Origin of the sequence: Nocardia sienata NBRC 100364, assembly GCF_001613205.1 — a bacterium.
In the GTDB taxonomy this organism is placed as follows: domain Bacteria; phylum Actinomycetota; class Actinomycetes; order Mycobacteriales; family Mycobacteriaceae; genus Nocardia; species Nocardia sienata.
On record NZ_BDBX01000033.1, the window covers coordinates 57,672 to 115,342 of the forward strand.

Below are 57,671 nucleotides of genomic sequence, written 5' to 3' on the forward strand. Positions count from 1 at the left end.
GATCGGCACGGCAGGCCCCGGTCGCCCTCGGTCGGAGCGGGGCTTGCCCTGCGGCCCCGGGTACACGATATCTGCGGTGCCCTCTGCCGCACTTCGTAGCAGCTTTGCCATCCAGCCGGTGAACGCGGAGACCGGCCCCGCGGCCGCGCGCAGCCTGCGCTGGGCTGCCTCTGGAAGAAACCCGATTCCACCCTCGACGATGTCCTTCCCGATGCCCAGCACCAGATCCGGGGACTCCCGTAGAACCGTACTGGCCAGGTAACGGTCGACGACCTTCATCATGTATTCCTCGGCCGCTCGACTACCCATCCGCGACCAGATGAAGGCAGCCAGATACCTTGCCCGCAGATACTCCGGGCTCTGGGCCGCGAGCCCCCGGCAACCCGGGAAGTGCAGCGCCGACCACAGGTCGTCCTTCAGGTATCGGTTCCAGAATTCGTACTCCTCGGGTGTGAGGACCTCGCGCATCAGGTCGTGATCGTGGCCCAGCAGGGGCCTTCCCGAGAAGTACTGCATCTTGCCGAACAGAATCGACACCAGCTGCGGCCACTCGTCCAGCGATGTCGCCCGCAGGAATCTCGCCCACCTGGAGATCCGGTCGTTGACATCCCGGGTGCTGGCACGCTGCGGCTCATTCACCGGCAGCGTCCGCAGCTTCCAGACGGTGATGATCCTCCCGTCGCTCGTGGTCTTCTGCTGTTTGATGAACAGTGACTGCCAGTTGATCGCTTCGCCCAGTAGCGCCGCCGTAACCGCCGACTGTGTATCCGGCACCCCCAGTTCCTCGGCCCGCCGGTCCGCCATGGACAACAACTGCCGGATATGCTCCGCCGCCTCGTCCTCGCTCATCGGTGGGTCGGCGAGCTGCGCCAACTCCTCGAGCGACGCGTGACGGTGTTCGACGCGAAGCTTCCCCGCCGCCGCCAGATGTTCCGGCACATCATCGCCGAGCAGTTCCAATGCCCGTTCCACCCGGGCCGCCTCCGCTACAGCTTCGCGGTTGCGCATCAAATTATCGATCGACAAGCCGGTTACGGACAGCAAGGCCAGTGCCGAGTAGACGGGGGCACGTTTCACGATCCGGTTAAGCTCGAGAAAGTCCTTGTCGGTGAACTCTTCCTCGAGATTCGTCTCGCGCACCTTGTCGGCACCCCAGGAGACCAGGGTGGAGATGATCGAACCCAGCTCGCGTGGGCCCATCTTGCCGAATTCCTTGTCGGGTATCTCCAGTTCCTTCAGCTTCTCGACCACCTCCGCGTGCATGGCATCGAACCATTTCCCCCGTTTGCTGACCCAGTCGGCGCCGAACGGCTCTCCTGGCTCGGGCCTCGGCAGGTATTTCAGGTACCAGTACGCCGCAGGGTCGATCGCGATCAGCTCGTCGATGGCGGCGTCTGTCTCCGCCCAGTATCGAGTCCAGTATTCGGACTCGTTCTCCGCTGAGTCGCCGGCCCGTGCGTCGGTGTCGGCGCCGGGTACTGGCGGGGCCGGGGGTTCGGCGTCGGGGTCGAGGTCGATGGCGACGGTATCGGGGCCGCGCGGCGTGGGATCGGGTTCGGGCTCCTGTGCGGCCAGGATTCGACGGTAAGCGGCGGGGCCGGCCGCCGATGCGGTGCGATCGGCCTCGGGGTCGACGAGGCGGGAGCCGATCGTCCGGTGCAGCCAGCTCGGCTTCTCCGGTCCCGGCCGGTGCGGGGCGCGTAGTACCTCATCGCCACGGCCTACTGCGATCAGAGCGGAGCCGCCCAGCGGCTCGGTGGGAATGCCGGCGATGGAGTCGATGTACTGGAAGTACTGGCGATGACTTCGTAACGCAGTCGCGAACCGCGGCGTGTCCGGATACTGGGACCGGGCCCGTACCCCGCCGAACACCTCCGCCGCCGGATCCATCCCCTGCCCGCGACCGGCGATCCTTCCGGCCATCCCCGGTATGTTCGACCCGAGCGAGGTCACCGGGTCCTCACTGTTCGAGAAGACATACACCTCTTCGACACGGAACTCGTCCGCGTGCTGCAGCGGTCCCATGCCGGGAGAACCCAACACAGCGACCGATTCGACCACGGATGTCGACTCGGTGGCATCGAGGAATCGATCACCATATGCGGCCCAGGCCGCCGTGGTGGAGCCGTAACTGTGGGCAAAAAGCCGGTTCAGCGATATCGGAGAACCGCCGGGAAGTCCGCTCTGCAGCCGGCGAGTCGTATCGAACCCCCAGAGGTCTCGTACCATCAGGCGCCCACCCTCGATGGCCGATTGAGGCGAAACGGTCTCGGTCATCATCGTTCCGCCACTGGGCGCGTCGTAGCCGAGCCACGCCATCGAAAAGATTCCGAGATCAGGATTCAATCTCGCCGACGCACTGTAGAGATTCCACGAATTGGTCAACCTGTCGTTCAGACGTTGCAGCGTGGTGGTGATTCCGGGAATCTGCCACAGTATGACTTCGGCGCTGTCGGCCCTACCGAAACCGACCAGCGCCCGCCCGGCTCCGCCGAACTCCTGAGCTTCATAGCCGATCACCTGCACAGGGGGCGCGGGCACGATGGGTTCCATGGACCGTGTCTCGAGCTCCGCTTTACCCAAGGCGTGGTGGCTGTAGACCAGGTTGCGCAGATGCCGGCGCTCCGCGGCGTCGAGCTGTGTCGCCATCCATTGCTCGATATCGGCGCCTTCGGGACACCTGGCCCGATAGGCCGCCAGTTCGCGGGCGATCGACAACCGATTGACCTGATCTCGTATCTCGAAGGGAATACCGTCGGCGTTGCCGAGCTCGGGAACCGCCCGCCGCACGGCTTCCCTCTGCTCCGAAGTCAGCTGATGCCACCATCGGAAGTTCGCTTCGGCCCGCTGCACCGACCGTTCTCTCACGTCGTCATCGCCGTACTCGGCGTGCACCAGATCGGCCGGAGAACGAACCAAACCCCCCACATCGAATGCACTCCGTACCAACTCTTCCTCAGCGGACGTGGGCTTGGACGCCTCGGGCAGCAGCTCTGCGTACAGATGTGAACGATTGCGGATCGATCCGGTATCAGAGCTGAGGTCCCGCTTGCCGGTGCCATCGTCGACGATTGCGAAGCTGGCGGCGACATCCCGCGGTGTCACCACCTGCGTTGCCAGGAATGGCTGTCTGTTCGGGTTCTTCCGGCGATTCCACGGGTTGGCAGACGACGGAAGAATTCCCGGCCGACGCGTACGCGCGGTGTCGGTGAGCTGGGGATTCTCCAGCAGAGACGGTCCTCGTTCGTCCGAGCGACCGGGGTCGTCCGATGCGTGTCGCCCGAGTGTGGGATCGACCGGATCGGTAGCCAGAGCAGTACCGTTCGCTGCGATATCGGCGAATATCGTCAGTGACGATGAGGGAACCCCGGTGGCCGGGTCGGCAGAAAGATAACGTCCGAGCACCGACGTCCCGGGATCGGCAGCGGGGACCACGATGATCCGCTGTCCCCCGAACTCCATGCCCACACCGCGGCGGCGAACTCGCCTGACGCCTGCGCCCAGCACGGGAGATCGCCGCGATACCGTTTCCACGATATTGACCTCATCGACACCGAATTCCGCGGCATTCGCGACCGGCAGAGCGCCGCGGGGATCCGACAGCGTCACTGTGGTGACCTCGCCACTCAACCGGGCGTGTGCGCCGGCGGCGCCGACCATGGCTGCGGCGGCGCCGTAGGCGAATATGTGATTCACCGGCGTCGGAGAGCCATCGGGCAGCTGGGCGGCGTACTCGCGGCCCGCGTTGAAACCTGCGATACCTGCGCTGAACTGTCGTCCATGCTGCACCCCGATCTTCGCTCGTCTGGGCGCAGTGTGCCGGTGGGAAATCTTGGAGGCTGTCCGAGCGTCCGCGGTCCGTCCGGTAGTCGCCTCGTAATGGTTGCCCACGTAGACGACGTCGTCGGCAATGGACGAGAGGTCGCTGCTGTACACGACGTGCTCGGCGATCGAGAGCGCGGAGTCCAAGTCGCCGAACCCGATCTCGAGCCCGTCGTCGTGGTAGGCCAGCAGCTGCACCGGCGGCGGAACCTCTGAATGCATCGCCTTCGCCCGCAGTTCGGCCTGTGCCAGCGCTCTACGTGCGTGGAGGATACGGCGCAGCTTCCGGGGCTCACCGGGCCCGAACTCCGAGTTGACCGTCTGGCTGATCCCGAGATTCTCGGGGGTGCGGGCGAGGAAGCTCGCGAGGTCACGATCGAGTTTCCGCCGGTTCGCAGTGTTCCTGTCCGCTGCCGGGATACCACCGACATTGCCGACCTCGGTGTGTACGAACAACACTGCTTCCCGCCGGGCTTCGTCCAGCGAGTGCCACCACCGGGCCACGGCCGTCGCTCGGTCACGTGCCGTCGCCACGACATCCCCGTCGGGCCGGTCCTCGGGAAACAGATCCGCCACGGTCGCACCCGGCACGAATCTCCGCAGCGCGTCCTCGGCGTATGCGAGATCGATATCGGTGATGGGCCCGCCGGCGAGCGCGGCCTTCACCGACTGCGGTAGGTCCTGCCGGTCCGCCGTGTCCGGGGCGGCGGCCCGGCTCGGCCGCGCGGAGTCTCCGGTGCCGAAGCGATCGACCACCCAGGGGCCCGATCGGCCGTACTGCGCCACCGCCGGGTCCACCGCCCCCTCTACCTGCCGCTCGCTGACCCCCAAGGCATCGGCTATCTCGTTCCGACTCGGAGTCATCGCTGCACGTCCTGGGCCGGTCGCCGCTGTTTCGGGTACCGGCGCGGAGGACGTAGCTCGTAGAGCTGTTTCGATTATCTCCGCATACGACAGAACGGTGAAGCCGAGGCTGTTCAACCCGGCGAAAAGGGCATTGCCGAGATATCTGGCGAGCTGGAACATTCGAATCCCGTCCGGGTTCGGCTTGGCCGCCTCTTTCATCAGCCCGACCGTATCGATGAAGGCCCGGATCACGTCGAGCAGGAAAACCCAGGGCACTATGTCGTTCGGGTAGTATCCGAACTCCGGCACCCTACCGGGGTTCCTATGCATGATTATCGCCTGCTCGAGGTCCTCCGGACCGTATAGAGCAAGGCCGTAATCGATGAGCACGTACTCTTTTCCTTGCGACCGATCCGAGCTCTCGAGATTTCGGGATTCGTACCGCTCCAATACGTTATCTTTGTGTATGTCTCCGTGGAGAAAACGAAACCGCTGCGAGCGAACATGGGGAATTTGCGATTCGAGTCGATCGAACAACGACTCACCGAACCCCAGCGCGGCGAACATGGTTCGATACGGCTCGATCCGGTTGAATACTCGAAACTTCTGCTCGAAGTGATCCATGAGCATTCGGTAGATACCGACCGAGTCGCCGTCTCCGGGGTACCCCTCAGGAAGCGGCAACAGCTCTTGCGGAACGGCAACCTCGGAGAACTGTTGCATGATTTCCCGGAGCTGACGCATCATCTCCATTCCGGAAATTTCCGACACAGGCCTGCCGTATATCCGCCGCTGAATCTCGAATTCGAGCTCTCCATGGTCGTCCAGTGCCAGATACAGCGGGGAATCCACACCCCGCACACCGGCCTGCGCCAATGCCTGCCGTGTCTGGTATTCCTTAGGCCAGAGCACGAAATCCAGCGTTTCCGCTTCTTCTTTCGGGATGCGGACAACGAAATCGGACAAGGGATGGTCATCGAAGTCGAACATATAAACATCGTTGTAGCTGCCCGAGATCGGTGTACCGTACTCCAATGCGGCATCCCGCAACGCCGCGGCTATCGATCGCGGCATCGCGGAATTCCTGTACGCGGTGGCCGGAAGCAGATCCCGGAGCGCGGGATGGCTGAGCAGTACGGCCGCCGGCGGGGCGACAGCGAATGACTGGTGGGGTCCGGCGACTTCGGTCTCATCGGCTTCGCCCAGATCGGGTCCGGGGGTATCACGCGTCTGTGGGCTACCTGCGGTGGCATCCGACTGGGCCGCCGATCCGGTTGTACCGCTCTCTGTGGCCCTGTCCGAGGGCGATACATACTGGCCGGGAGTTGATCCCTCGATGCCGGCCCCCGTGGACCCGCGATGTTCGTCCGGCAGATCCGCGAGCACCACTGCCGAGGCCGGGGGCGCGGACTCGTCCAGTTCGAACCAGACCACCTCCGATGCGCCCAAAGCGTGCGTGGCCGTCCGCTGCGACAAGGCGGTCAGCAGATCGAGCGGCCACCCGGACCTCACCGTCATGCCGGCGCGTTCCACCGATTCGGACGCCGCCCGGCGGCCAACTGTCTCGACATGCAATACCCGAGCGCCCCGCGGTCCGGTCACCTCGGCGACCAAAATGCCCGGAACTCCGCCATCAACTATGCGGGAGCCCTGCTCCGACACCAGCACGTCAGCGTTTTCCACCTGCGCGGACGGCCAGTCGCGCAGCAGCTCTCGCAGGTCTCGACGCGCCTGCGCCACCTCTTCCGGGCCGGTCACAAGCAGTTGCACGATCCGAGCCGAAGGCTCGGGTGTCTCGGGCCCGGCGTCCGAGACGGAGGGATCCGGGCCGCCGTCGGGCGGCCGGTGCGCTGGATCGGTCACCAGGTCTTGAACGCTGGGTAGGGCTTCTGCGTCACCGTCGTCGACGGAAGCTCCTTCTTCGGTCCCGGGAGTGACGGCATCGCCGAGATCGGCGGGGACCGGAACGAGCTCCCGGGTGCGGGACCCGTCGCGCTGCCGACCGAACACCGGCCGGTCGCCCGAGGGCGTGGCAGGCCGGGCAGTGGCGCGCCCCGGTTGCGATGCGAGGTCCGCGAGCTGCTTCTGCTCCAGCCGCACCAGTTCGTCGAGTACGAAACCGGGTTTGCCGCCCCTGTCGGGGTTCAAGTAGGCGACCTGCTGTTTCACATATCGGGCCCGTTCGGCCGGGGTCATCGACCGCCACGCCTCGGATACGGATACGGCCGGGCCCTTCGAAGCGATGCTCGCGCCGAACTCGGAAGCGGCCGGAATCGGTCCGCGATAGTTCGCCCGCGCCAGCGCATTACGCTGCTCTGCGTCTTTCAACACCTGTGCATACGAAACACCCCGGAGCAGGGCCTGCAAGGCGTAGACGGGGTGTGTGGGGTCCGCCGGTGCGGTCCTGCCGAAGGCGTTATTCGCTTCGGCCAGGGCTTCTGCCGGATTGAATACTCGCAGAGCGCCCAGTTGCAGTGCCGCTGCGTCCAGCCCCAGTCTCTCCGCATCCGGGTCCAGGCGGGCGGGAGGCCGGCCGTAATCCTTGCCTTCACGTATGCGCCGGCGAGTGTTCCCATCGAGCTTGTTCAGCCACGTCTTGTATACGGTCTCCAGATCGACCCGCCCCGATCCGTCGTCGCCTTCCCCGAGCTCGGCGGCGGGCCGGCGCCGGTCATCGGTTCCCGCCCGCGATACGCCGGATTCACGCAGCCAGTCGTCGAAATCCGCGCGACTCGGGAACCGACTCAGCCACGATTCGAAGGCCTCGAACAGTCGATCTTCCTCCGGGTTCATCGATTTCTTCTTGCCGCTGCTGTACGCATCGAGCCGGCCCAGCCAGTCGTCGAACTGGGTATCCGGCGGTAGCGAACCGAACTTTTTCAGTTCGGTGAAATGTGAGAACAGGTGGCCGAAAGCACGAGCTTCTTTCGAGTCCTGGCTGCTCTCTTTCCGGACGGGACCGATTCGCGAATGGTCCATCGGGAACTTGTCGTAGAGGCCTTTGCGTGCGTTTTTGTCCTGCAGATGGCCCATCTCGTGGCTGACGGCGTCGTAGGCAGGATCGCCGGTCGGGGCCATCAGGCGGCCCGCCTGCACTGCCCCCCGCATGGTCTCCTGGAATTTCTCCGGATTACCGAAGAGGTCCTCGTTGAGGACCATGAAGGTCGGAGCGGCGCCCTCGACCACATCGGGGCTCCAGATACAGGCACCGATATTGCCGACCACAGGAGCGATGAGTACGACATCGAGCTGAATGTCGTCGACGTTTTTTCTCGCGGCGTAGCCATCGACTATCGCGTTCCTGATCGACAGTGCCGTATCGACGGAGATCCCCGGCTTGTCCAGCCCGAGGACCTCGACCCCGTACGTGTCGAACAACTGCCGGGCGATGGCCTGCTTGATTTTTCGCTCCGCGTCGGCTGTCGTCGCAGCGCTCGCCCGGGTCACGCGGTCCTCGGCCGAGGTCCGCTGTCGCCGGGCCACCGTATCGGCTGTCCGTACTGCGATGTCCTGCGCAACCCACCCGAGCAGGTCGACCTGAGCATCGGTGAGGTCCGCGCCGGACCGGGAATTCACCGCATCGGTGACGAGCCGGCGTATGGCGGGAGCCAATAGGTTGAGGCTGTCGAGCCACGTATCTCTCGCTTCGCCGAGCAGCCACTCACCGACGTCGACCCCCGGGGGGACCTGCCACCCATCGGCTTCGGCGGCGGCGAGCGTGGCACGCGCGACTGCGTGCGCCAGGACTTGGATCCGCGTCGGCGGTGTGCCGCGGTCCGCATCCCAGCCGAGCACGACACACATGCCCTGGGCGGTGGCGGGGCCGAAATAGCGGTCCAATGCCTGGCCGGCGGACCGGTCGCCCTGCTGCGCCCGTTGCAGCGTCTCGGTGCGATCGCGGGCGGACAATCGGTCGAACGCGACGGTGGTATCCGCAGCGTCGGCGAGGATCGGCTGGGCGGTCCGCACTTGCTCGACCAGCCGGCCGACGGCCGCGGCCCGCGCCTCGGTCCGATTGTCTGCCTCGGCCTGGGTTGGGGTGAAAGCAAGTCCTTGCTGCAGCGCCGGCCCGAATTCGGTGACGAGTCGGCGTTGGGCCGGATCGAGTTGATTCAAGTTCGCGGCCAAGACATTTCGCGCGGTCTCGCGCATATGGTCGGCGATGTCGGTCCCGATGGGGATTCCTTGCGCCTCGACATGCGCGAATGCCGCGTCCCGCACGGCCTGCGCCACCGGCAGCAACGGCGCGGCCGCCTGTCCGCCCGGTGCGTCCAGCAACTGCAGGAGGTGGCGGAGGATGCTGTCGCCGTATTCGTCACGCAAGGTGGGCGCGGCGGGCGGATTGCCGGAATCCGTATGAGCCGCTGCCTCGAGAGCGAGGCCGGCAGCAGTCGGCGCGAAGGCGCCCTCCGGCGCAGCAGGAGTCGCCACAGATTCGCCCTCGTGCACAGCAGCAGTGGCCACAGACGCGCCCTCGTGCGCAGCAGCAGTCGCCATCGAGGCGCCGTCGTGGACGCCAGCAGGGGCGTGATGTGTCTGCCGGGCCGCCTGTGGGCCGGTCCCGTCCGCGTGTGGGGCCGCCGTATCCGCGGTCTGGGGAGGGGGATGCCAGGGTTGCCGGGTCGCAGCGCCGTGTGCCTCGGCGGGTGGGGCGTTGGCCTGGTTGGCGCTCGCGTACTTGGTGGCGAGCTGATCCTTCTCCACCGCGTCCTTCATCGCCGGGACGGCCTTCTCCAAGAGGTCTGTCCTGGCCTGCTCCAGGGACAATTCGGCGTCGCTCAGTTCGATCTCGGTGGTCTTGGTGTCGAACTGCTCGTGCCGCTCTTGCGCAACCTTTTGCGCCTCGACTGCTTTGGTGTACTGGACGATCTGTTGCGTGACGCCGTGGTCGGTGACCCGGCCCCGGAAGTCCTCGGGTGATATGTAGTGCACCGTGCTCCCGGGCGTGCCGCCGTTCTCGCGGTCGTCGCCCGAACCACCGCGGGCGACGCGGCCGTCCACCTGGTCGTTGACCCGTTGGGAGAACGCCGGCCCGCCACTGGTCTTGCCGAGCACACCGCCGAGCGCGATCGATTCCTTGGTCGGTGTCGGGTCGGCGCCTCGGCCGCCCTCCTTGTTGATGATGAAGATATCGCCGGGTTTTCCGAACTCCTCGATCATCTGGCGCACGAGCGCCTCGGAATGAACGTTGCTCCCGCCGTGCTCGGCGTAGAACTCCGCATCGACTATGACGAAGTTCAGCTCGAAATCGTCACCGTACCGTTCCCGCGCCGCCTTGTGCAGATAGTCGACCAGGCCGAGCCGCCCTGCCGCCGGGTCGCCGCGCCCTTCGCCGTTGTCCATCAACGTGATCCACTGCGGTCGGCCGGTCTGCACGCGCTTGTTCTCGCCGGTCACCGGATCGGTGACGTCGACAATGTCGGCATGTGTGACGATGTCGCCGGCCAGGTGCATGAGTTTGTCTTGCGTGTTCTCGAAGAGCAGCGGCTTATCGACTACCCGGTTCGAGGTGTAGAAGGTCGGCAGCTCCGGCACCGGACCGACACCGTACAGGTCGTAGGTGACGCCTTCGACGCCCTTCAAGGTTCCCGACACACCGGACGGATCGAACAGCAACTCGCTGCCGATCAATTGCTGATCCGACATCCGCAACGAATGCTCCTGATTCGCCCGAACCGGCAGTCCCTCCTTGAGATCCACGAACTGTCCGACATCCTGCCACCGGACCTCGGTCGACTTCGTTCTGTCCCACATCGCCTTGTCGTTGGTTTCGTGGGCGAGGACGCCGATCTTCGCGCCCTCCCCCTCGTCCGCTCTCGTGATGTAGTGGGTTCCCTTTTCCAAACCCCAGCGTGCGTTGGCGGCATCGGCGAAAAGCTTCAGCTCCGAGACGGTGGCAGGTGCGCCCGCCACCTTCTCGAGCTTGACGACGGCCTCCGGGGACGTCTGGGCGGCCCACATTCCCCGGGTGTTCTCGGGTCTCTTGAAATCTGCCGCCGTCAGGCCGTGGTCGCGTTCCGCGGTCACCAGCCGATCCCAGATACTCTGCAGTTCGGCCACCACCTCGGGTGTGGCCTCCTCCGCCGCACCGGGTGAGAGTACGCACTCGGAATTGCCGTCGAAGATGGTGTCGAATTCGTCGATGGTGAGTTTGCCTACCGGGAAGGGCTCGAACCGAGTGTCCAGACCGTAATCGGAAGCTGCGGTATCCAGCCTTTCCTTGATCCGGTCGATAGACGGTTTTGTATTGAAAAAATCCCGCAGTGCCGTCACCTCGTGTTGCGGCATGCCACGGGCTGCGAGATCGTTCATCATCGAATCCGCGACCTTCAACGCGCGAAAAAGGTAGTCCTCCTTGGTACCCACGACGATCCGCCCGCGGCCGGGCACCGGATCCGGCAGCGGACCGTCCTGGTCCATCCGGATCACATCGGTCCCCGTATCCGACTCCGGCCGCACCACGAAGGCCTGCAACTCACCGGCCAGCTCACCGGCGAGCAGATCACTGCTGGTCCATGCGTGCGCCGTCCCGTGATCGACGGCATCGGTCACCATCTTCATCACCATGACGATGGTCTTGCCCTCGCCGGTCTTCATATCGACCGGGCCGTGCTCCAGCAGCAAGAACGCCGCGGCCTGCGTCTCTCGTACCAGGCGATGTCGATCGTCACCCCGGCGGATCCACTCCGTCATCGCCGCGATCCGCTCCTGTCTGGAGCCCCGCACCATCGTGTCGACCACCGACTCCGGTGATGCGGTCGCCATCGGGCTCGTACCGTCGGCCGCGCTGCCCGGGGCTCGCAACTCCCCGATCGCGCGACCGGCGGCCAAGGCCGCGCTGACCCGCTCCTGGGCAACCACCTCGAACACCGCGCCACGATCGGTGAGGATTCCCGCCTCGAAATCGTTCATCAGCGAAACCCCGGCCCGGTCCGACATCTTCACCAGGTCACCGGCTCTCGCCCGCGCTGCGGCCTCGTGCCCGGCCACCGCGGCCTCGTATACATCCCGGGATTCGGTCAGCTTCACCCGGGCCTGCCGGAGCTGTTCCTGGGCCGCCCGCGAGGCATCGACAGCCACTCGATCCGCTGCCGTGCCCTGCCCGGACAGATCACGGATCCGGTCACTGGGACCGAGCCGGGTGGCCCGCTCGTGCGCCTCCGCCACGCGCACGGCCTTCTCCTGCCGCTGCAACTGCGCATAGGCGGCCCGTTCACGCTCGGCTGCCTCCGCGACACGCTTCCGGTGGTGTTCGCGCACAAGCTCGTTCTGCCGCCGCTCCACCGCAATACGCTGTTCTACTTCGGCTCGTGCCTTCGCACGTGCGGCCGCGGCGGGATCTTCGTCACGAGCAGCAGGTGGTGCATCCGAATCCCGCTGTGCACGAGCAGTCTCCGATTCGGGACGCGGTCGTGCGCCGTCGTTGTCGGCGGTCTCCCGTTCGGCCTTCGCTTGCCGCCGGTTCGTACTGTCATCACCCGCACGCCCGGACGCCGGTCCCGGTTCGGTGGCGCCCGCCGGCTTCTGCCGGGCGGCACCGTCTTCGGCACGCCCATGCTGGGACTTGCCCGATTTCACAGCGGGGGGTTGCTCTGACGCAGCGATTTTCGGAGCGGACACAGCGGCCGGTCGTTCGCCTCCACGGTCCGCGGGGGCCTCGCCGCGCCCAGCGAGGGCGGGCGGCGCTTCTCCGCTTCTCGGCTGCGGTGCCGCCCGTTGCCCGGCAGCGCCGTCTCCGGCGCCGACAGGTTGGCCGGCTGCGTTGCGGGAGGGTGCGGGGGATTCGGGACTGGTGACCGTCATGACCGGCCCGGCGTTCCGGTCCGCCGATTCGGGGACCGAACCGCTGCGCCGTCCGGCCGGGGTCGGCTCGGAAACGAGGCCGGGCGTGGCCTCGGACACCATTGTCGGATCCGGCTGCCCGCGACCGGTTTCGGCCACCGCTGCCTTCGGAACTGCCGGCGTCGATTCGCCGTTCGCGACTGGCCGCGCCGGATCGTCCCCCGAAGCGGCTGCCACGCCGGGTCGGGCGTCCGGCGCCGGCTCGCCGACCACCTGCTTGCCGGGGTGGGGAAGTCCGCCGGCCTGTTCGCCGTCGGCGGGATGCGCTCGCTCCGGACCGGCGGCGGCGCGTCCCGTGGGTGCCTCCGCGGTGGATTCCGTCGCCGCGGCGCGGGAACCGGCCTGGTCATCGCCGTCCGCGGCCGATTTCGACGAAGCCGATCGGGCACCTCCCACCTCGATGTCCGCGGGATGCGGTTTATTCGCACCGGCCGCGGACTCCAGCGGGCGGGCAGCCTGCCGAGATCCGTCGGGAACCCCGGACGGTGTGGGCGCGGTGCCTGAATCGGCGTCTGCCGGCGGCGGTGCCGTCCGCGCAGTCCCGGCGGGAGCATTGTGATCCCCCATCCGGGGTGGCCCACCACCGGCACCGTTGGCGACCGCCGACTGTGCACTGCTTGCCGGCCTGGAATCGACCTCTGTGGGAAAGGCATCTCCCGGGGCGGTCGAAGACCTGACCGGACTCGGCGGCCCATCGACGGAGTTGGTTTTCTGCTGGGTGCCGGGCTCTTGACGGAGCGGGGACAACACCGCATCGAGTCCGGGCTGCCGAGACTCGGGCCGGATGCTCGGATCCGCAGCAGTGAGCGGACCAGGTGCGCGCACTGCGTCTGTGGGCGATCGGCTGTCACGGTGTGCCGGAGCGCTCGGGGCACCGCCGTCCGGACCGACAGCGGAGGTCGCGGTCGAGGGCGGCTCCGGCGGCTCCGGCGACGCGGCACGCAGGCTCGCCAGACTGTGACCTGCCGCGCCGAGGAACCCGCCGGCCACGGCAGGCAGGAGACCCTCGGTGAAGCTGTCCATCGTGAACTTCTCCCCGGACAGGCCTATCGCCACACCCGTCCCGAAAAGGCCGCCGACCAACCCACCGATACCACCGGTGACCAGCGCGCCACCGATCTGGATCAGCACCTGCTGCCCAGTGCTCGTGGCCTTTTGCGCGTGGGCGAGGGTGGCCGGGGTGACCAAGCGGTCACCGGCCCATTTCCCCGCTACCAGGCCGGCGCCGCCGCCGAAACCACCGGCGAGGGTCGTGACCAGGACTTCTTTCCCGTCCACCGCGTCGCGCTGATCGTAGGCCACCTGCTTCAGCTGCACGGCCAGGTTGATACCGCCACCTTGGATGGCCCCGATAGCCGCGGCTTTACCGGTCAGAACAAGAGTTCCGCGTTGCGCGGCCGCCCGCGCGCTCAAACCCGCCAGATATTCCAGCAGTTTGCGTGAGGCGATTTCCAGCGCCGTACGGGTCTGAACTTTTTTGAGGTGCTGAACGATCGCGCCGCCGTAGGCGAACATGATCGTGGCGTGCAGCAGCGTCCACGCCAGGATCACCGCGAACCCGATAACCGTCCACTTCTGCACCTCGAAGGCATTCGCGCCCTCGTAGAGGTGCTCGGCCTCCTTGTCGAATTCATCGGCTTGCCGGCGGTACCTTTCCGCCAGCTCCCGAGAAGGTTCTTCGTGCGCATCGCCGGACCGGCCGCCCCTGACGGCAAAGCTGCGGGCAGCGGTTCTCTGATCGAGGTATTCCGCCTGTTCGCGGCACCACTCGGCTTTTTCCGACAGGCTGTCGGCCCGGCGACGCATCGCGTCTTCCCTGGCCTCGGGAAAATGTCCGGCAACGACTTCGATCACGCCGGGGGGCAACCAGGGTGGCAGCTGCAGAGTCAAGATTCACCCTGCCCGTCGACCCGTTCCCGGTAGGGAACCCGGTTCTCGACGCTCGCCCCGGTCGATCGAAAACACGTAACACTCGGTCATATCGAGAGAATCGGTAGAAACGACCCACAGCCCTTTATTCCGCGGGGCGCTCGGCACCGCGTAAGTAGGCGCGGATATCACCCAGTTCCGGCGCCTCGGGCACGATATCGGAGAAATCACCGAACTCCTCGAATTCGCCTGCGACGGAGGAGGTCATTTCGTGCTGATGTTCGCGGACACGCCCGGCTGCCTGCGAAACCGCGGCGACAATGGTGCGGGCCAGCTCGCCGGGGGTCTTACGGAGCGCCGAATCGGTCAGGTTCAGTTCGGTGAGTACGCCGCCCGCGTCGACGGTCACCTCCACGGAACGGTCCGGTGAGTGCGCACGCATCCGCAGCCCCTCCAGCTGCCGGAATGTATCGGCCAGCCGTCCCTGCTGCCGCTGGTAGGCGTCGAGCAGATCCTCTACCTGATTACGCAACCCGTTGTTCGCGGACAGCAGACCTTCGCGCTTCCACCGGTCCATGGCAAATACCCTTCCAGGATCATCGGTCATCGAGGTCGGGCAGCGCGGCATGCGCCAGCGCCACCAGCAGACGATGCAATGTTCTGGCCGAAGCGGGCGCGGCGGCGCTGTCCACTTCGACCGCCGCGAAGCCGGCGGCCAGGGCCCGCCCGGGCGAGAACGCGCCGTCGTCGAAGCAATAGCCGCCGAGCTCGGCGCGCCACGATTTGTAGCCGCTGACGATCCGGCCCAGGCGCTCGCCCTGGGCACCGCTGATACGCAGATATTCGGTGATCAGCGCGCGCTGCGCCTGCGCCCGGGCGCACAGTCCACCGGTCAGGTCGAGCGCATGGCCGAGTTCCAGCAGTACGGTCACATACATCGGGCGTTGCCGTAATACCTCGCGCACAGCGGCGGCGTGCCCGGCCGGGCCGTTTCCGCCGAGTACGCCTGGATCCGCGGCGGCGGCATCGCTCAGCACGATCCACGGTTGCGGTGACAGCGACGAGGTCGCCGCAGGATCCGCCACGGCCTCGTTCCGGTTCTCCACCCGCGAAGGCGGCCCGCCCTCGGCCACCTCGAGCCCACGCAGGATCACCGGATACGCGGTGACCACCGTGTCGACAGCATCAGCGATCTCCTGCGCTGTGTGCTCGGCGATACCCGCCGTTTCGAATCCGACGATCTCGAGATCGTGCCGCAGCGCCATATCCCGCAGGATTTCCATGGCCGCATCACCGGTTTCCCGGCGGGGCCGCGCTGCTACCCGCGCACGAGGCGGCGGATTCCTGCGCGAGTCCGCATCCGGTTTCGCCTGGGTCGGCGGGCGGTCGGCGGTGCGCGGCGGAACCGTCCGTGGGGGTATCTGGTTCTCCTGGGGTGCGGCAGAACCGGGCCGAGGAGAGCTGGGCGCGGTGGAACTCCAGGGGGTACCGGTAGCCGCACGCGAGGCCTCGGCACGCGCCGCCACCGGTTTCGAAGACTCCGGGGCTGTGGTGAGACCTGCGTCGATGCTCCGTAGCGCGGAGACCCCCGGGGCGGACGCCCATGGCAGGGCGAGCGTGGGTGGCTGTTCGAGGGGGTCCTCGGGCACGCGCTTCCCGGAACTCGGCTCAGCGGATCCGGCCTGCGGCGGCTCGGATTGCCCGCGAGCCGGGTCGGGCCCGGTTCGCACCGGCTCCGGCCCGGATCGCACCGGCTGTGGCTGCTCCGTGCCACCGGCGGCTGCGGGCTCCGCGTCGTTCGTGGCGCGCGATTCCGGGTCGCCGGCGGACGAATTCCCCGTCGACCGGCCGGAGACGAGGGGTTGCCGGTCGGCCGGGGCGGCCCGGTCCGCGGTGTCCGGAGCCGAAGCGCGCGCGGCGGGCGCCGCCGCAACCGGGACCGAACCGACGGGGCCGGACCAGGCCGCAGCCGCATCCCGCAGCTGCGTTCCACCCGCGCGATCCGCCTCCGTGAACGTGTCGGCGGCCGCGCGGAGACCGGCACTCATCGCGCGGGCACTGTTCACCAGGTCCTCGAAACCCGCCATACTCTGTTCGGTACTCGGTAGGTAGCCTTCGGCGAAGGCATTGCCGGGCTTGTCACCGCCCCAGCACTCCCCCTCCCGGGCGAAGGCCTCCTTCAACTCGGCCACCATCTGTGCCGTTTCGGCGGCCACCTGGTCCAACTCCGCTGCGGAGGCGTGTAATTCGCCCGGATCGAGCCACAGCGGCTGACTCACTCGATCACCCTTCCGCGCGGCTCACCACAATTGCGACCAGTGTGCGGGAGCGGGGGGTGTCGCCGCATCCCGCAACTCTTCCTGGTACTGGCAATACACTCCCACCTGCACAGACGCACTGACCACCGCACCCGAGCGGAGAACTGCCCGATGTTCGCGGTGGGCGGTCGAGTTTCGGACGTGTCGGGTGATCGACCCGCCGCCGCCGCGCCCATCGCGCCTGTACCCCACGGGGGTAGAGTAGCCACACCGGCACGGGGCCGGCCGTGGACGCGACGCTCGGGAACGGAGGTGTGCCGATGACCATCACCGCGCACGCCGGAACCGAGACGGCCGGGCACAACCGCCGGACCCGCGGCGCGACGATCATGGTCGTCCTGGCCGCGCTGACGTTGCTGTCGCCCCTGTTGCACTGCGATCTCGTCCCGGCGGCGGCAGCGCACTCCCGAGCGCACGAGGCGGTGGCCGCGGCCGGGCACCATGTACACACCGGCGACCCGGCGGGGAGCCACTGCACAGCCCACGCGGTTCACTGCGTATCCCAGGTGGTCCTCCCCGCGCGGGTCCCCGATCCGCTCGTTCTCGTCCTCCTGGTGACACTGACGCTCACCACGGCGGTCGCGCTCTCGCTCGCGCCCATCCCCGGACGCTGGATCCGGGGACCCCCGGCCGGCGCGCTCGCCGCCGGTGGTCGCGAGATTCTCACCCACTTCTGTATCGCCCGGCGCTGATCGGCCCGCTCCGACCGTCCCCATGGGGCCGGCCGGAGTTCGCTGCCGACCACCCGCCTCCGGGTCCGCGGGACCCGATACAGAAAGCGACAGTCATGAACAATGTGGTCCTGCCCGAACGGGCGGAGCCGACCGCCACCGGAATCGCTTCGATGCCCGGCACCGCCCTGACGCCGCCCGCCCTCGTGGGGAGAACACCGGTGCTGTGGGTGGGCGCCCCGCTCGCTCCCGCCGGGCGCGGATTCTGGGCCAAGCTCGAGGGCAGCAATCCCGGCGGGATGAAGGACCGTCCCGCCCTGCACATGGTGCGGCGCGCCCGGGAGCGCGGCGATCTCGCACCGGGCGCGCGGATCGTGGAATCCACCAGCGGCACCCTGGGGCTGGGCCTGGCGCTGGCCGGAGTCGCCTACCATCACCCGGTCACCCTGGTCACCGACCCCGGGCTGGAGCCGATCGTGGAACAGATGCTGACGGCGTACGGCGCCACCGTCGAATTGGTGCCCGCACCGGATCCGGTCGGCGGATGGCAGCAGGCCCGCCGCGATCGAGTGGCGCGGATACTGGCCGTACAGCCATCGGCGTGGTGCCCGGACCAGTACAACAATCCCGACAATGTGGCCGGATACGAGTCGCTGGGAGTGGAGCTGATCGAACAGCTGGGCGGCGTGGACGTACTCGTCTGCGCGGTGGGCACCGGCGGTCATTCCGCCGGGGTGGCGCGGGTACTGCGCCGGTTCGACCCGAACCTGAAGCTGATCGGCGTGGACACCGTGTCCTCCGTCATCTTCGGGCAACCGGCAGGACCGCGGCTCATGCGCGGGCTCGGTTCCAGCATCTATCCCGCCAATGTCGACTACACCGCATTCGACGAAGTCCACTGGGTCGCCCCGGCCGAAGCGGTATGGGCCTGCCGGACCCTGGCCACGACCCACCACGCCACCGGCGGCTGGAGCGTCGGCGCGGTGGCCCTGGTCGCGGGCTGGGCGGCCGGGCAGTTCGACGCGGACGCCCAGATCGCCGCCATCTTCCCCGACGGCCCGCAACGCTATTTCGACACTGTCTTCAGCGACGAGTACTGCCGCGCACACGGATTACTCGGCGTGGCGCCGCCGACCGGGCCGGATACGGTGTCCTCCCCGTTCGAGGCGGAGTTCCGGTCCTGGACCCGCTGCGCGACCGTGGTGGATCCGCGCGGACACAGCACAGTGGGAGGAGCCCGCCGATGAACACTCTCGCTACCTTCCGCAGCTTCGACACCCCGGTGCGGCTGCTGATGATCAACCAGTTCGGCATCAACCTCGGTTTTTACATGTTGATGCCGTTTCTGGCCGGGTATCTGGCCGGTCCCCTGGGGCTGGCCGCCTGGGCGGTGGGCCTCGTGCTGGGCGTACGCAATTTCTCCCAGCAGGGCATGTTCCTGATCGGCGGAACGCTGGCCGACCGGCTGGGTTACAAACCCCTGATCGTGGCCGGATGCCTGTTGCGCACGGGCGGTTTCGCACTGCTGGTGTTCGCCACCGGCCTACCCGCACTACTGATCGCCTCGGCCGCCACCGGATTCGCCGGGGCGCTGTTCAATCCGGCGGTCCGCGCCTACCTCGCCGCCGGTTCCGGGTCGCGCCGAGTGGAAGCCTTCGCCCTGTTCAATATCTTCTACCAGGCCGGCATCCTCGCGGGTCCACTGGTCGGGGTCGCGCTGCTGACCCTCGATTTCCGCGTAGTGGCGGCCGCGGCCGCCCTGGTATTCGCCGTGCTGACCGTGGCCCAGCTGCTGGCGCTGCCCGCCGGGCCCGAACTCACCGAGCACGCCCGGGTTCCGGTGTGGACGGCATGGGCCGGTGTGCTGCGCAACCGGCGGTTCGTGGCGTTCTCGGTGGCGATGATCGGCTCCTACGTCCTGTCCTTCCAGATGTACCTCGCGCTTCCGCTGCAGGCGGAGATGATCGCCGCAGAGCGCGCCCAGTTGCTGGTCTCCGCGCTGTTCGTCATCTCCGGGGTGGTCGCGGTGGCCGGCCAATTGCGGATCACCGCGTGGTTCCGGGCGCGCTGGGGCACCGGAGGTGCCCTGGTCGCCGGGATGGCGGTCCTGGCCGGGGCATTCCTGCCGCTCGCTGTGGTCCCCGTCCCGGCGCGATTCGGCACCTGGGCCGCGGTGACCGCGCTGCTGATCTCGGCGGCGCTGCTGGCCGTCGGGACCGCCGCGGTCTTCCCGTTCGAGATGGACACGGTCGTCACGCTTGCCGGAGACCGCCTGGTGGGCACCTACTACGGCTTCTACAACACTGTGGTCGGTGTCGGCATCCTGATCGGCAATCTCGCCACCGGCGCCGTATTCGGCGCCGCTCGGGCAGCGGACGCCGAAACGCTGATCTGGGTCGGGCTGTCCCTGATCGGAGCCGTTTCGGCAGTTGCCGTGGCCCGCCTCGGCCGGACCGGGACCGACCACTCCGGTACGGCGGAACCCACCACATCCGCCGGTGACGTGGCGGCCGCGGTGAAACCCGGCTCCCGGGTCTCCGGATCGGTCGGCCGCGGCAGCTGAGTCTCCACGGTGGCGAGGCGCCGGCCGGCGGCGGTAGGCCGATCGAACGATCGCTCGGCCGGGCGCGGACAGGTGGGCACCCGCAGACGGGCCGGGGACCGGGCGCAGCGGCCTCACCTCGCCCCCTGGGCACGGCACGCCGAGCGGACAACCGAAGACCGACCCCGGCAACGCGACCGGATCGTCGGCGGCAGCACCTGTGCCCGAATCGAGACCCGGGCACGGTCCGAGGCGAGCATCACGGGCCGGGCGGGCTCGGCGGCGGCAATCCTCCTTCGCGGGCGCGGTGACGGGTGGCCGCTACCGCGCGGGACCACCGCACAGGTCACGGTTGCGGCACGTTTCCGGCTTTGCCACGCGGGCCCGACCCCACACCGCCCAGGCAGCCATTGCCGCCCACCTGCGTTGATAGCTAATATCAATCGACTCGCACCGTGGGAACTCGACAGAACGGAGGCGAACCATGAGGCCACAAGCGCGTCGCCGGGGCTCTCGGCTTCTCGGTGCGATCATCGGGGCCGTCGCCCTCGTCTCCGCCGGCGCCACTCCGGCGGCCGGTCTCCACTGGACCCAGCCGACCCCGGTCGCCGACACCCCGAGCCTCCAGGTCGGCCTGCACAGCCATTGCGAAGGTCCCGTCGAGGCCGGGCACCTCCCCGACGGCACGACGGCCTACTGTTCGCCCATCTCGAACTCCGGAGCCTTCGCGTGGTCGTACTACTCCGACCCTCTGCCGGTGGAGCCTAACAACCGCCCCTACACCTGTGACAACGCCAGTTGCGAGTACGAGGACGGATCCACCGTGCCGGGGCATCGGTGCGGAATGCAGTGCGCCGAACCGCCCACCACCGGTGATCTTGCGCCCCACCTCGCGGCGCGCCCCTGAACCGACGCCATCGCGCTGCTGTCCGGCCGGCGAGCGCGACGCCGGGTACCGATCCCCCGGCCGCCGGTGCGCGGACTGCTATCGTGAACAGGAATCCTCGACCGCAGAGAGATCGATCATGGTTGGTGAACTCGACATCTCCGGAGCCACCCGGCTCTGACGGCCACCAGTAGGGCGCATCGGGCGCCGCTGTAGTGGCCGTTCCGTCGTTCACTTTTCCTTCTTCGGGGCAGCGTTACGCGCCCGAACGACAACCGAGGTCTCTCCTACATGTCCGAATCTTTCATCGTCTGTTCGAACCTGTCTTTCTCCTGGCCGGACGACACCGCTGTATTCACCGATCTGTCCTTCAGCGTGCCCGGCGGCCGCACCGGTCTGGTCGCACCCAACGGCGCGGGTAAGAGCACGCTGCTCCGCTTGCTCGCGGGTGAGTTGGAACCCGGTGCCGGCGCTGTGTCCGTCGACGGCGTACTCGGTTACCTCCCGCAGACCCTGCCGCTCACCGGCGAGATGACGGTCGCCGAAACCCTGGGTATCGCACCGGTCCTGGCCGCGCTGCACGCCGTCGAATCCGGTGACACCGCCGAAGAGCATTTCACCATCATCGGCAACGACTGGGATATCGAGGAACGCACCCGCGCCCAGCTGGAACGCCTCGATCTGGGCGAGCTCACGCTGACCCGGCGGTTGCGCACCCTCAGCGGCGGTCAGGTGGTGTCGCTGGGTCTGGCGGCCCAGCTGCTGCGCCGACCCGATGTGTTGCTGCTCGACGAGCCGACGAACAACCTCGATCTCGCGGCCCGGCATCGGCTCTACGATCTACTGGCCGACTGGAAGGGCTGCCTGCTGTTGGTGAGCCACGACCGGGCACTACTGGACCGGATGGACCGTATCGCCGAACTGTATGCCGGCGAGATCCGCTTCTACGGCGGGAATTTCAGCGAGTACGAGGAGGCGGTGCGGGCCGAGCGCGAGGTCGCGGAGAAGAACATCCGCAATGCCGAGCAGGAGGTGAAACGCGAGAAGCGGGAACTTCAGCAGGCCCGGGAGCGCGCCGCCCGGCGGGCGAGCAACGCGGCCCGGAATCTGGGTAACGCGGGGCTGCCGAAGATCTTCGCCGGAACCATGAAACGCAATGCCCAGGAGTCGGCCGGGCGGGCGAACGAGACCCACGCCGCCCGGGTCGACGCCGCGAAGAACCGGCTCGACCTGGCCGAGCGCGCCCTGCGCCCGGAGCAGCGGATCACCCTGCAGCTACCGGGTACCGATGTCCCGGCCGGGCGCACCGTGTTCGCCGGGGAGCGGATCCGCTACCGATTCGGCGAACAGGAGGTCTTCGCCGGTGCCGGCGCGGATCTGACGATTCGCGGTCCCGAACGGATCGCGCTGACCGGCCCCAACGGTGCGGGCAAATCCACCCTGCTGCGGATCGTGCACGGCGATCTGACGCCGGAAAGCGGTTCGGTCACCCGGGCCGAGGGCCGGGTCGCCTATCTCTCGCAGCGACTGGACCTGCTCGACCTCGATCGCACCGTCGCCGAGAACCTGGCCGCCTTCGCCCCGAACCTGCCCACACCGCAACGGCTGAACCTGCTGGCGCGGTTCCTTTTCCGGGGTTCCCGGGTCGATCTGCCGGTGGGCGCGCTATCCGGCGGTGAGCGGCTGCGCGCCACCCTGGCCTGCGTGCTGTTCGCGGAGCCGGCACCGCAGCTGCTGCTCTTGGACGAACCGACCAACAACCTCGATCTGGTCAGCGTGGGGCAGCTCGAAAGCGCACTCGATGCCTACCGGGGCGCGTTCGTGGTCGTCAGCCATGACGAGCGGTTCCTCACCGAGATCGGGGTGCATCGCCGACTGCGATTGGCCGACGGTCTACTACGCGAGGTCGCCGGGCCCGTCGCAGCCGGCTGAGCCCCGACCGGGGCGAGGCGAGCCCTGAACCCGCCTGCTCGGCGCGGTGATCACCGCGCCGGGCGGACGGCCGTCTCCGGCCGTCGGACCGCGATGCGCTCGAGGCTGCCCGATTCCATCGCCACCCACAGCGCGCCGTCCGGCCCGACTGTCACCCCGTGGGGTTCGGCACCGGGAAGTCCGGTCTCGGTGATCGCGCCGTCGGTGGTGATGCGGCCGAGCCGCGTCGCCGCCCATTCGGTGAACCACAGCGCCCCGTCCGGGCCCGCGACGATGGCATGGGGCCGGGCCGCGCGGTCCGGGAGCGCGAACTCGGTGATCGTGGCGTCGGTCCCGATCCGGCCGACCTGCCCGGCCCCGATCTCCACGAACCACAGCGCGTCGTCGGGACCTGCGGTGATACCGACCGGCATGGCGCCTTCGGTCGGCAGCGGGTACACGGCCGTGGCGCCGCTGACGGGCTCGATCCGGCCGATCGCATTGCCCTGATTGAGGGTGAACCACAGCGCCCCGTCCGGGCCGGTGGTGATCATCGACGGCATTCCCGACACGGCGAACCGGGTCAGTTCTCCGTCCACGGTCAGCCGGCCGATGGTGTCGTTCTGCAATTCGGTGAACCACACGGCACCGTCGGGGCCCGCGGTGATGCCGTACGGAGATCGCGCCGGGAACCAGGTCGCATCACCTTCCCCAGCGATGCGGCCGATGCGGTCACCACGGAATTCGGTGAACCACATGGCGTCGCCGGGTCCCGGGACGATCACCGTCGGCTGTCCGCCGGACGGTTCGAGCGGAAAGGTCCGGACCTCACCGTCGAGGTATCGGCCGACGGCGCCCTCGGCCGCCATGGTGAACCACAGAGCGCCGTCCGGGCCCGCACTGAGCCCATACGGCGATCCGGAAACCCGAACCACTCGCACTCCTCCTCGCACTGCCGCCCGGTCACGGCGCGACCGGGCGGTACTCCTCGCCCGGCTCGGCGGTCTGCCCGCCGGGCCGCGCGAGCGCGGTACGACGTGTCAGGCGGAGGAGACCTGAGCCTGCCACATCCAGTGCAACTGTTCGAGCCGGGCCGCGATCGCGATGAACAGATCCTGGGTCACCGGATCCGCCTTCTCGGTGGCGTCGATGCGCTCCCGCAGGCGGCCGATGACCTTGCTGAGGTTCTTGACGATGGCATCGATGACATCGGTGTCCTGCTGCCAGCCGTCAGGGAATTCGAGACCGCCGGCCTCCTTGGCGACGGTCGCGGCCCGGCCGTCCGGGCTGACCCCGATGGAGGTCGCCCGTTCGGCGGCCTCGTCGGTGAACTCGCGGGCCGCGGTCACCAGTTCGTCCAGTGCGAGATGGACGGAGCGGAAGTTACGGCCGAGGACATTCCAGTGGGCCTGCTTGGCGATCAGCGACAGATCGATGAGGTCGACGACAGTGGCGCGCAGGGCCTCACCGGCGATGTGCTGCTGTTCCGGGTCGAGGGTGCTCTTGATGGGGACGTTCATCGTCGAATGCCTTTCTTCTCGTTCGCCGGACAGGGGCCGACTACCCGGTCGTCCGCGCTCGAATCAGCGACCGGCCCGGGTGTGCGCGATCCCACTGACCGGCGGTGGGCGCCACGTTTCACCGCCATGGGCCCGGGTAGGCCGCGGGACAGACCGCAATCCGCGCATACGGAAGGAGCAGGCATGGGTCAGCAGAATCTGACAGGGCGACGAGTCGCTGTTCTCGCCGCCGACGGGGTGGAGCAGGTGGAGCTAGTGCAGCCGCGATCCGCGGTCGAGGACGCCGGCGCCAGCACCGTGCTGCTGTCGCTGAAACCGGGGCAGATCCAGGCCATGAACCATGATGTGGAGAAGGGCGACACCTTCGACGTGGACCGCGTGGTGGGCGAATGCAGCCCCGACGAGTTCGACGCGTTGATTCTGCCGGGCGGCACGACCAATCCCGACAAACTCCGGCAGGACGAGTCGGCGGTGGCCTTCGTGCGGAATTTCTTCGCCACCGGTAAACCGGTCGGCGTCATCTGCCACGGCCCGTGGACGCTGGTGGAGGCGGATGTGGTGCGGGGCCGCACACTCACGGCCTATCCGAGCGTGCGGACCGATATCCGCAATGCCGGCGGCAATGTGGTCGACGAGGAAGTGGTGAACGACCGCGGTCTGGTGTCCAGCCGCAACCCCGGCGATCTGCCCGCGTTCTGCGCGAAGATCGTCGAGGAGTTCGCGGAGGGGAAACATCCGGTACATCCGGAGGGCGCGACGGCGTCCCGCTGACCGGCCGGCACTGCCGGACGCCTCGCGCGGTAGCACCGCCGCCGCTCCCTTCCCGACCGGACGCCGATAGTGGCCGACCCACATTCGGCCACTATCGGCGGGCCCGGCGAGGGAGCACTTTCCCGCCGGGCCGGTGTCCGGCTAGATCACCCCGTGCAGCGGCGGTAGACTGCCGTGCAGCAGTGTGCGGCCGAGGTGCTGGTATTTCCAGCGGACCGGGTCGTGCAGGGTGTGGGTCCGGGCATTGCGCCAGAAATGGTGCAGGTTGAGGTCGTCGGCCGCGCTGCGGGTACCGCTCACCTCGAACAGCGCGCTGGATACCTCGGTGGCCGCGCGGTCGGCCAGGATCTTGGCGGTGGCGACGGCGAGCGAGGCCTCGGCGACCTGTTGCGGCGCACCCAGCGCGGCGTCCACCGCCGCACCGGCGGCCGCCAGCCCGGCCTCGGCCGCGGCGACCGCGACCGCCAGTTCCCCGAACCGCTGCACGAGCAGCGGATCGTCGATCGCCCGGCTCACCTGTGCCTCGAACCAGGGCCGGCTCTTCTCCCGAGCGAAGCCGGCGGCGGCGGTGAGCGCCCCGCGGGCGATACCCGTGTCGATTGCCGCGTGCAGCAGCTGCGCGGAGGCACCGTAGGCGGTGGGCCGGTCGACCGCGGCGGTCCGGGCCACCAGCTGATCGCGCTCGACCACCACGTTCTCGAACGACACCGTACCGCTGCCGGTGGTGCGCTGACCGAAACCGTTCCAGTCGTCGACGATCCGCACGCCCGGGGCGTCGGCGGGCAGGAAGGCGATGTACTGACCGCCCGGCAGCCCGGCAGCACCCTCGGGATCATCCAGCTCGGTCAGGACCGCCAGGAAGTCGGCGAACAGGGAACCGGTGCAGTAGTACTTGACCCCGTCGACCCGGAAGCGCTGTCCGCCCGCGAGCGGGCGCACGGTCGTCGCGATATCGGCGACGGTCGCGCCGCCGCGTTCGGACTGGGCGTTCGCGATCTGTGCGCCGTCCAGGACACCACCCAGATAACGGCGCCGCTGGCCGGCGGACCCCGCCAGCTTCAGTAGGTTCACATAGACGAAGTGGCTGTGCGGAATCTGCGCGATATTCGGATCGGCGACCGCGAGCAGCCGCACCACCTCCGCGACCTCGCTGGGCGGCAGATCAGCGCCGCCCAGGTCCGCGGGCACGGTCACCGCCAGCAGCCCGGTGGCCGCGAGTTCGCGCACTTCGGCGAAGGGCAGGGCCCGCTCCCGGTCGCGGTCGGCGGCACCCACCGCGAATTCGGCCGCCAGCTCCGCGGCAACGGCGCGCGCCTGCGCGGCCGAGGCGATCCGGGCAGCCCCGACCGCGGTCATCGCCCTGCCACCGCTGCCGGACGTCGCGCGGCCTCGAGTTCACGTACCAGCGGCAGCACCTTGGCCCCGAAGTACTCGATCTCCTCCTGGAAGTGCAGGAATCCGCCCAGGATCAAGTCCACGCCCAGTTCGCGATAGGCGACGATCCGCTCGGCGACCTGCTCGGGCGTACCGATCAGCTTGGTCCGGAACCCGTCGTTGTACTGGACCAGATCCTCGAAACTCGAATCCGCCCACATCCCCTTGCCGTCCCGGGTGGCGGCGCCGGCCTGCTGCACGGCGTCGCGGAAACCCTCGACCGCCGGCTTGTCGGCCTTGTCGATGATCTCGCGCAGAGTGTCGTGTGCCTCGCGCTCGGTATCGCGGGCGATGATGAAGCCGTTCAGCCCGAACTTCACTTCCCGGTCGTGAGCCCGGGCGACCGCCCGCAGATCGTCGAGTTGTTCGGTGACGCCGTCGAAGTCCTTGCCGTTGGAGAAATACCAGTCCGCGTGGCGTCCGCCGTTGCGGCGGGCCGCGCTGGAGTTACCGCCCTGGAACAGCTCGGGATTCGGGCGTTCGGGGGTGTTCAGCGGCTTCGGCTTGAGCGTGAAATCGCGGATGCGGTAGAAATCGCCGCCGTAGTTCACGTTGTCCTCGGTCCAGATCTTGCGGATCACTTCCAGGAACTCCGCGCTGCGGCGGTAGCGCTCGTCGTGTTCGAGCCACGGCTCACCGAGTGCGGTGAACTCCCCCGCGAACCAGCCCGAGACCACATTGATAGCGAACCGCCCGCCCGACAGATGATCGGCGGTGGCACCGAATTTGGCGAGTACGGCGGGATGCCACAGGCCGGGATGGACCGCGGCGATCACCTTCAGCCGTTCGGTGGCGCCGAGCAGCGCCAGGCTGAACGAAGTGGATTCGTGCTGGTACTCGGCGCCGTAGGAGGCGGTATAGCGGACCTGGGAGAGCGCATAGTCGAAACCGTTGCGTTCGGCGGTCTGCGCGAGCTTCTTGTTGTACTCGAAATCCCAGCCGGTGCGCTGTTCGATATCGCTGGTCACCAGACCGCCGCTGACATTGGGGACCCAGTAGGCGAACCGGAGCCGGTCGGTGATCTTCTCAGTACTCATCGAGCCTCCCTCGAGCTGGTACATGCGGTCCGCGGAGGCCGAAGCGTCGGCGGGGGTGGCGCATATCGCTGCTCCCGCCGCCGGTCCGCGGCCTCTGTGGTCTGGAAGGCCGGGCACGGCAACTCCTGCACCCGGCGCGAGTCCAGTTCACCAGCGCGGTTGTGGAGGGACGAGGTTTTGAATCGGCGGGAACCTATCCCGATACATGCACCCGGCGACCGGGAGCGGTGGGTCGGGCAGGCGGTGGCCACGCCGGGTCGCCCGGCGCGGGAACGCGCCCGTGGACCCCGCACCCGAGTACCGGCGACCCGCATCCGATACTCGGGCTCGCAGCCGGCCGCCCGGCGGCCCCGAGTCGCCGGGGTCGGGTCAGGCGGTGGCGGCGGCTGCGCTGTACTGCGACCTGCTGAACCGGCCGGCGGGCCGGAACCGGGCCAGCACCTCGGCCGCGTCCTCCCCGGTGACCTGCGCGATGAGCTGGTGCGCGTCGGCCACCGAGTTCACCGGGCGGGCCGCTTGCGGGCGGTGCAGTGTGCCCACGAGCGCCGAGGCGAAGCGGGGGTCGGCCGCGGCCGCGCTGAAGAACTGGCCGCCGATCTCGGCGAACTCGGGGTCACTGAGGAACAGCCGGGTGACCTTGGCGGCGTCCTCGGCGCGGGCCTCCAGAAACGCCTCGTACTCTGCGGTGATCCAGGCGTCGTCGAAGGCGCCGTCGTGCGTGGCCGCCGCGGCGACCAGACGTTGTGCCTGGATGAGCCCGCTTTGCGCCCCCTGCCCGGCGATCGGGTCGTAGGCCACGGCGGTATCGCCCAGCGCCGCCACCGGATGCCCGCCCGCGGTGTGCCCGACCCCGCGCCGGAACAGCGGCCGCACCGCACCCTTGAGCCAGGAGTGCGGATCCTCGGAAAGCACCCTCGTGGCGAGTACCTCCGGCAGGTCCCAGTCGAGGTAGTCGCGGTAGAGGTCGGTCACGATCCGGTGCGCCGATTCCGCCGAATCGGCGGCCGCGAACCGCTTCTCCCAGTCGCCGCCCGGCCGTGCCCAGCCCAGGAACGCCCAGGTCGGCCCGGCGTCTTTGTGCAGATACGGTCCCCACCACGCCTCGCCTTCCTCGGCCACGATGGAGAAACCGCTGCGGCCACCGCCGGCCGGGCTGCGGTGGGCGAACACCGACTCGTCGTGCGGGAGACCGGTCACGGTGACAGTCAGCAGGCTGCGTTGGGGCGCGTCGTAGACGGTGCGGGTCCGGTCCACCTCGAACAGCTGGGACAGCCCGCCCCGGCCGGTCGCGACCAGCGTCAGATCGTTGTCGGCGGCGATCGGGTCGAGCCGTTCGGGTGTCACCGGGTCGACGACGAACCGGCCGCCGCGTTCCAGGAAGGTGGTCAGCCGTTCGTCGGCCTTGAGCCGGGTGTCGACGGCGAGACCGTGGAATCCGTCGAACGCACCGTCGAAGGCGATCAGTTCCTCGCCGCCACCGGCGACACGAACCGTGAGACCGCTGTGCAGCGGTGCGCGATCGAGGTAGGTGGGCAGCCCGAGCGCCGCTTCGGCGGCCTGGGCCTCACCGAAGATCAGCGCGGTACCGGTGGCCGGCACCTTGTCGCGCAGGTCGCGCTGGTCCTTGTCGCTGTAGACGGTGACCGTGAAACCGGCGTCGAGCAGGCCGAGCGCCGCGGTCACGCCGGTCTGCCCGGCCCCGATCACGGCGGCCTTACGGTGGGAGGTGTGCTGTGTTGTCATAGCGCCATGGTCACGATCACCGCGGCCGGGGTGCACTATTACACTCAGCGCGAATTGATGGCGAACAACCCCGCACGGCAGCGTTTTTCATGACACCATCGACGGTTTCCGCGCGACCGGGCCGGTCCGCGCCGCTCTACCATCGCCGAGCATGACCTTCGATCTCGTCCCACTGACCGGCGACCGCGCCGAGGGGTACCGGCAGCTCACCGCGCAGGCCGACGCTCTGTTGTCCGGCGAAGCCGACCGGATCGCGAACGCCGCCAATCTGAGCGCGCTGATCTACCACAGCCTGTCCGAGGTGAACTGGGCCGGTTTCTACTTCTACGACGGCCGGGAACTCGTCGTGGGCCCCTTCCAGGGCAAACCGGCCTGCGTACGGATCGCGCTCGGCGCGGGTGTGTGCGGTACCGCCGCACATACCCGCCGCACCCAGCTGGTGCCCGATGTGCACGCCTATCCCGGCCATATCGCCTGCGACGCCGACAGCCGATCGGAGATCGTGGTGCCGCTGATCGGCGGCGGTGACGAGTTGATCGGTGTGCTCGATATCGACAGTCCGCGCGTCGCGCGATTCGACGAGACCGACCGGCGTGGGCTGGAATCGGTCGCCGAGGTCTTCGTGCGGTCGCTGCCCGGCGGCTGATCCGGGCCGATCCTATCGCCGCACCGGCTGGTCCTGGGGCCGGTGGTGCAGCCGCCCGCGCCGGCGCGGTGCTCGCCGCGCGGCTTCCAGCCGCACCTGCGCGACGAGATGCTCGGGAACGAAGCCGACGATGTCGCGCCGTGAGCCGATCACCAGTTTGCGCAGTACAGCGGCAAGTTGCGCCTCGGTGGTGCGGACCGAGGTGCCCCGGCGGACCGCGATGGCGCTGTTGGTCCAGCCCGCGGCCGCGAGAATCGCGACCGCGCGCTCGGCTTCGGACAGCTCACGCCACGGTTCGCGAACGACCGAGTGCCCGGGTTCGTACGCGGAGCCCGCGTGACGGTCGCAGGCGCCGCGCGCTGCCGGGCGGAAGTCACGAAGGGCCGGCATCACAGCGGGGCCGTGAGCTCGAGATGGATCCCGTCCGGATCGTCGAACGACAGGATCGCAATGCCGAACTGCTCCATTTCGGTGACCACCCCGTGTTCGACACCCGCGGCCGCCAATCGCTCGGCGGCGGTGAACAGGTCCTGCTTGGAATCCACCGCGAAGCTCAGATGGTCCAGCCCGACCCGCTCGGAATCGAATGAATCACCGGCGGCCGCGACCGGGCGCAGACCCAGCAGCATGGCGCCGGCCTGGAACACGCATCCGCCGTAGAGCCGGTACGGATCGGTGCGGACCTCCGGATCGTCCGGATGTCCTGGGGATTCGGCGACGATATCGAACCCGAGCACATCACGGTAGAAGTCGCGGGACCGGTCTATATCGGTCACCGTGAGTCGGATGTGGTGGGGGCCGTGGGTGGCGAGGACGGGCATATGCACTCCGGGAAGGGTGTTGCGCGCTGGGCGTCGAGGTGGCGGAGAAACCGACCGGGCGGCCGGTGCGGCTTCTCCATCGCGAAAGCGTAAAACCGATTCATCCCGAACAGGAGTGTCGGAAACGACATATTACGTACTATTCCCGACATGGACGTGACCATATTCGTCGTGGACGGTATCGCCGATTTCGGCTTCGCCGCCCTGCTCGAAACTTTCGCCACGGCGAATGCGATGCGTACGAGACTGGACACGCCGCCGGAACCGTGGCAGGTCCGGGTCGCTTCACTGGGTACCGAGATCCGCTCCGGCCACGGCCACACCGTGCCCACGGTTCCGCTCGGCGAACTCGACGACGACCCCGACCTGCTCCTGATACCCGCGGTCAGCGCGCTGGAGGCCGACGCCTTGATCCAACTGGTGTCCGCTCCCGAGAACGCCGCCGTGCTCGATCGGATCAGAGGGATACACGCGGGTGGTGCCCGGCTCGGCGCCGCGTGTACGGGCACCTTCCTGCTGGCCGAGGCCGGCGTGCTGAACGGGTCGCGGGCGACCACCAGCTGGTGGCTGGGCCCGAGCTTCCGGCGCCGCTACCCCGAGGTCGAGTTGGACGAGAGCGCGACGCTGTGCCGCGGTGAGCGGGTGACCACGGCGGGCGCCTCGCTGTCACATCTGGATCTGGCGCTGTCGTTCGTGCACGCGCGCAGTCCCGCGCTCGCCGACCTCACCGGCCGGTATCTGGCCGACGGGAACCGCCGGTCCCAGGCCGATTTCGCCGTCCCCGAGGTGATCGCTGCCGGCCACTCGCTCACCTCCGGTTTCGAGCGATGGGTCCGTGAACACATCGGTGAAGGTTTCCGGATTTCGCGGGCCGCCGCGGAACTCGGCGTCACCGAACGCAGCCTGCAACGCGCCACCCAGGCCGAACTCGGCAGATCACCCCGCGATTTCGTGGACGACATCCGGCTCGAGCGCGCCGCACACCTGTTGCGTACGACGGCGCTCACGGTGGACACCGTGGCGGCGAAGGTCGGCTACTTGAACGGCGGTACCCTGCGCAACCTGGTCCGGCGGCGCCGCGGTATGTCCATGGCGGAGTTCCGGTCGGCCGGGCCGGTGTGGTGAGCCCGCACCGGCCGTGAACCGACAGGCCACCGACCGGTATACGACCGTAGATCGTCTGGACCGCCGACTGCTGTACCCGTGGGGCTGTGCATGCGCCGCTCAGGTCCTCGGGGCCATCCTCCCCACGGCCGGCGTTACGCCACGCGCGTCGTGCGGGCGAGTGCGCCTCCACCACACGATTCACGTATGGGCGATGAGTTCGGACAGCGGATCGCGTCTGCCCTTTCATGACCCGGATCATCGCTGACAGAGCGCTCGTCGTGACGAGTTCGCCGCCACCGTCGGGGCGGACAACCGGCCTCGGGACGGTCGTCACCGGTCTGCCCGCCGCCGTCACCGCCGCGCGCGAGCGACTCGACATCGACCGCGACGCACCCGACCCGGGACGTCTTCCGGTGATCCGATGACCACTGTCGATATCGATGAGATCGCCTTGGGCATCGAATCGTTCGGTGACGACGACGCGCCACTCGTTCTGCTCGCGGGCGGGACGACGATGCTCTCCTGGCCCGACGCGCTGTGCGAGCGCCTCGCCGCCGGCGGGCACCGTGTGGTGCGCTACGACCTGCGCGACAGCGGGGAGTCGACGACGACGGACCCGGAGGCGCCCGCCTACACCCTGCGCGACCTCGCCGCCGACGCGGCGGCCCTTGCCGACGCGCTCGGCGGGGGGCCGGCGCACCTCGCGGGGATCGGCGTCGGCGGGATGGTCGCCCAGGTGGCCGTGCTCGACCATCCGGGCGTGTTCTCGGCGCTCACCCTGGTCGGCACCCGCGCGGTTGCCCCTGGTCCGCCCGACGACGACCTCCCCGACCACGACCGGGCGACGATGAGGCGGCTGTTCGCGCGTCCGATGCCCGATTGGTCCGACCGCGAGGCGGTTGCGGAGTTCGCCGCCGCCGGCGCGGAGATCCGCGGCGACGACCCCGTCGCCGCCCGCACACTCGCCGCTCGCATCTGGGACCGCACACCCGGGACCACACCCCAGGTCCAGATGGCCAACCAGCTGGGCATGATGTTTTCCAGGCTCGACTGCACACCCCGCTGGCGCGAGCGCCTACCCGAGATAGGAATTCCCACGCTCGTCGTCCACGGCCGCCGCGATCGGTTCTTCCCCGTCGGCAACGGCGAGGCCATCGCGCGCGAGATCCCCGGGGCACGGCTGCTCGTCCTCGCAGACGCCGCCACCGCGATCCCCGATGTGGCGGTCGGCGAGGTCGCCGAGGCGATGCTCACGCTCGGACAGACCACGACGGGCGCCGCGCGGGTCCGGCCGCCACGTACTAGGTGATCAGTTCGCCGGCGACGTTGCGAGACACCTCGTCCGGCAACACGGTGGAACCGGGCCCACCCGGCCGATAGCGCGCGCCCCGATGCTCGGGCGGGAGCCGGTCCCCGCGTCCGAACAGTGCGTTGCGCAGCGTCCCCGGCACGTAGTCGGTGGGGTAGACGCCGCGTTCGGTCAGCACCGGGATCACGTACCGGACGATGTCCTCGAAGGTCCCGGGCGTGACGGCGTAGGCGAGATTGAACCCGTCCACATCGGTGTCGTCCGCCCATTCCTGCAACCGGTCGGCCACCGTCGCGCCGGAGCCCACGAACACCGGCCCGATACCCCCGATCCCGGCCCAGCGCCCGATATCGCGGACCGTCCATTCCCGGCCGTCGTCGTCGAATTCCTGGAACGCCGCCACCGCCGAACGGATCGCGTTGCTCTCCACCTCGCCGATCGGGTCGTCGAGGTCGTAGCGCGACAGGTCGATTCCCATCCAGCCCGACATGAACACCAGGCCGCCCTCGACACTGGCGTAGGACAGGTACTCCCGGTGTTTGCGGCGCGCGGCGTCGTCGGTGGCATCGGTGACGATGGTGGCCAGCGCGTAGATCCGGGCGGCGTAGCGATCACGGCCCGCCGCCTCCAGCGCCGCCCGGATACCGGACACCGTCTGCGCGAGTACCCGTTTCGACGGGGCGGCGACGAAGATCGCCTCGGCGTTCTCGGCGGCGAACCGGACTCCGCGCGGCGAGGCACCCGCCTGGAAGATCACCGGCGTCCGCTGCGGCGACGGCTCGGACAGGTGCACCCCGGGGACCGTGTAATGCCGCCCGGAGTGGCCGATATGGTGCACCTTCGCCGGGTCGACATAGATATTGCGCTCCGGGTCGCGGACGACCGCGTCGTCCTCCCAGGACCCCTCCCACAGTTTGTAGAGCACTTCCAGGTATTCGTCGGCCTGGTCGTAGCGGTCGTCGTGGTCGAGCTGATCGTCGGCCCCGAAATTCCGCGCGGCCGAGGGCAGATACCCGGTGACGACATTCCAGCCGATCCGGCCGCCGGTCAGATGGTCCAGGGTGGACAGCCGGCGGGCGAATGGATACGGGTGCTCGAACCCGGTGCCGGTGGTGATTCCGAAGCCGAGATGTTCGGTCACCGCCGCCATCGCCGAGACCAGCAGCAGCGGATCGGCCACCGGGATCTGGGCGCCGTTGCGCAGCGCCGCGCGATCGTCGCCGCCGTAGACGTCGTAGGTGCCGAGCACATCGGCGATGAACAGGCCGTCGAACCGCCCGCGCTCCAGCAGCGCGGCCAGCTCCGTCCAGTAGCCGAGCTCTTTGTACCGATGCGACTGGTCCTCGGGATGCCGCCACAGTCCGGGAGACTGGTGGGCGACACAGTTCATATCGAAGGCGTTGAACCGGATCCGCCGGGCCATCACACCGCCCCTTCCACCGGTTTGCGCTCTCCCGCGCTCCAGGCGAACGGCAGCGCGGTGCCGTTGAGCAGGTGGTCACCGATGGCCCGGGCCTTCTGGATGGCCGGATTGTGTACCGAGACGGTCCGCGCGTTGCGCCAATGCCGGTCCAGCCGCAGCCCCTCCGAGGTGATGGACGCACCACCGACCTCGAACAGCTGCGTCGTGGCGGTCAGCACGGTATCGATCACCCCGAGCTGGGCCTGGGCCGCCGCCAGTTCGGCATCGATCAGACCCTGCTCCTCGGTGGCGCCGGCGGCGAGCACCTCGTCGAGCACATCGGCGACCGCCAGCACACTGGCGCGGGCACCGAACGCCGCGGCCGACAACCGGCCGATCACCTGCTGCACCAGCGGATCATGGCGGGGCAGATCGGCCGCGGAATGGGTGTAGCCGCGGCGGCGCGCGGCCACCCATTCGCGGGTGTCGCGTTCGGCCCGCTGCGCGATACCGGCCAGCACCGCGAGCTGGAACAACTGCAGGTAGGAGGTCGAGTAGGTGGCACCCGCGTCCCCGTAACCGGGGCCCAGAATCCGGTCCTGCGCGACCGCGACATCGGTGAACTCGGTGGTGCCGCTGGCGGTCAGCCGCTGCCCGAAACCGTCCCAGTCGTCGTGCTGACGCACCCCCTCGGCCTCGGCGTCCACCAGCACACTGACCCGCTCACCGTCCCGGTCGGCGGCGACCAGGATGTGGTCGGCATACAGCGACCCGGTGCTGTAGTACTTCGTCCCGTCGAGCAGCCAGCCGTCCCCGGACTGTGTCAGCCTTGTCCGGTACCGGTCGACCGCGCCCACGCCGGGTTCGGTGATCGCGTTCCCGACCAGCGTCCCCTGCGAGACCTTGCGCAGCCACTCTTCACGCACCGGCCCGTCCTCGGCGAGCAACTGGTCCTCCACGAACACGAAATGCACACGCAGCGCCTGCGGCAGGTTCGACTCGGCCGCGGCCAATTCGATCAGCTGCCGGAACAGCTGCCGCACGCTCGCGCCGTACCCGCCGTATTCGACCGGCACCCGCAGCGCGCCGAACCGCGCCGCGCGTAACCGGCGCACTTCGTCGTGGGCGAGCCGGCGGTCGATTTCGCGCTCGACCGCGCCCGCCGCGATATCGGCGTAGATCGGCGCGAACACCGCGTCCAGATCGGTATCGGAGACAGGTTGTGCGGAGGAAGTCATCAATCCACGATCACCGACCCCGCACTCCGCCTCACCGGTTACACGCAGCCGGATTCGAAACACTCGCGGCAAAAAATCCCGCCGATTCCAACCGGTGACATCGCGGCCGTGCTCGGTCAGGATCACAGATCGGCCCGGCGAGGAGCTCGGCCACCGCACTGTCCGCTCCAGAGCCCCTCGAAGGAGATATCCGGTGAGTCTGTCGTTCCACTGGTTCCTACCCACCTACGGCGATTCCCGCGGCCTGATGGCCGGTGGTCACGGCACGTCCATGTCCGGCGACCGTCCCGCCTCGCTCCGCTACCTGAACCAGATCGCCGGCGCCGCCGAGGAGAACGGCTTCGAAGCGGTCCTCACCCCGACCGGCGCCTGGTGCGAGGACGCCTGGCTGGCCACCGCCATGCTCGTGGAGACCACCGAGACCCTGAAATTCCTGGTCGCGTTCCGGCCCGGTCTGGTGAGCCCGACCCTGGCCGCGCAGATGGCCGGCACCTACCAGCGGCACTCCCGGGGCCGGCTGCTGCTCAACGTGGTCACCGGCGGCGAACCGCACGAACAGCAGGCGTTCGGTGATTTCCTGGACAAGGAGCAGCGCTACGAGCGCACCGGCGAATTCCTGCACATCGTGCGCGAACTGTGGGAATCGCGGGAACCGATCAGCTTCGAGGGCAAACATCTGCAGGTCCGCAATGCCCTGCTCAACAATCACCCCGACCCGGTACCGCCGGTCTTCTTCGGCGGCTCCTCCGCCGCCGCGGGCCCGGTCGCCGCGCAATACGCCGACACATACCTGACCTGGGGTGAACCGCTGGTCGCGGTCGGCAAGAAACTGGAATGGATCCGCGGCCTGGCCACCGACCGCGGGCGCACCCTCGACTACGGCATCCGCCTGCACGTCATCACCCGCGACACCTCCAAGGCCGCCTGGGCCGAGGCCGACCGCCTGCTCCAGGGCATCGACCCGGCCGATATCGCGCGCGTACAGGCCAACCTCGCGAAGAGCGAATCCGTTGGCCAGCGCCGCATGCTCGAACTGCACGGCGGCCGCACCGACCGCCTGGAGATCGCCCCCAACCTGTGGGCGGGCGTCGGCCTGGTCCGCGGCGGGGCGGGCACCGCACTGGTCGGGTCGCACGAAGAGGTCGCCGAACGGCTCATCGAGTACTCGCGGCTGGGCCTCACCCACTTCATCCTGTCCGGCTACCCGCACGTCGAGGAGGCGTACTGGTTCGGCGAGGGCGTGCTGCCGATCCTGGAGAAGAAGGGCCTGTGGCGCCGGCCGGTCGACCGGCCCGCCGTGGCCACCGGGACCCCGTTCGCCACCGCCTCCACCAGCTGAGTCACCCCCGTCACCAACACGTATACATCCCCGCATGCGCGGGGAGCACTTCGACCGGCTCGACAACGGCCGGCTGCGCTGGGACTCATCCCCGCGCGCGGGGGGCACGCGGCGAGGCCGGTCGCGACCCAGGTGAGCGGGAGCTCATCCCCGCGTGTGCGGGGCCGACGATGACAGGCGGCTCAGGGTTCGAGCCGCAGACGAGGAAAAAGGGAGATCGAATGATCGTCCTTTCTCCGACTGCCGTTTCGGCCGTCGTGCGACTGTAAGCGCAGCCGAAACGCGATCCTCACCGGCCGAAGGGCCACAACATCTCCAGCACACACCGGGGCGCGAGCCGCCGGTCCCGGTCCCGGGCGAAGACGGCGGTCAGCGCGAGGACGTAGACAGCGGGCGGTCACCAGGGTCACGACACCGCCGACCGCGCCCGCGGCCCCCAGGAAGCTCTCCAACATGCCGTCGATCCTGGCGATAATCGGCACTCCGAACAGGGCATCTACCGGGAATCTCCGGTCCGACCGCCCGTAAAGGACTCTGCATAGAGAGCCGGATCAGGTTTATAGCGCTCGCATAGCCGATCACAGAGTTTGCATACGCAGTATGTAAATCTGCTACGGTTGATACATCGCCGCCCCATCGAGGTGGGGTTGGAAGTGAGCCGTAGGATTACTCGCCGGACGACGAGGCCTACGGCTCGCGTCGTTTCCGGGTCAGATCTCGTGGATCTCTACCACCGAACAGAGCACGTCTAGGTAGGTCGGATTTCCTACGCGCTGTTGGACGACGGCCCCGCAGATGATGTCGGGAACCGATAGCACCGGCTCGGCGCGGCCGATCTCATGGTGGATCCGAAGGCTGTCATCGATCACCTTGCGGGCGCGGAACTTGTGCAGGATATCCCGGTCGCTGGCGTCTTGGGTCCCCCGCGATTCGAGGGTGATTCCACTGCAGTCCAGCAGCGCGAGATGAGGCAGGATGCATTCCAGGCATTTGCGCCGGCCGCGCCGATCCTTCGTACCTTCCGCGTGGTAGACCACGGAGATGCCGCAGATCGGCAGTTCGGCCACAGCTTGAATCAGCTCACCGCGCCGCACTTCGCTGCTACCGTGCCAGTGGACCTTCTTCTCGCCCGGCAGTAGCAGATCGCTCATCGCTTTCCGGACGAGTTGGACGTCCCCTTCCTCAATGAGGGCGGCGGCCACGATGTAGGTATCGGGGTCGGCATGCGGCTGCGAGCCACTTTCATCGCCCCAGGCGGTCAGCATGGCGCCAAAACCTCCTCGGGGTACATACTCTTGCGGTTCATCTCTGCTCCGATCGGCCCCACTCGGGGGTTACGTGGGATCACACTGGACCGAAGCGAGCAGGCTTTGCGGAACACTGGGCACGAGTGATCACGCCGGGGGTATCTCCAGGTCACCTCGGCTGACGTAGCATCGAAGGCGTCCGACCAAAGACAACTTCGAGACCCCTGCCGGTAGTTCCGCTTCCGACCAGGGGCCTCGGCGTTATCTACGGGTTTTCAGTTGTGCGCCGCCGAATACCACGGCAACGTAACGCATCCTATATCCGGTGGGTCGAATTCCTTACTGACACAACATGTTGCGCCGTGTTGTGCCAATCGAGTCAGCAATCATGTTTGCCGGCGGATAGCCTCCCTCGGACCCTGCCGGGTGGACCTCTTTCGGCCGCACCAGGTTTGGCTCCGCCGTCCCGATGTCGCCGATACCTGGGAGACCGGGCGGCAAGGCATGCGTCAACCATACGAATCGGAGGGCAGTTTCGCTTCCGCCTCACGGTAGAGTTGACCTCGGCAGTGGACGCCTTCAGCGACTTGATCGGGGGATTCAGGTTCGCGTTACCCCGCACAGCCGTTTCCATAGTGGTCCAGATCACAGAATTAATGTTACTTAGATCACATTATCGGGCGCGAATCACCAGGATATTATGTCAATGTTGGGTTGACACTGTCGGCTTGGGGTGACAATGCACACTGAGAGCACCTCGGAACGCCCGGTGAGTGAAAAGCTCTCCGGGCCCCCACTGTACGACCATCTTGCGGGCAGACTCCTTGGCTACCTCGATGCTCGATGCACAGAACTGGCCCATGAGGCCCTGAAGAAGCCCCACCCAGGAGAACTCGCCGATCCCGCCAAGCGGAAAGAGTGGTCCGACTGGTGGGGGCTGCGCGACAGCGACCAACGCGTTCTCGCTGAGCGCGCTCTCTCGCTCGCCAAGGTTCGCATCCTCGTCGCCGCCGGGGTGGATCCATCGCTGCCCGCGGTCGTGGCCAAGCACTCCGGAGCAACCTGGGCCGAACTGGGTGACGCCGCCGGCATCAGCCGCCAAGCCGCTCAGAGCCGCTGGAAGGACAAGGCAGAGCAGTACACCACGAAACGGGAGCACGCCGAAGACGAACGTCGAAAGCTCCAGCCCTTCGTTTCCCCGGTCGACGAGTACGACCCTGAAGGGAAAGGAATGGTCGGCGAGGCCACCCGTAGCCGCCGCCGCACTCGCAAAAGCACTGACGAGCACTGACCCGCGCGATCCTTACGGGGGTCGAGGAACCTCGGCGGGAAATGTTCGGGTAGTCCCCAATTGGCCTTCCAAGAGGCCGAGACTCGCGCCGATCCGGGGCACCACCGCACATAGCTTCGTGAGTCGACCGAATCACTGGGGACAGTTGCGCCAGGTCGGAACTGAGTTGCCGCACATAGTGCGCGGCTATCTGCGGTAACGCGCTAAGCGTGACTTTTGTCGTCGATGTTCCCTGACCGCCATCCCCGCGCGCAGGGAGCATGCAGCCAGGTCGGCGCAGTCGGCCAGGGCTCATCCCCGCCTGCGCGGTGAGCACACTTCCTGATCAGGCGGTTTCCAAGCAGAAGCCTCCATTTTCATTCACTTTTCGCCCTCCCATCACGACCTCGATCTGGCGTGTTGCAGATCCACAGAAGAACAGCGCGGTAGCGCACCAGACTACGACTCCCCTCCCTGGTCCGACAGCACGCCGACCCGATCGCCCCGATTACCCTCACCACCGTGACCCACTCCCAGCCCACCCGCCGGACCGCCCCCGGTACCGCCGTCGCGGATGCCGTCCGCGAGGACATCCTCGCCGGCCGGCTCTCCCCCGGCGACCGGTTGCGCGAAGTGGATCTGGCCGAGCGTTTCGGGGTCTCCCGGGTCCCCGTACGCGAGGCACTGTCGCAGTTGCAGAGCGAAGGTTTCGTCACGCTGGTGCGGTATCGCGGGGCGACTGTATCGGCGCCGTCGGGATCGGCGGCACGGGAGTTGGTGCAGATCCGGCGGGGGCTCGAGGTGCTGGCGGCGCAGCTGGCCGCGCGCGCGAAGGGCGGGCCGGTGGCCGAAGAGCTGGCGCGGGTGGTGGAGTTGGGCCGCTCGGCGGATCTCAGTCAGGCGCACGAGGAGTTGCCGCCGCTGATCCTGCGGTTCCACACCCTGGTCGCCGAGGCGTCGGGTAATCAGCAGCTGGGGGCCATGCTGGAGCAGATCCTGGAGCGGGTTTCCTGGATTTTCGGGCAGCGGTTGGAGAGCCGCACGCATATCTCGTGGAGTGACCACGCGGCGATTGCGCAGGCGATCCTCAACGGGTCGCCGGTGCAGGCGGGGTACCTGATGGACGAGCACATCGGGCGGGACGAGGAGTTGCTCGCCGATATGGACGCCGAGGCGACGCCGGACTGAGGCGAGCGCCGGGCCTCCGGCCGGGTGATCGCCCGGTGACCGGAGGCGGCCGAGAAGGGGTGTGGTGCAACTGGCCGGTCCACCGCAGACCCCCCGCTTTCCTCCTCGGGTACCGAACGGCAGACCGATCGGTACGAATGACAAGGTTTGTATACAAGAATTACGCCACCATCGCGTGATCTTGCATAGTTCACAACCCTGGAACCTCGAGCAACATCAGCGAAACAGTATTTGTATACAAATTCTGGTGTTGCTTGTTTCTTCTGCCCGAGGCCAGGTCCCATGTCCACAGACGCTGCCCCGACTCAGTCGCCGCCGCTGGCTCCACCCGCTCGCCTACCGTTCTGGCGCACGTCGCTTTTCGGCATCCAGCATGTGCTGGTCATGTACACCGGCTGCGTCGCGGTCCCGCTGGTCTTCGGCGCGGCCCTGGGACTGGACACCTCCACCATCGCGACCCTGGTGAACGCCGACCTGCTGGTCGCCGGGGTCATCACCCTCGTGCAAGCGCTCGGTATCGGGAAGCTGCTCGGGGCCCGGATGCCGGTGGTGGCGGGGGCCTCGTTCACGGCGGTGACGCCGATGATCCTGATCGGCAAGGCCGTCTCCATGACCTTCGGTGACGAACCGGCGGGTGGCGCGCCGCTGGCGCTGGCCCTCGGGGTGGTCGTGATGATCATCGTGCTGATGCGTTACGGCCGGGGTCTCGTCGCGCAGTCCGCGGTCCTGATCGCGCTGGTGCCGGGCACGCTCGCGGCCGCCGCACTCTCGCTCACCGATTTCAGTGCCGTCGGCAGCGCCGCCTGGTTCGGCCTGCCCGACCCGTTCCTGTTCGGCACCCCCACCTTCCCGATCGCCGGAATCATCTCCATGTGTCTGGTGATGCTGGTGATCTTCACCGAATCCACCGCCTACCTCATGGCCACCGCCGACCATCTCGGCCGCCCGCTGGAACCGAACCGGCTCGCCCGCGCCCTGGGCGCCGACGGCGCCTCGGCGGTTCTGGGCGGCTTCCTGACCTCGTTCCCGGACACGATCTTCGCGCAGAACGTGAGCCTGGTGCGGATGACCGGGGTGTCGAGCCGCCGGGCCGTCGCCGTCGCGGGTGGTCTGCTGGTGGCACTCGGACTGGTGCCGAAGATGGGCGAGGTCGTCGCCAATCTGCCGGGTGCGGTGATCGGTTCGGTGAGCCTGGTCATGTTCGCGACCGTCGCCGGAGTCGGCATCGCCACGCTGGCGCGGGTCGACTATTCGCGCAACGACAACCTGCTCGTGGTCTCGCTGGCCATGGGTATCGGCATGATCCCGGTGGTCGCGCCGGAGGTCTACGAGGGGCTCCCGTCCTCGGTCCGGATCATCGCCGGTGGCGCGATCACCAGCACGGTCATCGTGGCGTTCGTCCTCAACCTCGTCTTCAACCACCTCACCCCCGCCCGCACCCCGAAGGAGAACGCCGCATGACCGGCATCGCCCTGCTGACCGTGCCCACCACAGATCCCGGCGACACCCGGCCCTTCGAGGTACTGACCGAGACCGGTTTCCGCGCCGACGATCTCGTCTCGGTGATCGGCAAAACCGAAGGCAACGGTTGCGTCAACGATTTCAGCCGTACCCTGGCCACCGCCGTCTGGGAGCCCCGGATCCCGGACGCCGCCGTCACCGTGTTCTCCGGCGGCACCGAGGGGGTGCTCAGCCCGCACGTGAACATGTTCGTCCGCGACGAGCGCCGCCACGGCGGGTTCGATCGCGGCCTGGTCGCCGCGGCCCGCCGCAGCCGGGTCCTGGACCCCGGCGAAATCGGCCGGGCCGAGCAGGTCGATACGGTCACCGACACCGTGGGCAAACTGCTCGCCGAGCTCGGTGTCACCGCCGCCGATGTCCATCTCGTGCTGGTGAAATGCCCGCTACTCACCTCCGACAAGATCACCGCGCTGCACGCCGCGGGGCGGACGCCGGTCGCCACCGACACCTACGCGTCGATGGGCTGGTCGCGGGCGGCGAGTTCGCTGGGTATCGCGGTCGCGCTGGGTGAATGCGATCGGGAGACCGCGCTGCGCGCCCTGGCCGGCGTGGCCGATGTCTGGTCGGCCCGGGCCTCCGCCAGCGCGGGCGCCGAACTCGACGACTGCCATGTGCTGGTGGTCGCCGAGAGCCCCACCGCGGCCAACCCGTTGCGCGCACTGCACGGGCAGATGGCCGACGCGATCGATCTGGCCTCGGTGCAGCGGCTGCTCGCGCAGGTCGCGGCGGCAGGTGGCACCGTGCGACAGATCTTCGCCAAGGCCGAAGCCGATCCGAGCGGTTCGGTCCGCGGGCTGCGCCACACCATGCTCACCGACTCCGATATCAACGCCACCCGGCATGCCCGCGGCGCCGTCGGCGGCCTGCTGGCGGCGCTCAAGGGCGACGGCGCGGTCTACGTCTCGGGTGGCGCCGAACACCAGGGTCCACCGGGCGGCGGCAGCGTCACCGTGATCTACGAACTCCCCACCCCCGAAGGGACAGGTGCGCCATGACCACCACGACGCTGACCGAACCCGAGAAGAACTGGGAGCTAGAGGAGTTCGAGAACGTGCCGGTGCCTGCCGACCGGCGGCGCGGCCTGGGCTCGGTCTCCGCGGTCTGGTTCGGTTTCCCGATGGTGCTGACCTGCGCCATCTTCGGCGGACTGATCGTCTACGCGCTCGGCTTCTGGCTCGGGCTGCTCGCCATCGCGGTGGGCAATATCTGCATGATGCTCTACGTCGGCGCGCTGAGCGTGCTCGCCGGACGCACCGGGAAGAACTTCGCGCTGTCGGCCGCCGAAACCTTCGGTAAAGCCGGCGCTTTCCTTCCCTCGGCCTTCCTGGCGACCGTGGTGATCGGCTGGTTCGCCTTCCAGACCGGTATGACCGGCGCGATTCTGCACGACACCCTCGGCTGGCACGAACAGTTCACCGCGCTCGCCGCCGGGCTCGGCTTCATCGCGGTGACCCTGCTCGGTATCCGGGCGCTGTCGGCGATCGGAATGATCGCGGCGCCGGTGTACATCGTGCTGGGGCTGGTCGCGATCGGGCTCGCGGTCGCCGACGGCGGTGGTTCGCCCACGTCCTATCAGGGGCAGGCCGGCGCGGCGGCGATGAGTTTCGGCGCGGCGGTGACCCTGGTCATCGCCTCCTTCATCGACTCCGGCACCATGACCGCCGATTTCACCCGCTGGTCCCGCAATGGCCGCGAAGCCTTCCTGGCCGCGGCCTCGGCCTTCCCGGTGGGTAATTCGATCGCCCTGGTGATCGGCGGACTCGTGGTCGCCCTCGGCGGCAGCGCCGATCCCGCCGCCGACGGCGGGAACTTCCTCGGGCTCCTCGTCGACCACGGGGGCCTGCTGGTCCCGCTGGCCGTGGCGTTCGTATTCATCAACCTGGGTTCGGTCTGCGCGCACTGCCTCTACAACGGCGCGGTCGGCTGGAGCCAGCTCTCCGGCGGCCGGATGCGGCGGCTGACCCTCGTCCTGGGCGCGGTCGGCGTGGTGCTGGCGGTGGCGGGCATCTGGTCGTATTTCGAACAGTGGCTCAACCTGCTGGGTGTGATCGTGCCGCCGATCGGCGCCGTGGTCATCCTCGATCAGCTGGTCCTGCCCCCGTTCGGTCTCGGTCCGCGCGACCGCCGCGCCCGCTGGCACCTGCCGGCGTTCACCGCCTGGGCCGGCGGCGCGGTCGCCGCCCTGCTCACTCATCGACTCGCCCCGTGGCTGTCGGACGCCGTCATCGGTTTCGCCGCCGCCGCATTGGTTCTCACCCTGGGCGCGGCCCTCACCGCGCGACGCGACAAGGAGCTCACCGCATGACCCCGACAACCGTGGACGCCACCCCCTACACCTGGCCATTCGACGGCCCGATCGACCCGGCGCGCACCGCGCTGCTGCTCATCGACTGGCAGACCGATTTCTGCGGACCCGGCGGCTACGTCGACCAGATGGGCTACGAGCTGTCCCTCACCCGGGCCGGCCTGGAACCCACTGCCCGCGTCCTGGCCGCCGCCCGCGAACTCGGTCTCACGGTGATCCACACCCGCGAAGGCCACCGCCCCGACCTCTCCGATCTCCCCGCCAACAAGCGCTGGCGGTCCGCGCAGGTCGGTGCGGAGATCGGCAGTGTGGGCCCGTGCGGGCGGATCCTGGTGCGCGGTGAGCCCGGGTGGGAGATCGTGCCCGAGGTCGCGCCGATCCCCGGGGAACCGGTCGTCGACAAGCCCGGCAAGGGCGCGTTCTACGCCACCGATCTCGACCTGCTGCTGCGCGGCGCCGGGATCACCCACATCATCCTCACCGGTATCACCACCGATGTCTGCGTGCACACCACCATGCGCGAGGCCAACGACCGCGGCTACGAATGCCTGATCCTCTCCGACTGCACCGGGGCCACCGAACGCAAACACCATGAGGCGGCGTTGAGCATGGTCACCATGCAGGGCGGCATCTTCGGCGCGGTCGCCACCTCCGATCAGTTGCTGGCCGCCCTCGGGAAGCAGTCCGTCACCGCATGAGAGTCGTCCTGATCCACGGCGTGGCCACCGACAGCCGGGTGTGGGCGGGCACGATCGCCGCTCTCGGCCCGGCCGCCGAGGTCTATGCCCCCGACCGTCCGCAGTCGGGTGATATGGACACCGAGATCGCCGCCCTCGCGCCGCTGTGCGAGGCGGCGCTCGTGGTGGGGGTCAGCGGCGGTGCGACCCTGGGCCTGGAGCTGGCCGCCCGCGGTGTCGAATTCGCCGGGGCGCTGTTGCACGAACCGGCGGCCGGGTCGCTGGCGCCGGGCCTGCTGGACGAGGTTGCCCGGGCGTTCCGGCGGCAGGGGGTGGCCGGATTCGGCGCAGCTCTCTACGGTCCGAGCTGGACACCGGAGCTCACGACGGCCTCGCCTGACACCGTCGCCGGAGAACTCGCGATGTTCCGCGCGTTCGAACCCGGGCCGGTGGGCCGGGCGGCGGACCGGATCACGCTGACCGTGGGCCGGTCCTCGTCGCCGACCAGGCACCGATCCGTCCGCGATCTGGGCTCGGCCCTCGGCATCGAGTGGCGGGTCCTTCCCGGCACCGGGCACGCGGCACACCTGGAGATCCCCGGGCAGTTGGCGCACTGGGTCCGGCGGCGTTGCGGCGCCGACCTCGGCTCGTACCGCCTGCCCCCTTTCCCGTAACCGGCGGTGAATGAAACGAATGGTCATACGATGTTTCTCCGTTTACGGCGGCGAGTCCGGTCCGACCGGACAGGGGCACGATTCCGTTTGTGCGCGCAGCACGAGAGCGCGCCGATGTTTCATGACGCCGGCCCATAGGCGAGGCCGCCGGGCCGCCTTACGATGACAATGCCAGGTCCGATCGGGCACGCGACGCGCTTCCTCGTTCGCGCTATGCCACCGGGGATTCGGCACCGATCGGAGTTCGAGATGCTGTGCGGTGGAGAGACACGATGCCGGTGAAAGCCGTCGGCCGCTGAATCTTCCTTCGAACCCCCGCCGGTTCATTACACACCGAATCCATCGCGAAAGTACGACTCCCGAATGCACGTTCAGTTGTATCGCGCGCCCGGAAAAGGATGCTCGTCGGTCCACGGCTGCGCCGAAGGTTCCCCGACCGCCCTGCGGTGCCCGCCGCGCACCACTGCGAGGAGCGGGTGATCGTGCGGCCACAGCCCGGCTCGGGCACCTCGTGCCTGCCCACGGCCACCGAGTTGCTGTACGCGGTCGGCGGCCGGCGCGCCGAGGGGCCGGTGTGCAGCAACGCGTCGGCACTGTCGGAGTCCTATCGGCTCGAAGCGGGGCTCGCCGGAATCCGGCTGCAATCGCGCCGGCGGACGCTGATCGCCGAGATCGACGCCTGGAGTTCGCGGCATCTGCCCGCACCGACCCCGGGTATTCGCGTCTACGAACGCACCCTCGGTGAACTGATCGATGTGATCGCCGCCGGCGCCGCTCGCGCGTTCCATCTGTTGCGGCACGACGATCCGTCCGGTGAGCTCATGCACTTCGAATGGACCCGCCTCGCGGAGTTGCAGCTCATCTACCGCGATCTGGTGCACGATATCGAGAGCGGCCGCTGCTGTCTCCCGAGCGAACAGCACCTGCGGGTGGTCGGCGAGCGGATGCCGTACCAGTTGCCCGTCGGCACAGGAGAGTCGAATTGAGTGGAGTGGACCGGGATATTTCCACCGGACTGGGCACGCTCCACGTCCGGATCACCGGGGCGGGGCCGGCGATGCTGCTGTGGCCCAGCCTGCTGATGGACCACGCGCTCTGGGACGGCCAGGTCGCCTATTTCTCCGCGCGGTTCACCACCGTCGCCATCGACCCACCGGGCCACGGCGCGAGCACCCCGCTGGACCGGCCGTTCACTTTCGGGGAATGCGCACAGGCCCTGCTCCAGGTGCTCGACACCCTCGAGATCGACCGCGCACACATCGTGGGTAATTCCTGGGGCGCCATGACCGGCACCACCTTCAGCGCGCTCTACCCGGAGCGGGTGCTGACGGCCGTCCTCATGAACGGCACCGCCTCACCGGCGGGGACACGGCAGCGCCTCGAATACGGCGCCCTGCTCGCACTCGCGCGCATGCTGGGTGGGTTCCGAGGACCGCTCGTGCACGCCGCGCTCTCCGCCTTCCTGGGTCCGGAGACGATGCGGAACCGGCCGGAGGTGGTCGAGCAGGTGCGGCGCACGGTGCGCGCCAACGATATCGGGTCGGCGGCGCACGCGGTGCGCAGCGTGGTCATCCGCCGTCCGGACCAGCGCGAACTCGCCGCCTCCATCCGCACACCCACACTGGTGGTCGGCGGCCGGCAGGATTCGACCTTCCCGCCCGTCGAGGTCGAAGAGATGGCGCGCGCCATCCCCGGTGCCGAGCTGTCGTTCGTGGAGGACGCCGCCCATCTGGTGGCCCTCGAAGTACCGGACGTGGTGAACGCCCTCATCGACGACTTCCTCCGGCGCCACGCACCACACTGCTGACCCCCGGGCGGGTTCGTCCTCGCACCTGCGGCCGAAGTTTCGACGAGTGGACGCCGTCGCTCGGCACCCCGCGTGTCGGCGGCACGGGCGTTCCACGGCCGGCACGGCACGCCGCCGGCGTTCGAGGGTCATCGGCGGTCGGCCGTCCCGGTATTCGCGATGCGCCCGCGCTGGGCCTTGTGGATAAGCCCCCGCGCCGCCTCCCCTGTCACCGACTGCCCGGCCAGCGCATCGAACGCCCGCCCGTACACATCGATTTCGCGCGGCTGGGTGATGGTGAGCTCGGCGGCGGTCCCCTCGACCATGACCAGCCGGTTGTCGAACATGGCGAAATTCGTGGACACCACCAGCGCTTCGGCGGTGAACGGAACGATTCCGATGGTCACGCGGGGCATACCGATGAGAGAGGACAACCGGTCGAGCTGGCCGATCATCACCGCATCGTCACCGACCGTGGTGTAGAGGGCCTGCTCGGCGATGAGGAAGTGGAACAGATGGTCGCGCTGGTACAGGATGCGCTGCCGTTCCATCCGCTTGGACACAGCGTTCTCGACATCGTCGGGGATGCGGTGGAATTCGATCCCGCGGCGCAGTTTGGCGGCCGCGTACTCCGCTGTCTGGAGCAGCCCGGGCACGATCTGCGGCTGGAAATCACGGATATGGGTGGCCGCCGCCTCCAATTTCAGCGATTTCTGCTGTCGGCGACCGAGACCGGTGCCGAGGATCTTGCGCCACTCGAGGTAGGCCACCTCGATGGTGTTCGAGGTGGCCAGCAGGTCCGGTAGCTGGTCCTCGGCGCCGCAGTGGCGGCAGTACGCGCGGATATCGTCGGCGGAGGGTCTGATCCGGGCGAACTCGATCTTGCTCACTTTGGATTCGTGCCAGCCACAGAGCTGCGCGAGTCTGCGGTTGGTGAGGCCGGCCTGGCGCCGCAACTCCCGCAATCGTGCCCCGAGAGCTTCGCGCGCGTCGTGCACTTCGTTCATCTGTCGACATATTCCGTGTAGGGCGTTGCCATGTCCCAGAGCCGGTGCTTCACGCGCCGGGCGTACTGGATGATCCCCCGGTCGGTCGTCACCGCGAGACCGGCGGGTTTGCTGTGCTCGTCGACCAGGTTGTAGACAACGCGATCGTCATCGATCAGCCACCAGTCGTCCGAGGGCACGTCGCCGGCCAGATGCCGCGGGACGTACCGGATATCCTCGCCCGCGTCGGTATTGGTGCCGGTCACCGAGAGCAACCAGCGGTGATAGTCGCTGTGCGGCACCGACACCACGCGGACCCTCCGTACCGTGACGCCCCGGCCGGTCGTCTCCCGGATCAGCGTGTTCCACCGCGTCTTCTGATCGTCCGGTAGCGCGGGCCGGCCGTCCAGGAAGCGACCGAGCCGGCCGGTTTCGGCCGGGACGGCGTAGACGTCGCGGACTTCGAGATGGAATGCCTCGGAGACGCATTCGCGGAAGAGCGCGGTCCAGTCCGGCGGCTCATGCGGAAGATAGCGCACCGTAGAACGTCCTTCTGGTCTTCGGGACCTCGATCGCGACCTCGTCGGGTGCCAGATCGAGCTGCTCCAAGATCTCACGCTCGGCGACCGGACGGCCGGCGAGTGTGAACGTTCCCCGGCCGGTATCCTGCATGGGCGCGCCGATGAAGGTGTCGGGTTCGGCGTAACCGAGCAGTAGATGCGGGATCTCGACGGTCGCCGGTCTGTCCGTCTCCCATCCCTGCACCAGATAGCTTCCCTGATCGGTCGTGTACAGACTGGGGCATCCACCGAGATCCGAGCCCCCCTTACCGAGAAACCGCAGACGCATACTTCAACCCCTGTTCGATGGTTAGCACGAGTTTTCCCGCACTCCGTACATGATGCACTTCTCCGCTGTGACGGGGAAAAGAGCGCAGCGTAGTTGTGCAAACTTGTGCTCACTGCTCGCCATGATCGGTCTGGACTCCTTAACGTCGAATCAACCGTCGCGCCCGATAACCGTGCCGGGAACCAGTTGTGCGGGTGGGCCATACGACCAAGGGGTGAGCATGCGATTCGAGGTGAAGGTGAGCAGATACGGGGACCGCTGGCTCATCTGCGCACCTGCGTTCGGCGTCCGGAAGATCGTGGACGAGGAGTCCGCCATCCGGAGCGAGGCGTACCGGCTGATCGCCCGATGCGGCACCGCACCGGGCGATTTCGAGGTCGAACTCGTGCCGGGCGGGGGGCCCGAGGTCGCGACGGTGGGCAACGATGCGTCCGTACCCGGGGAAACCCACGGCCACAACCACTTCGGCCGGGGTGCGTCGGTACACGAGATCCGGGCCGGCCTCCGACGTGCGGACCAACCGCCGCCCGACGACGGCTGCTGACCCGCGCGCAGGAGTTCTAGAGTCATGGCATGGGAATTCGGGACGGCGATCGCGCCGCAGACGTCCGCGACATCGTGGCCGCGCAACTGCCCGACTACCGGATCGACTCGGTAGCGCTACTCGGGGAGGGGGAGGACAACATCGCCTATGAGGTCAATGGCGAGTTGATCGTGCGCTTCGGCAAGGAGCCCGATCCCGAGAGCCGAGCCGCGCGGGTGATCGAGGAAGCCACTCTTCTGGCCACCGTCGCGGAGTTCTCGCCGCTGCCGGTTCCCGAACCCTGTTTCCGGGTCGCCGAGCAGGGTTGCCTCGCGTATTTCGGACTCCCCGGCCGACCGCTGATCGGCCTGCCCGCGGCGCAGCGATCGGCCTATTCGCGGCCGGTCGCTGCTGCGCTCGGTGGATTCCTCGCCGCTCTGCATGCCGCACCCGTCGACCGGATGGCCGACCTGGTGGACACCGACGACCAGCCCGGGCAATTGTGGCTCGAGGAGGCCGCGCGGACCTACGAGCTGGTCGCCGACGCTGTGCCGCGCGGGCACCGCGCGGCGGTGGAGGCGTTCCTCGGAGCGACGCCCGTGGAGGATCGCTACGGCCTGGTGTTCTCCCACAACGATCTGGGAACAGAGCACGTCCTCGTGGACCCGGTTTCGGGAAGCGTCACCGGCGTCATCGATTGGAGCGATGCCGCGCTCGTCGACCCGGCCTATGATTTCGGCCTCATCTATCGCGACCTCGGCCCGGCCGCTCTCGACACGGCGTTGGACAATTACCGGGCCGGTGCCGATGACCTGCGGCCGATCCGGACCCGTGCTGCCTTCTATGCCAGGTGCAGCGTGCTGGAGGATATGGCCTACGGGCTCGAGAACGGGCTGCCCGAATATCTCGACAAGAGCCTTGCCGCGTTGAGGTGGCTGTACCCGACCGCGTGAACCGGCGCGGCCCGGAACGGGAACCGGGCCCGGAATACCGCCCGGGCTCGCCAGTTCCGGAAAACCGACGAATCGCTGTTCACTTTCCGCTATCGTCGCGGTCGCCGGGCGATTGCCCGGTGGGGGTCGGTGGCGTGCACGCGTCGCGGGCCCCGGCTCGGCTCGGCGGTCGTCCTCCGATCGCTTCGTTCCGCAGAGGAGCAGTATGTATCCCGGCGCGCATGTCGATAATTTCCCTGATAAGCCAGCCGTTATCGTCGCCGAGACCGGCAAGACACTGACCTACCGGGAGCTGGAGGACAACTCGGTCCGGCTCGCGCGGCATCTGCACGACGCCGGATTGCGCCGCGGTGACCACCTTGCGTTGCTCTCGGGTAACGACCCGAAGGTCTACGAGGCCTACTGGGCGGCTCTGCGATCGGGGCTTTACATCACCGCCGTGAACCGTCATCTCTCGCCGGCCGAGATCAGCTATATCGTCAACGATTGCGGCGCGAAGGCGCTGATCGCGTCCGCCGGTCTGCGCGAAGCGGCCGAGGCGATCGCCGAGCAGACGCCCGAGGTGAAGATCCGGCTGGCCTTCGGCGGTCCGGTGGCAGGCTACGAGAGTTACGAGGACGCGCTGGCCGCCCAGCCCGCGCAACCGCTGCCCGACCAGCCGCGCGGCGCCGATATGCTCTACTCCTCCGGCACCACCGGGCGGCCCAAGGGCATCAAACAGCCCCTGTCGGACCAGCAGGTCGGTGATCCCCCCGGCGACCCCTACACCGCCGTTTTCGGTCCGCTCTACGGTTTCGACACCGAATCGGTCTATCTATCGCCCGCCCCGCTCTACCACGCCGCACCGCTGCGGTTCGGCGGTGTCGTCCACGCTCTCGGCGGCACCTTGGTCGTGATGGAGCGCTTCGATGCCGAGCAGGCCCTGGCCGCGATCGAGCGCTATCGCGTCACGCACAGCCAGTGGGTTCCCACCATGTTCGTCCGGATGCTGAAACTCGACGAGGCGGTCCGTTCCCGCTACGACATCTCCAGCCTCAAGGTCGCCGTGCACGCCGCCGCGCCCTGCGCCGTCGACGTGAAACGGGCGATGATCCAATGGTGGGGTCCGGTGCTCTACGAGTACTACGCCTCCACCGAGGCCAACGGCGCCACCTTCATCGACAGCGAGCAGTGGCTGCGCAAACCGGGTTCGGTGGGCCCGGCCGGCATGGGCTCGATCCGGGTCTGCGGAGAGGACGGCACGGAACTGCCGGCCGGTGAGATCGGCACGATCTATTTCGAGCGCGACGAACTGCCCTTCGCCTATCACAACGACCCGGCGAAAACCGAGGCGGCGATCCATCCGGACCATCCGACCTGGACCACCACCGGCGATATCGGCTACGTCGACGCCGAAGGCTTCCTGTTCCTCACCGACCGCAAAGCGTTCATGATCATCTCCGGCGGGGTGAACATCTACCCGCAGGAGATCGAGGACGCGCTCGCCCTGCATCCCGCGGTGCTCGATGTCGCCGTGATCGGGATCCCCGACGAGGAGATGGGCGAATCGGTCAAAGCCGTGATCCAACCCGCGCCGGGAGCGGCCCCCGGCCCGGAACTCGCCGCGGAACTACGCGACTACCTGCGCGAGCGCATGGCCCACTACAAGGTGCCGCGCAGTATCGACTTCGCCGACGAACTACCACGTACGCCGACGGGCAAGCTGGTCAAGGGCAAACTCCGCGACCGATACCTCTGAGCGGTCGGCCACACGTGCCGACCGGGGATGTTTGTCCTGCTGCCATCGGGAAACACGGCGGGCAGGAGGACTGTGCGATGACCAACGATGCAGAGAAACGCTGGTCCGACGACGGGAACTTCCGGCGGGCCGTGCGCTACGCGCTCGTCGTGCTCGGGGTCGCGGCGCTGGTCTGCGCGGTCGCCGCCCTCTGGGCGGCCACCGGGCGGTGCCGCGACGCCGACGCACTGCTGTGCGACACCGCCGCCCAGACCGCCGTCCTCTTCGGGCCCGGTCTCGTACTGCTCGCCGGCGGTATCGGCGCCTTCGTGGAAACCATCAGGGTCTGGCGGCGTGGCGGGCCCTGGCCGATATGGCAGGGGGCGGGCTGGTTCCTTTTCCTGATCACGCTGTTCTACCTGGGGATCGGCGCGAGCACCGTCCCCGCGGAGTGACCGGCGACCCGCACCGCCGGGGACATCTGCGGCCCTGGTGAGGGCAACCGCCCGGTAGCCCTGCTATCTCCGCTGCACCTGTGGCAGACTTTCGAGGAATGCTCGGACTACGGCCGCTCGACGACCGTGCGCGGAAGGTGATGCGGGAATTGAGATCGCGATGGACCTGATCGCCATCGAGGGCCGGGTGGCCGCGGATCGACTCGCGGCGCGGGACCGAACACCGGAGACAGAACTCCAGCTGGCCACCACCCTGTGTGAACTCGCCTCGGCCTACCTGGCCACCCAAACCGACGGCTCGGTGCGCAACCGGGTGGCCGGCGCGCTGGAACCCGCACAGGAAGCGGTGATGATCCGGCTGCGCTGGTTCACCTCCGGTCATGTGTCCGCGGTTTTCGCCAACCAGGTCCAGGACACCCTGCGGCTGCTGGAACAGGCCGCCCGCGCCATCGGCCACCGCGAGCTGGCGACCGCCACCATCCGCGATGCCTGCAACGCCTATACCCGGGTGGCGCACGAATATCCGAACGCTGCGGGTGTCTGCGCGGACGGCCTGTCGAAATGCGGTGTGTGGCTGTGCCGGCTGGACCCGGGCGCTGCCGTGGTGGCCACCGACGAGGCGGTCCGCATCCGCGCCACGCTGTTCGAGGCCGATCCGGAGCAGTCCCGGAAATATCTCGCCACCCTCAACACCCTGCTGCGCACCCTGATGGTGGGACGGCAGCGCAAGCAGGCGGTGGCCATGTATCGCGAACGCTATACCGCCCTCACCACCCCGGCCATGGCCTCCCAGCTGCGGAACCTGAAGATCGAAGAGATCGGCTTCACCACCAAAACGCAGGCCGCCCTGCGGAAGCTGGAATGCCGGACCCTCGAACGCGCCGGTTATCTGACCCAGCAGCAGATCCTGTATCAAAGCGCGGGGGATCTGGCCACGATCGAGGAGATCAACTGGCAACTCGCGCTGATCGGGCTGAAACCGCTGGTCGCCGGAGCCATGCCGGACCAGCCGGCCAAGCCGGTGGAGATCGGCTCCTCGTTCGGCGCCTTGAGCGTGCTGTGCTCGGCACCGGATGCGCTCGAGCAGGTGCGCGACGCCATCGTCGCCGCGTTCACCGCGGCCGGTGCCGAACCGGTGGATATCAATACCGCCTACGGCGTGGACAAGGCGCATTGGGGCACCCGGGATCCTCAGCTCAACGCCGCCTCCGAACTCGGTGAGGACATCGTCCTGATCGAGCGGATGTCGGGTAGCTGGATCGCGGTGAAAAGCCTCAAATGGGAGCTGACGCCGGTGGCGAAGAATCCACTGGCGCTCGCCCTTTCACAGCAGTGGCCGGTGATGAGTGTGACGAGTACCGAGAACCTGGCCTACGAGTTGTGCTGGTACGAGCAGGGTTCGGCCACCCAGTACGCGGCACTGGGCCGGCCCGCCGAACCGGTCGCCCTCGACACTCCGCTGGCGCCGTTGGATTTCGGCAAACTCGCCGACTACGGCGCGGATTACGCCTCGGAGACCCAGATCCGTTCCGCGTTCGGAAACGCGACCATGTTCGCCAAACTCACCGAACTCCCGGCCAGTGGTATCCGGCAGGCCGCCGAGGCCCAGCCGCTGGCCGGATACGGTGAACGGGTGCTGTGTTTCCGGGCCGCGGGCACGAAACGCGCGGCTACGGCGGGCCCGGGAAACCGATCACGGGCAATTCCCGAATAAGCCGTAACATCCCGGCTTCGATACCCGAAAAGAATGCCTGGTGAGAGTAGTAGTTTTCGAGACTGAAACGTCTTGCTTTCGCTAATGTCTGGTACCGGAGTACGACGCATTGCCGGGTGACCGCAGTGCCGGGATAGTTGGGTGGTGAGCCGACGGCGATGATGCTGCTCGCGCGCATCCCCGGGAACGAGTTGATCTACTGTGTCCAAGCGGCTGCCTCTCCCCGAGTTCGCATCGACAATCCGTTCCAGACCGAGTCGAACGCGCGGCCGCGTCGGTATCCGGACACGCCTGCTCGCCATTGTGCTCATCACCAGCATCACGCTGGTCACGGTCGGGATCGCCGCAGCGGGCTATCTGGTGAAATCCGGTCGGCAGGCACAGGAATGGGCCGATCTGGCCAGTAGCACCACCACCCCCGCCATCCTGATGGTGCAGGGTCTCGAGGAGGAACGGCGTCTGTCGCTGCTGTATCTGGCGGGCGATCCCGGGGCCGTGGCAGCGCTCGCGGACGCACGCAAGCGCTCCGATATCGCACTGGCCGAGATCACCGCCAAAGGCGATGCCGCCCAGCGGCTCGATCCCGACAACTCGGCCGGCCAGATCGAGGGCTACCGCAAGCTCTTCGAGGCCGTACCGAATCTGCGCGCGGCCATCGACGCGCGCGCGATTCCGCGGGAAGAGGCGTTCGGGTTCTTCAGCTCGGTGATCGACACCATCATCGGGGCGTCGGTGCTGGCGGCCCGGGTCGCACCCGACGCCGGGGTCGGCATCGCGCTCAACTACGGCGTCGAGCCCTTGCGAGCGGCCGAGGCCTTGTCGAAGGCCGACACCCTCGGCGCCGTCGCGGTGACTCTCGGTGAGCTCACCGACGCGCAGCTGGTGGAATTCAACCGGCATGTCGGTGAATTCCGCGGCGAAGTCGCGTACTCCGCCACGGTACTCAAAGGCGACCGCCTGGCCCAGCTGCAGGCCCTCACCGCCTCACCGGCCTGGCAACAGCTGATCGCTGTACAGGACGCCGTCATGTTGCGCGGCTCGGTCTCGGCCGACGAGTCGGAGACCGAGAACTCCACGACCGGGCGCACCGGCACCCGTACCGGTTCCGGCTACAGCAGCGCCGACGAGTCCACCGAGTCCGATATCCCGGCCCTGCCGTCGACCGTCGCGGACTGGCAGCGGGTTTCCGGTGAGGTCGTCGCCGCCCTGCTGAAACTCTGGGAGGGCCAGAGCGCCGACGCCCACGCCATCGGTCGCGCCCAGGGCGCCGACACCGCCAACCGGTCGCTGGTCGGCGGCGCCGCGGTCCTGGGGATCACGGCGCTGGCGTTGCTGGCCGCGCTCGTGCTGGCCAACCGGTTCATCGCCCGGATGCGCCGCCTGCGCGACGAGACCTTGAAACTCGCCGACGAGCGGCTGCCCGACATCATGGACCGGCTCGACCGCGGCGAGAACATCGATTCGGCCGCCGAGGTCGCGCGGCTGGACTTCGGTACCGACGAACTCGGCGAAGTGGCCGATGCGTTCAACCGCGCACAGGTCGCGGCGGTTTCCGCCGCGGTGGCCGAGTCCAAGACCCGCGCCGGCTTCCATACCGTGTTCCTCAATATCGCCCATCGCAACCAGCTGGCCGTCCACCGTCAGCTCGCCCTGCTGGACAAAGCCGAACGTCAGGAAGAGAACGCCGACCAGCTCGAGCTGCTGTTCCAGCTGGACCATCTGGCCACCCGCGCCCGCCGGCACGCCGAGAACCTCATCGTGCTCGGCGGTGAACAGTCGGGCCGCCGCTGGCGCAACCCGGTTCCGCTGTGGGAACTCATTCGCGGCGCGGTCGCGGAGAGCCTGGACTACACCCGGATCCACACCGGACGCGTACCCGATGTGCTGATCGCCGGTAAGGCCGTGGCCGACCTGATCCATCTGCTCGCGGAGCTGATGGACAATGCCACGGCGTTCTCGCCGCCGGAATCCCAGGTCGAGGTCTCGGCCTCCGTCGTGGGCCGCGGGGTCGCGGTCGAGGTCGCCGATCAGGGCCTGGGGATGACCGCGGAGGAGATCGCCGAGCGCAATGCGCTGCTGGCCGAACCACCGGATTTCGGCGTGGCTGCTCTCACCGGCGACACCCGTCTCGGTCTCTTCGTGGTGGCCACCCTGGCGGCCCGCCACGGTGTCACCGTGCGTCTGACGGATTCGGTGTACGGCGGCATCAAGGCGATCGCGCTGATCCCCAACGCGCTCACCGAATCCGGCGGCCCGGCCCGGCCCGGCCGTCCGGCCCTCGAGGCCGCCGCGGCGGCGGCCCCCGCGACCCCCACCAACGTGCCCGCGCAGCAGATCACCGCCCCCGCGTCGCCCGGGCCCGCCGATTCGCAACCGCTGACCGCGATCTCCCGGCCCCGCCCGGTCGAGGGCGCTCGCCCGGCCCTGCCGCGCCGCCAGCGGCAGTCCGCCGAGGCGGATACGGGGGTCATCCCGGTCGTCGACATGCCGCGTACCCGCACGCCCGAGCAGGCCCGGAACCTGATGGCCGCCATCGAGAGCGGCTCCCGGTCCGGCCGCCGCCCCGATACCGACTCGCCCACAACCGATCACACTCCAGAAGAAGGCAACGATGACCACTCCCCCGCGCACTGACCTGAGCTGGCTGCTGGAAGAACTGGTGAGCGGGTTGCCGGACGCAGAATCCGCGGTACTACTGTCCACCGACGGTCTACTGATGGGCCATTCGGCGG

At 68.2% G+C, this 57,671-nt stretch carries 42 protein-coding genes (2 of these 42 cut by a window edge); 26 read left to right on the forward strand and 16 right to left on the reverse strand.

Annotated features, from left to right (window positions below; all coding sequences use genetic code 11):
* The 3 genes from whiA to NS4_RS18405 form a co-directional block, all read right to left on the reverse strand.
* Nucleotides 1–14,400 carry the 5' portion of a DNA-binding protein WhiA gene (gene whiA, locus NS4_RS18395; RefSeq protein ID WP_157106108.1) on the reverse strand. 222 nt of this gene lie to the left of the window's left edge, so only the first 14,400 of its 14,622 coding nucleotides appear in the window; it begins with the start codon at nt 14,398–14,400; its stop codon lies beyond the left edge, outside the window.
* A gap of 124 nt (nt 14,401–14,524) precedes the next feature.
* The gene (locus tag NS4_RS18400; RefSeq protein ID WP_063060754.1) at nt 14,525–14,956 is read right to left on the reverse strand and encodes a YbaB/EbfC family nucleoid-associated protein; all 432 of its coding nucleotides are present in this window, start codon (nt 14,954–14,956) and stop codon (nt 14,525–14,527) included.
* A gap of 19 nt (nt 14,957–14,975) precedes the next feature.
* Nucleotides 14,976–16,658 carry a WXG100 family type VII secretion target gene (locus NS4_RS18405; protein WP_063060755.1) on the reverse strand — a complete coding sequence of 561 codons (1,683 nt, stop codon included), beginning with the start codon at nt 16,656–16,658 and terminating at the stop codon, nt 14,976–14,978.
* Nucleotides 16,659–16,957: 299 nt separating this feature from the next.
* On the opposite strand from NS4_RS18405, the gene lpqS reads away from it, so the two are divergent.
* The 5 genes from lpqS (at nt 16,958) to abc-f (ending at nt 22,728) form a co-directional block, all read left to right on the forward strand.
* Complete coding sequence (gene lpqS / locus NS4_RS18410) at nt 16,958–17,389, forward strand: putative copper homeostasis (lipo)protein LpqS (protein WP_157106109.1); 432 nt, start codon at nt 16,958–16,960, stop codon at nt 17,387–17,389.
* A gap of 95 nt (nt 17,390–17,484) precedes the next feature.
* Nucleotides 17,485–18,615 (forward strand): PLP-dependent cysteine synthase family protein, encoded by a 1,131-nt coding sequence (locus tag NS4_RS18415; RefSeq protein WP_063060757.1) that lies wholly within the window; start codon nt 17,485–17,487, stop codon nt 18,613–18,615.
* Nucleotides 18,612–19,931 (forward strand): MFS transporter, encoded by a 1,320-nt coding sequence (locus NS4_RS18420; RefSeq protein WP_084487485.1) that lies wholly within the window; start codon nt 18,612–18,614, stop codon nt 19,929–19,931. The genes NS4_RS18415 and NS4_RS18420 overlap by 4 nt, the downstream gene beginning before the upstream one ends.
* A gap of 463 nt (nt 19,932–20,394) precedes the next feature.
* Nucleotides 20,395–20,817 (forward strand): hypothetical protein, encoded by a 423-nt coding sequence (locus tag NS4_RS18425; protein WP_063060758.1) that lies wholly within the window; start codon nt 20,395–20,397, stop codon nt 20,815–20,817.
* A 270-nt stretch (nt 20,818–21,087) separates the two neighbouring features.
* Entirely contained in the window at nt 21,088–22,728 is a 1,641-nt protein-coding gene (gene abc-f / locus NS4_RS18430; protein ID WP_063060759.1) for a ribosomal protection-like ABC-F family protein, read from the forward strand.
* A gap of 50 nt (nt 22,729–22,778) precedes the next feature.
* Here abc-f and NS4_RS18435 read toward each other — a convergent pair whose 3' ends face one another.
* Nucleotides 22,779–23,642: a Vgb family protein gene (locus tag NS4_RS18435; protein ID WP_439955794.1), complete on the reverse strand. Its 864-nt coding sequence runs from the start codon at nt 23,640–23,642 to the stop codon at nt 22,779–22,781.
* Nucleotides 23,643–23,747: 105 nt separating this feature from the next.
* Complete coding sequence (locus NS4_RS18440; RefSeq protein WP_063060761.1) at nt 23,748–24,227, reverse strand: Dps family protein; 480 nt, start codon at nt 24,225–24,227, stop codon at nt 23,748–23,750.
* Between the two features lie 183 nt (nt 24,228–24,410).
* Here NS4_RS18440 and NS4_RS18445 point away from each other — a divergent pair, with 183 nt between their 5' ends.
* The gene (locus tag NS4_RS18445) at nt 24,411–24,998 is read left to right on the forward strand and encodes a type 1 glutamine amidotransferase domain-containing protein (protein WP_063060762.1); all 588 of its coding nucleotides are present in this window, start codon (nt 24,411–24,413) and stop codon (nt 24,996–24,998) included.
* 141 nt (nt 24,999–25,139) lie between these two features.
* Here NS4_RS18445 and NS4_RS18450 read toward each other — a convergent pair whose 3' ends face one another.
* The 3 genes from NS4_RS18450 to NS4_RS18460 form a co-directional block, all read right to left on the reverse strand.
* A complete protein-coding gene (locus tag NS4_RS18450) occupies nt 25,140–26,354 on the reverse strand; it encodes an SfnB family sulfur acquisition oxidoreductase (protein WP_063060763.1) in 1,215 nt (404 codons plus the stop codon).
* Nucleotides 26,351–27,469: a dimethylsulfone monooxygenase SfnG gene (gene sfnG / locus NS4_RS18455; RefSeq protein WP_063060849.1), complete on the reverse strand. Its 1,119-nt coding sequence runs from the start codon at nt 27,467–27,469 to the stop codon at nt 26,351–26,353. Before sfnG ends, NS4_RS18450 begins: the two co-directional genes overlap by 4 nt.
* 369 nt (nt 27,470–27,838) lie before the next feature.
* The gene (locus tag NS4_RS18460) at nt 27,839–29,212 is read right to left on the reverse strand and encodes a styrene monooxygenase/indole monooxygenase family protein (protein ID WP_063060764.1); all 1,374 of its coding nucleotides are present in this window, start codon (nt 29,210–29,212) and stop codon (nt 27,839–27,841) included.
* 151 nt (nt 29,213–29,363) lie between these two features.
* Here NS4_RS18460 and msrC point away from each other — a divergent pair, with 151 nt between their 5' ends.
* The gene (gene msrC / locus NS4_RS18465; protein WP_063060765.1) at nt 29,364–29,858 is read left to right on the forward strand and encodes a free L-methionine (R)-S-oxide reductase MsrC; all 495 of its coding nucleotides are present in this window, start codon (nt 29,364–29,366) and stop codon (nt 29,856–29,858) included.
* 12 nt (nt 29,859–29,870) lie between these two features.
* Here msrC and NS4_RS18470 read toward each other — a convergent pair whose 3' ends face one another.
* Together NS4_RS18470 and NS4_RS18475 are read right to left on the reverse strand one after the other, a co-directional pair.
* On the reverse strand, nt 29,871–30,248 hold the full coding sequence (locus NS4_RS18470; protein WP_063060766.1) for a helix-turn-helix domain-containing protein: 378 nt from the start codon (nt 30,246–30,248) through the stop codon (nt 29,871–29,873).
* Nucleotides 30,248–30,679 carry a VOC family protein gene (locus tag NS4_RS18475; RefSeq protein ID WP_063060767.1) on the reverse strand — a complete coding sequence of 144 codons (432 nt, stop codon included), beginning with the start codon at nt 30,677–30,679 and terminating at the stop codon, nt 30,248–30,250. Before NS4_RS18475 ends, NS4_RS18470 begins: the two co-directional genes overlap by 1 nt.
* A gap of 150 nt (nt 30,680–30,829) precedes the next feature.
* Between NS4_RS18475 and NS4_RS18480 the strand changes: the two genes are divergently transcribed.
* Both NS4_RS18480 and NS4_RS18490 read left to right on the forward strand, forming a co-directional pair.
* Nucleotides 30,830–31,804: a GlxA family transcriptional regulator gene (locus NS4_RS18480; protein WP_063060768.1), complete on the forward strand. Its 975-nt coding sequence runs from the start codon at nt 30,830–30,832 to the stop codon at nt 31,802–31,804.
* 403 nt (nt 31,805–32,207) lie between these two features.
* The gene (locus NS4_RS18490; RefSeq protein ID WP_063060770.1) at nt 32,208–33,095 is read left to right on the forward strand and encodes an alpha/beta fold hydrolase; all 888 of its coding nucleotides are present in this window, start codon (nt 32,208–32,210) and stop codon (nt 33,093–33,095) included.
* Here NS4_RS18490 and NS4_RS18495 read toward each other — a convergent pair.
* Together NS4_RS18495 and NS4_RS18500 are read right to left on the reverse strand one after the other, a co-directional pair.
* The gene (locus NS4_RS18495; protein ID WP_063060771.1) at nt 33,088–34,518 is read right to left on the reverse strand and encodes an LLM class flavin-dependent oxidoreductase; all 1,431 of its coding nucleotides are present in this window, start codon (nt 34,516–34,518) and stop codon (nt 33,088–33,090) included. The genes NS4_RS18490 and NS4_RS18495 overlap by 8 nt on opposite strands.
* The gene (locus NS4_RS18500) at nt 34,518–35,735 is read right to left on the reverse strand and encodes an acyl-CoA dehydrogenase family protein (protein WP_063060850.1); all 1,218 of its coding nucleotides are present in this window, start codon (nt 35,733–35,735) and stop codon (nt 34,518–34,520) included. Before NS4_RS18500 ends, NS4_RS18495 begins: the two co-directional genes overlap by 1 nt.
* A gap of 193 nt (nt 35,736–35,928) precedes the next feature.
* On the opposite strand from NS4_RS18500, the gene NS4_RS18505 reads away from it, so the two are divergent.
* Complete coding sequence (locus NS4_RS18505; protein ID WP_063060772.1) at nt 35,929–37,074, forward strand: LLM class flavin-dependent oxidoreductase; 1,146 nt, start codon at nt 35,929–35,931, stop codon at nt 37,072–37,074.
* Nucleotides 37,075–37,784: 710 nt separating this feature from the next.
* Here the strand turns inward: NS4_RS18505 and NS4_RS18510 are convergent.
* Nucleotides 37,785–38,339, reverse strand: coding sequence for a hypothetical protein (locus tag NS4_RS18510; RefSeq protein WP_063060773.1), 555 nt, complete (start codon nt 38,337–38,339; stop codon nt 37,785–37,787).
* Between the two features lie 751 nt (nt 38,340–39,090).
* On the opposite strand from NS4_RS18510, the gene NS4_RS18515 reads away from it, so the two are divergent.
* The 9 genes from NS4_RS18515 to NS4_RS18555 all read left to right on the forward strand — a co-directional run bounded on the left by NS4_RS18515 (nt 39,091) and on the right by NS4_RS18555 (nt 47,763).
* The gene (locus NS4_RS18515) at nt 39,091–39,612 is read left to right on the forward strand and encodes a hypothetical protein (protein ID WP_157106110.1); all 522 of its coding nucleotides are present in this window, start codon (nt 39,091–39,093) and stop codon (nt 39,610–39,612) included.
* 501 nt (nt 39,613–40,113) lie between these two features.
* The gene (locus NS4_RS18520; protein WP_063060775.1) at nt 40,114–40,779 is read left to right on the forward strand and encodes a GntR family transcriptional regulator; all 666 of its coding nucleotides are present in this window, start codon (nt 40,114–40,116) and stop codon (nt 40,777–40,779) included.
* Nucleotides 40,780–41,061: 282 nt separating this feature from the next.
* Nucleotides 41,062–42,240: a solute carrier family 23 protein gene (locus NS4_RS18525; RefSeq protein WP_084487487.1), complete on the forward strand. Its 1,179-nt coding sequence runs from the start codon at nt 41,062–41,064 to the stop codon at nt 42,238–42,240.
* A complete protein-coding gene (gene atzD / locus NS4_RS18530) occupies nt 42,237–43,295 on the forward strand; it encodes a cyanuric acid amidohydrolase (protein ID WP_063060777.1) in 1,059 nt (352 codons plus the stop codon). The genes NS4_RS18525 and atzD overlap by 4 nt, the downstream gene beginning before the upstream one ends.
* Nucleotides 43,292–44,605 (forward strand): cytosine permease, encoded by a 1,314-nt coding sequence (locus NS4_RS18535; RefSeq protein WP_084487488.1) that lies wholly within the window; start codon nt 43,292–43,294, stop codon nt 44,603–44,605. The genes atzD and NS4_RS18535 overlap by 4 nt, the downstream gene beginning before the upstream one ends.
* Entirely contained in the window at nt 44,602–45,303 is a 702-nt protein-coding gene (gene biuH, locus NS4_RS18540; protein ID WP_063060778.1) for a biuret amidohydrolase, read from the forward strand. Before NS4_RS18535 ends, biuH begins: the two co-directional genes overlap by 4 nt.
* Nucleotides 45,300–45,956 (forward strand): alpha/beta fold hydrolase, encoded by a 657-nt coding sequence (locus NS4_RS18545; protein WP_063060779.1) that lies wholly within the window; start codon nt 45,300–45,302, stop codon nt 45,954–45,956. Before biuH ends, NS4_RS18545 begins: the two co-directional genes overlap by 4 nt.
* A 476-nt stretch (nt 45,957–46,432) precedes the next feature.
* Nucleotides 46,433–46,942, forward strand: a complete 510-nt coding sequence (locus NS4_RS33450) for a hypothetical protein (RefSeq protein WP_245665515.1) — start codon at nt 46,433–46,435, stop codon at nt 46,940–46,942.
* On the forward strand, nt 46,939–47,763 hold the full coding sequence (locus NS4_RS18555; RefSeq protein WP_063060781.1) for an alpha/beta fold hydrolase: 825 nt from the start codon (nt 46,939–46,941) through the stop codon (nt 47,761–47,763). Before NS4_RS33450 ends, NS4_RS18555 begins: the two co-directional genes overlap by 4 nt.
* A gap of 128 nt (nt 47,764–47,891) precedes the next feature.
* On the opposite strand, the gene NS4_RS18560 is transcribed toward NS4_RS18555, so the two are convergent.
* Genes NS4_RS18560 through NS4_RS18570 form a run of 3 tightly spaced genes read right to left on the reverse strand, consistent with a single transcriptional unit; the run spans nt 47,892 to nt 49,577 of the window.
* A complete protein-coding gene (locus NS4_RS18560) occupies nt 47,892–48,749 on the reverse strand; it encodes a helix-turn-helix domain-containing protein (protein ID WP_063060782.1) in 858 nt (285 codons plus the stop codon).
* Nucleotides 48,746–49,267, reverse strand: coding sequence for a DUF6879 family protein (locus NS4_RS18565; protein WP_063060783.1), 522 nt, complete (start codon nt 49,265–49,267; stop codon nt 48,746–48,748). The genes NS4_RS18560 and NS4_RS18565 overlap by 4 nt, the downstream gene beginning before the upstream one ends.
* Nucleotides 49,248–49,577 carry a hypothetical protein gene (locus tag NS4_RS18570; RefSeq protein ID WP_063060784.1) on the reverse strand — a complete coding sequence of 110 codons (330 nt, stop codon included), beginning with the start codon at nt 49,575–49,577 and terminating at the stop codon, nt 49,248–49,250. The genes NS4_RS18565 and NS4_RS18570 overlap by 20 nt, the downstream gene beginning before the upstream one ends.
* A 214-nt stretch (nt 49,578–49,791) precedes the next feature.
* Here NS4_RS18570 and NS4_RS18575 point away from each other — a divergent pair, with 214 nt between their 5' ends.
* The 7 genes from NS4_RS18575 to NS4_RS18605 all read left to right on the forward strand — a co-directional run.
* Nucleotides 49,792–50,121: a hypothetical protein gene (locus NS4_RS18575; RefSeq protein WP_157106111.1), complete on the forward strand. Its 330-nt coding sequence runs from the start codon at nt 49,792–49,794 to the stop codon at nt 50,119–50,121.
* A 29-nt stretch (nt 50,122–50,150) separates the two neighbouring features.
* The gene (locus NS4_RS18580; RefSeq protein ID WP_063060786.1) at nt 50,151–51,053 is read left to right on the forward strand and encodes a phosphotransferase family protein; all 903 of its coding nucleotides are present in this window, start codon (nt 50,151–50,153) and stop codon (nt 51,051–51,053) included.
* Nucleotides 51,054–51,258: 205 nt separating this feature from the next.
* Nucleotides 51,259–52,791 carry an acyl-CoA synthetase gene (locus tag NS4_RS18585; protein ID WP_063060787.1) on the forward strand — a complete coding sequence of 511 codons (1,533 nt, stop codon included), beginning with the start codon at nt 51,259–51,261 and terminating at the stop codon, nt 52,789–52,791.
* 77 nt (nt 52,792–52,868) lie between these two features.
* Entirely contained in the window at nt 52,869–53,225 is a 357-nt protein-coding gene (locus NS4_RS18590) for a hypothetical protein (RefSeq protein ID WP_063060788.1), read from the forward strand.
* 160 nt (nt 53,226–53,385) lie between these two features.
* On the forward strand, nt 53,386–54,939 hold the full coding sequence (locus NS4_RS18595) for a hypothetical protein (protein ID WP_063060789.1): 1,554 nt from the start codon (nt 53,386–53,388) through the stop codon (nt 54,937–54,939).
* A 303-nt stretch (nt 54,940–55,242) separates the two neighbouring features.
* Complete coding sequence (locus NS4_RS18600) at nt 55,243–57,573, forward strand: sensor histidine kinase (protein ID WP_245665517.1); 2,331 nt, start codon at nt 55,243–55,245, stop codon at nt 57,571–57,573.
* Nucleotides 57,551–57,671 carry the beginning of a roadblock/LC7 domain-containing protein gene (locus tag NS4_RS18605; RefSeq protein WP_063060790.1) on the forward strand. It continues 296 nt past the right edge of the window, so the window shows 121 of its 417 coding nt (coding positions 1–121); the start codon lies at nt 57,551–57,553; its stop codon lies off the right edge, out of view. The genes NS4_RS18600 and NS4_RS18605 overlap by 23 nt, the downstream gene beginning before the upstream one ends.

Bases quoted from the DNA above. Each gene is read 5' to 3' on its own strand.
- NS4_RS18400 (WP_063060754.1), bottom strand. From the start codon at position 14,956: ATGGACCGGTGGAAGCGCGAAGGTCTGCTGTCCGCGAACAACGGGTTG.
- lpqS (WP_157106109.1), top strand. From the start codon at position 16,958: ATGACCATCACCGCGCACGCCGGAACCGAGACGGCCGGGCACAACCGC.
- NS4_RS18415 (WP_063060757.1), top strand. From the start codon at position 17,485: ATGAACAATGTGGTCCTGCCCGAACGGGCGGAGCCGACCGCCACCGGA.
- NS4_RS18420 (WP_084487485.1), top strand. From the start codon at position 18,612: ATGAACACTCTCGCTACCTTCCGCAGCTTCGACACCCCGGTGCGGCTG.
- NS4_RS18425 (WP_063060758.1), top strand. From the start codon at position 20,395: ATGAGGCCACAAGCGCGTCGCCGGGGCTCTCGGCTTCTCGGTGCGATC.
- abc-f (WP_063060759.1), top strand. From the start codon at position 21,088: ATGTCCGAATCTTTCATCGTCTGTTCGAACCTGTCTTTCTCCTGGCCG.
- NS4_RS18440 (WP_063060761.1), bottom strand. From the start codon at position 24,227: ATGAACGTCCCCATCAAGAGCACCCTCGACCCGGAACAGCAGCACATC.
- NS4_RS18445 (WP_063060762.1), top strand. From the start codon at position 24,411: ATGGGTCAGCAGAATCTGACAGGGCGACGAGTCGCTGTTCTCGCCGCC.
- NS4_RS18450 (WP_063060763.1), bottom strand. From the start codon at position 26,354: ATGACCGCGGTCGGGGCTGCCCGGATCGCCTCGGCCGCGCAGGCGCGC.
- sfnG (WP_063060849.1), bottom strand. From the start codon at position 27,469: ATGAGTACTGAGAAGATCACCGACCGGCTCCGGTTCGCCTACTGGGTC.
- NS4_RS18460 (WP_063060764.1), bottom strand. From the start codon at position 29,212: ATGACAACACAGCACACCTCCCACCGTAAGGCCGCCGTGATCGGGGCC.
- msrC (WP_063060765.1), top strand. From the start codon at position 29,364: ATGACCTTCGATCTCGTCCCACTGACCGGCGACCGCGCCGAGGGGTAC.
- NS4_RS18470 (WP_063060766.1), bottom strand. From the start codon at position 30,248: ATGCCGGCCCTTCGTGACTTCCGCCCGGCAGCGCGCGGCGCCTGCGAC.
- NS4_RS18475 (WP_063060767.1), bottom strand. From the start codon at position 30,679: ATGCCCGTCCTCGCCACCCACGGCCCCCACCACATCCGACTCACGGTG.
- NS4_RS18480 (WP_063060768.1), top strand. From the start codon at position 30,830: ATGGACGTGACCATATTCGTCGTGGACGGTATCGCCGATTTCGGCTTC.
- NS4_RS18490 (WP_063060770.1), top strand. From the start codon at position 32,208: ATGACCACTGTCGATATCGATGAGATCGCCTTGGGCATCGAATCGTTC.
- NS4_RS18495 (WP_063060771.1), bottom strand. From the start codon at position 34,518: ATGGCCCGGCGGATCCGGTTCAACGCCTTCGATATGAACTGTGTCGCC.
- NS4_RS18500 (WP_063060850.1), bottom strand. From the start codon at position 35,735: ATGACTTCCTCCGCACAACCTGTCTCCGATACCGATCTGGACGCGGTG.
- NS4_RS18510 (WP_063060773.1), bottom strand. From the start codon at position 38,339: ATGCTGACCGCCTGGGGCGATGAAAGTGGCTCGCAGCCGCATGCCGAC.
- NS4_RS18525 (WP_084487487.1), top strand. From the start codon at position 41,062: ATGTCCACAGACGCTGCCCCGACTCAGTCGCCGCCGCTGGCTCCACCC.
- atzD (WP_063060777.1), top strand. From the start codon at position 42,237: ATGACCGGCATCGCCCTGCTGACCGTGCCCACCACAGATCCCGGCGAC.
- NS4_RS18535 (WP_084487488.1), top strand. From the start codon at position 43,292: ATGACCACCACGACGCTGACCGAACCCGAGAAGAACTGGGAGCTAGAG.
- biuH (WP_063060778.1), top strand. From the start codon at position 44,602: ATGACCCCGACAACCGTGGACGCCACCCCCTACACCTGGCCATTCGAC.
- NS4_RS18545 (WP_063060779.1), top strand. From the start codon at position 45,300: ATGAGAGTCGTCCTGATCCACGGCGTGGCCACCGACAGCCGGGTGTGG.
- NS4_RS18560 (WP_063060782.1), bottom strand. From the start codon at position 48,749: ATGAACGAAGTGCACGACGCGCGCGAAGCTCTCGGGGCACGATTGCGG.
- NS4_RS18570 (WP_063060784.1), bottom strand. From the start codon at position 49,577: ATGCGTCTGCGGTTTCTCGGTAAGGGGGGCTCGGATCTCGGTGGATGC.
- NS4_RS18580 (WP_063060786.1), top strand. From the start codon at position 50,151: ATGGGAATTCGGGACGGCGATCGCGCCGCAGACGTCCGCGACATCGTG.
- NS4_RS18585 (WP_063060787.1), top strand. From the start codon at position 51,259: ATGTATCCCGGCGCGCATGTCGATAATTTCCCTGATAAGCCAGCCGTT.
- NS4_RS18590 (WP_063060788.1), top strand. From the start codon at position 52,869: ATGACCAACGATGCAGAGAAACGCTGGTCCGACGACGGGAACTTCCGG.
- NS4_RS18595 (WP_063060789.1), top strand. From the start codon at position 53,386: ATGGACCTGATCGCCATCGAGGGCCGGGTGGCCGCGGATCGACTCGCG.